Annotated in this window: 52 protein-coding genes and 1 riboswitch (2 of these 53 cut by a window edge); of the genes, 28 read left to right on the top strand and 24 right to left on the bottom strand. The window is 57.6% G+C overall.

The annotated features are described in order from the left end of the window. Nucleotides 1-12, bottom strand: partial view of a multifunctional CCA addition/repair protein gene (locus tag NYE85_RS07435; protein WP_259004061.1) — the 5' end (the start) only. It extends 1233 nt beyond the left edge of the window; only the first 12 of its 1245 coding nucleotides appear in the window; its start codon is at nucleotides 10-12; its stop codon lies beyond the left edge, outside the window. Between the two features lie 270 nt (nucleotides 13-282). Between NYE85_RS07435 and NYE85_RS07440 the strand changes: the two genes are divergently transcribed. Next, a complete protein-coding gene (locus NYE85_RS07440) occupies nucleotides 283-1782 on the top strand; it encodes a PTS transporter subunit EIIC (protein ID WP_259004062.1) in 1500 nt (499 codons plus the stop codon). A 98-nt stretch (nucleotides 1783-1880) separates the two neighbouring features. Next, on the top strand, nucleotides 1881-2897 hold the full coding sequence (malI, locus tag NYE85_RS07445) for a Mal regulon transcriptional regulator MalI (RefSeq protein WP_259004063.1): 1017 nt from the start codon (nucleotides 1881-1883) through the stop codon (nucleotides 2895-2897). A gap of 98 nt (nucleotides 2898-2995) precedes the next feature. On the opposite strand, the gene NYE85_RS07450 is transcribed toward malI, so the two are convergent. After that, complete coding sequence (locus NYE85_RS07450; protein WP_259004064.1) at nucleotides 2996-3616, bottom strand: TIGR04211 family SH3 domain-containing protein; 621 nt, start codon at nucleotides 3614-3616, stop codon at nucleotides 2996-2998. A gap of 277 nt (nucleotides 3617-3893) precedes the next feature. Between NYE85_RS07450 and NYE85_RS07455 the strand changes: the two genes are divergently transcribed. The 4 genes from NYE85_RS07455 to yjeH all read left to right on the top strand — a co-directional run bounded on the left by NYE85_RS07455 (nucleotide 3894) and on the right by yjeH (nucleotide 10898). Next, the gene (locus NYE85_RS07455) at nucleotides 3894-5201 is read left to right on the top strand and encodes an inorganic triphosphatase (protein WP_259004065.1); all 1308 of its coding nucleotides are present in this window, start codon (nucleotides 3894-3896) and stop codon (nucleotides 5199-5201) included. 46 nt (nucleotides 5202-5247) lie between these two features. Beyond that, nucleotides 5248-8085, top strand: a complete 2838-nt coding sequence (glnE, locus tag NYE85_RS07460) for a bifunctional [glutamate--ammonia ligase]-adenylyl-L-tyrosine phosphorylase/[glutamate--ammonia-ligase] adenylyltransferase (protein WP_259004066.1) — start codon at nucleotides 5248-5250, stop codon at nucleotides 8083-8085. 80 nt (nucleotides 8086-8165) lie between these two features. Next, on the top strand, nucleotides 8166-9596 hold the full coding sequence (gene hldE, locus NYE85_RS07465; RefSeq protein ID WP_259004067.1) for a bifunctional D-glycero-beta-D-manno-heptose-7-phosphate kinase/D-glycero-beta-D-manno-heptose 1-phosphate adenylyltransferase HldE: 1431 nt from the start codon (nucleotides 8166-8168) through the stop codon (nucleotides 9594-9596). 66 nt (nucleotides 9597-9662) lie between these two features. Continuing rightward, nucleotides 9663-10898: an L-methionine/branched-chain amino acid transporter gene (gene yjeH / locus NYE85_RS07470; RefSeq protein ID WP_259004068.1), complete on the top strand. Its 1236-nt coding sequence runs from the start codon at nucleotides 9663-9665 to the stop codon at nucleotides 10896-10898. 45 nt (nucleotides 10899-10943) lie between these two features. Here the strand turns inward: yjeH and ubiK are convergent, their stop codons facing one another. Continuing rightward, nucleotides 10944-11213, bottom strand: a complete 270-nt coding sequence (gene ubiK, locus NYE85_RS07475; protein ID WP_259004069.1) for a ubiquinone biosynthesis accessory factor UbiK — start codon at nucleotides 11211-11213, stop codon at nucleotides 10944-10946. 146 nt (nucleotides 11214-11359) lie between these two features. Further along, nucleotides 11360-11518: riboswitch (FMN riboswitch) on the top strand. Nucleotides 11519-11625: 107 nt separating this feature from the next. Between ubiK and ribB the strand changes: the two genes are divergently transcribed. Beyond that, nucleotides 11626-12279, top strand: a complete 654-nt coding sequence (gene ribB / locus NYE85_RS07480; RefSeq protein ID WP_259004070.1) for a 3,4-dihydroxy-2-butanone-4-phosphate synthase — start codon at nucleotides 11626-11628, stop codon at nucleotides 12277-12279. 93 nt (nucleotides 12280-12372) lie between these two features. Here ribB and zupT read toward each other — a convergent pair whose 3' ends face one another. Next, a complete protein-coding gene (gene zupT / locus NYE85_RS07485; protein WP_259004071.1) occupies nucleotides 12373-13140 on the bottom strand; it encodes a zinc transporter ZupT in 768 nt (255 codons plus the stop codon). 206 nt (nucleotides 13141-13346) lie between these two features. On the opposite strand from zupT, the gene ygiD reads away from it, so the two are divergent. Next, nucleotides 13347-14129 carry a 4,5-DOPA dioxygenase extradiol gene (ygiD, locus tag NYE85_RS07490; protein ID WP_259004072.1) on the top strand — a complete coding sequence of 261 codons (783 nt, stop codon included), beginning with the start codon at nucleotides 13347-13349 and terminating at the stop codon, nucleotides 14127-14129. A gap of 15 nt (nucleotides 14130-14144) precedes the next feature. On the opposite strand, the gene NYE85_RS07495 is transcribed toward ygiD, so the two are convergent. Next, nucleotides 14145-15170, bottom strand: coding sequence for a LacI family DNA-binding transcriptional regulator (locus tag NYE85_RS07495; RefSeq protein WP_259004073.1), 1026 nt, complete (start codon nucleotides 15168-15170; stop codon nucleotides 14145-14147). A 214-nt stretch (nucleotides 15171-15384) separates the two neighbouring features. Here NYE85_RS07495 and NYE85_RS07500 point away from each other — a divergent pair, with 214 nt between their 5' ends. The 5 genes from NYE85_RS07500 to NYE85_RS07520 are packed head-to-tail and all read left to right on the top strand — an operon-like array spanning nucleotide 15385 to nucleotide 19735. After that, nucleotides 15385-17154 (top strand): class I mannose-6-phosphate isomerase, encoded by a 1770-nt coding sequence (locus tag NYE85_RS07500; protein WP_259004074.1) that lies wholly within the window; start codon nucleotides 15385-15387, stop codon nucleotides 17152-17154. Nucleotides 17155-17158: 4 nt separating this feature from the next. Continuing rightward, nucleotides 17159-17587 carry a PTS sugar transporter subunit IIA gene (locus tag NYE85_RS07505; RefSeq protein ID WP_259004075.1) on the top strand — a complete coding sequence of 143 codons (429 nt, stop codon included), beginning with the start codon at nucleotides 17159-17161 and terminating at the stop codon, nucleotides 17585-17587. A gap of 9 nt (nucleotides 17588-17596) precedes the next feature. Then, entirely contained in the window at nucleotides 17597-18097 is a 501-nt protein-coding gene (locus NYE85_RS07510) for a PTS sugar transporter subunit IIB (protein ID WP_259004076.1), read from the top strand. Between the two features lie 16 nt (nucleotides 18098-18113). After that, nucleotides 18114-18914 carry a PTS sugar transporter subunit IIC gene (locus NYE85_RS07515; protein ID WP_259004077.1) on the top strand — a complete coding sequence of 267 codons (801 nt, stop codon included), beginning with the start codon at nucleotides 18114-18116 and terminating at the stop codon, nucleotides 18912-18914. Continuing rightward, a complete protein-coding gene (locus tag NYE85_RS07520; protein WP_259004078.1) occupies nucleotides 18914-19735 on the top strand; it encodes a PTS system mannose/fructose/sorbose family transporter subunit IID in 822 nt (273 codons plus the stop codon). Before NYE85_RS07515 ends, NYE85_RS07520 begins: the two co-directional genes overlap by 1 nt. Before the next feature lie 55 nt (nucleotides 19736-19790). Here the strand turns inward: NYE85_RS07520 and NYE85_RS07525 are convergent, their stop codons facing one another. The 4 genes from NYE85_RS07525 to NYE85_RS07540 form a co-directional block, all read right to left on the bottom strand. Continuing rightward, nucleotides 19791-20573 carry a glucose-6-phosphate isomerase family protein gene (locus NYE85_RS07525; RefSeq protein ID WP_259004079.1) on the bottom strand — a complete coding sequence of 261 codons (783 nt, stop codon included), beginning with the start codon at nucleotides 20571-20573 and terminating at the stop codon, nucleotides 19791-19793. Further along, entirely contained in the window at nucleotides 20566-21129 is a 564-nt protein-coding gene (locus NYE85_RS07530) for a glucose-6-phosphate isomerase family protein (protein WP_259004080.1), read from the bottom strand. Before NYE85_RS07530 ends, NYE85_RS07525 begins: the two co-directional genes overlap by 8 nt. 122 nt (nucleotides 21130-21251) lie before the next feature. After that, the gene (locus NYE85_RS07535; RefSeq protein ID WP_259004081.1) at nucleotides 21252-22412 is read right to left on the bottom strand and encodes a glutathionylspermidine synthase family protein; all 1161 of its coding nucleotides are present in this window, start codon (nucleotides 22410-22412) and stop codon (nucleotides 21252-21254) included. Nucleotides 22413-22415: 3 nt separating this feature from the next. After that, nucleotides 22416-23072, bottom strand: coding sequence for a DUF1190 family protein (locus NYE85_RS07540; protein WP_259004084.1), 657 nt, complete (start codon nucleotides 23070-23072; stop codon nucleotides 22416-22418). A 309-nt stretch (nucleotides 23073-23381) separates the two neighbouring features. Between NYE85_RS07540 and dhaK the strand changes: the two genes are divergently transcribed. The 3 genes from dhaK to dhaM are packed head-to-tail and all read left to right on the top strand — an operon-like array spanning nucleotide 23382 to nucleotide 26534. Next, complete coding sequence (gene dhaK / locus NYE85_RS07545) at nucleotides 23382-24452, top strand: dihydroxyacetone kinase subunit DhaK (protein WP_259004086.1); 1071 nt, start codon at nucleotides 23382-23384, stop codon at nucleotides 24450-24452. A 9-nt stretch (nucleotides 24453-24461) separates the two neighbouring features. Then, complete coding sequence (dhaL, locus tag NYE85_RS07550; protein WP_259004088.1) at nucleotides 24462-25091, top strand: dihydroxyacetone kinase subunit DhaL; 630 nt, start codon at nucleotides 24462-24464, stop codon at nucleotides 25089-25091. Between the two features lie 12 nt (nucleotides 25092-25103). Then, nucleotides 25104-26534, top strand: a complete 1431-nt coding sequence (gene dhaM, locus NYE85_RS07555; protein ID WP_259004090.1) for a dihydroxyacetone kinase phosphoryl donor subunit DhaM — start codon at nucleotides 25104-25106, stop codon at nucleotides 26532-26534. On the opposite strand, the gene dhaR is transcribed toward dhaM, so the two are convergent. Continuing rightward, a complete protein-coding gene (gene dhaR / locus NYE85_RS07560) occupies nucleotides 26531-28474 on the bottom strand; it encodes a dihydroxyacetone kinase operon transcriptional regulator DhaR (protein ID WP_259004092.1) in 1944 nt (647 codons plus the stop codon). The genes dhaM and dhaR overlap by 4 nt on opposite strands. A gap of 139 nt (nucleotides 28475-28613) precedes the next feature. Beyond that, a complete protein-coding gene (gene tolC, locus NYE85_RS07565; RefSeq protein ID WP_259004094.1) occupies nucleotides 28614-30125 on the bottom strand; it encodes an outer membrane channel protein TolC in 1512 nt (503 codons plus the stop codon). 283 nt (nucleotides 30126-30408) lie between these two features. Between tolC and nudF the strand changes: the two genes are divergently transcribed. The 5 genes from nudF to parE all read left to right on the top strand — a co-directional run bounded on the left by nudF (nucleotide 30409) and on the right by parE (nucleotide 35031). Then, a complete protein-coding gene (nudF, locus tag NYE85_RS07570) occupies nucleotides 30409-31041 on the top strand; it encodes an ADP-ribose diphosphatase (protein WP_259004096.1) in 633 nt (210 codons plus the stop codon). Further along, nucleotides 31042-31467 (top strand): DUF1249 family protein, encoded by a 426-nt coding sequence (locus tag NYE85_RS07575; protein WP_259004098.1) that lies wholly within the window; start codon nucleotides 31042-31044, stop codon nucleotides 31465-31467. Between the two features lie 213 nt (nucleotides 31468-31680). After that, the gene (gene cpdA, locus NYE85_RS07580) at nucleotides 31681-32508 is read left to right on the top strand and encodes a 3',5'-cyclic-AMP phosphodiesterase (RefSeq protein ID WP_259004100.1); all 828 of its coding nucleotides are present in this window, start codon (nucleotides 31681-31683) and stop codon (nucleotides 32506-32508) included. Further along, nucleotides 32508-33089, top strand: a complete 582-nt coding sequence (gene yqiA, locus NYE85_RS07585) for an esterase YqiA (RefSeq protein ID WP_259004102.1) — start codon at nucleotides 32508-32510, stop codon at nucleotides 33087-33089. The genes cpdA and yqiA overlap by 1 nt, the downstream gene beginning before the upstream one ends. Before the next feature lie 46 nt (nucleotides 33090-33135). Beyond that, nucleotides 33136-35031 carry a DNA topoisomerase IV subunit B gene (gene parE, locus NYE85_RS07590; protein WP_259004104.1) on the top strand — a complete coding sequence of 632 codons (1896 nt, stop codon included), beginning with the start codon at nucleotides 33136-33138 and terminating at the stop codon, nucleotides 35029-35031. A 71-nt stretch (nucleotides 35032-35102) separates the two neighbouring features. Here parE and NYE85_RS07595 read toward each other — a convergent pair whose 3' ends face one another. Next, nucleotides 35103-35411, bottom strand: a complete 309-nt coding sequence (locus NYE85_RS07595) for a putative quinol monooxygenase (protein ID WP_259004107.1) — start codon at nucleotides 35409-35411, stop codon at nucleotides 35103-35105. 135 nt (nucleotides 35412-35546) lie between these two features. Continuing rightward, a complete protein-coding gene (locus tag NYE85_RS07600) occupies nucleotides 35547-36128 on the bottom strand; it encodes an NAD(P)H-dependent oxidoreductase (RefSeq protein WP_259004109.1) in 582 nt (193 codons plus the stop codon). A gap of 285 nt (nucleotides 36129-36413) precedes the next feature. Between NYE85_RS07600 and parC the strand changes: the two genes are divergently transcribed. The 3 genes from parC (at nucleotide 36414) to ftsP (ending at nucleotide 41224) form a co-directional block, all read left to right on the top strand. Next, on the top strand, nucleotides 36414-38687 hold the full coding sequence (parC, locus tag NYE85_RS07605; protein WP_259004111.1) for a DNA topoisomerase IV subunit A: 2274 nt from the start codon (nucleotides 36414-36416) through the stop codon (nucleotides 38685-38687). 251 nt (nucleotides 38688-38938) lie between these two features. Then, the gene (locus tag NYE85_RS07610) at nucleotides 38939-39673 is read left to right on the top strand and encodes a 1-acylglycerol-3-phosphate O-acyltransferase (RefSeq protein ID WP_259004113.1); all 735 of its coding nucleotides are present in this window, start codon (nucleotides 38939-38941) and stop codon (nucleotides 39671-39673) included. Nucleotides 39674-39808: 135 nt separating this feature from the next. After that, nucleotides 39809-41224, top strand: a complete 1416-nt coding sequence (gene ftsP, locus NYE85_RS07615; RefSeq protein ID WP_259004114.1) for a cell division protein FtsP — start codon at nucleotides 39809-39811, stop codon at nucleotides 41222-41224. A 120-nt stretch (nucleotides 41225-41344) separates the two neighbouring features. Here the strand turns inward: ftsP and NYE85_RS07620 are convergent, their stop codons facing one another. Next, entirely contained in the window at nucleotides 41345-42217 is an 873-nt protein-coding gene (locus NYE85_RS07620) for a PfkB family carbohydrate kinase (RefSeq protein WP_259004116.1), read from the bottom strand. 140 nt (nucleotides 42218-42357) lie between these two features. Here NYE85_RS07620 and NYE85_RS07625 point away from each other — a divergent pair, with 140 nt between their 5' ends. Next, a complete protein-coding gene (locus NYE85_RS07625) occupies nucleotides 42358-44523 on the top strand; it encodes a YgiQ family radical SAM protein (protein ID WP_259004118.1) in 2166 nt (721 codons plus the stop codon). 80 nt (nucleotides 44524-44603) lie between these two features. Here NYE85_RS07625 and NYE85_RS07630 read toward each other — a convergent pair whose 3' ends face one another. From NYE85_RS07630 to NYE85_RS07645, 4 genes are all read right to left on the bottom strand, one after another. Continuing rightward, nucleotides 44604-45206, bottom strand: a complete 603-nt coding sequence (locus NYE85_RS07630) for a transglycosylase SLT domain-containing protein (RefSeq protein WP_259004120.1) — start codon at nucleotides 45204-45206, stop codon at nucleotides 44604-44606. 144 nt (nucleotides 45207-45350) lie between these two features. Continuing rightward, nucleotides 45351-46172, bottom strand: a complete 822-nt coding sequence (dkgA, locus tag NYE85_RS07635; protein WP_259004122.1) for a 2,5-didehydrogluconate reductase DkgA — start codon at nucleotides 46170-46172, stop codon at nucleotides 45351-45353. An 83-nt stretch (nucleotides 46173-46255) separates the two neighbouring features. Continuing rightward, nucleotides 46256-47419 carry an alcohol dehydrogenase gene (gene yqhD, locus NYE85_RS07640; RefSeq protein WP_259004124.1) on the bottom strand — a complete coding sequence of 388 codons (1164 nt, stop codon included), beginning with the start codon at nucleotides 47417-47419 and terminating at the stop codon, nucleotides 46256-46258. Nucleotides 47420-47422: 3 nt separating this feature from the next. Further along, a complete protein-coding gene (locus NYE85_RS07645; protein WP_259004126.1) occupies nucleotides 47423-48163 on the bottom strand; it encodes an NADPH-dependent oxidoreductase in 741 nt (246 codons plus the stop codon). Between the two features lie 212 nt (nucleotides 48164-48375). Here NYE85_RS07645 and NYE85_RS07650 point away from each other — a divergent pair, with 212 nt between their 5' ends. Then, nucleotides 48376-49293 (top strand): AraC family transcriptional regulator, encoded by a 918-nt coding sequence (locus tag NYE85_RS07650; protein WP_309600857.1) that lies wholly within the window; start codon nucleotides 48376-48378, stop codon nucleotides 49291-49293. Here NYE85_RS07650 and NYE85_RS07655 read toward each other — a convergent pair. Continuing rightward, nucleotides 49280-50305, bottom strand: coding sequence for an NAD(P)-dependent alcohol dehydrogenase (locus NYE85_RS07655; RefSeq protein WP_259004128.1), 1026 nt, complete (start codon nucleotides 50303-50305; stop codon nucleotides 49280-49282). The genes NYE85_RS07650 and NYE85_RS07655 overlap by 14 nt on opposite strands. 103 nt (nucleotides 50306-50408) lie before the next feature. Between NYE85_RS07655 and NYE85_RS07660 the strand changes: the two genes are divergently transcribed. After that, nucleotides 50409-51329 carry a LysR family transcriptional regulator gene (locus NYE85_RS07660; protein WP_259004130.1) on the top strand — a complete coding sequence of 307 codons (921 nt, stop codon included), beginning with the start codon at nucleotides 50409-50411 and terminating at the stop codon, nucleotides 51327-51329. 17 nt (nucleotides 51330-51346) lie between these two features. Here NYE85_RS07660 and NYE85_RS07665 read toward each other — a convergent pair whose 3' ends face one another. The 5 genes from NYE85_RS07665 to NYE85_RS07685 all read right to left on the bottom strand — a co-directional run bounded on the left by NYE85_RS07665 (nucleotide 51347) and on the right by NYE85_RS07685 (nucleotide 56386). Continuing rightward, nucleotides 51347-52006: a DedA family protein gene (locus NYE85_RS07665; RefSeq protein ID WP_259004132.1), complete on the bottom strand. Its 660-nt coding sequence runs from the start codon at nucleotides 52004-52006 to the stop codon at nucleotides 51347-51349. Between the two features lie 254 nt (nucleotides 52007-52260). Further along, nucleotides 52261-53451 (bottom strand): cystathionine beta-lyase, encoded by a 1191-nt coding sequence (metC, locus tag NYE85_RS07670; protein ID WP_259004134.1) that lies wholly within the window; start codon nucleotides 53449-53451, stop codon nucleotides 52261-52263. A gap of 94 nt (nucleotides 53452-53545) precedes the next feature. Then, complete coding sequence (locus tag NYE85_RS07675; protein ID WP_259004136.1) at nucleotides 53546-54835, bottom strand: TRAP transporter large permease; 1290 nt, start codon at nucleotides 54833-54835, stop codon at nucleotides 53546-53548. 12 nt (nucleotides 54836-54847) lie between these two features. Then, entirely contained in the window at nucleotides 54848-55354 is a 507-nt protein-coding gene (locus NYE85_RS07680; protein ID WP_259004138.1) for a TRAP transporter small permease, read from the bottom strand. 54 nt (nucleotides 55355-55408) lie between these two features. Then, a complete protein-coding gene (locus tag NYE85_RS07685) occupies nucleotides 55409-56386 on the bottom strand; it encodes a TRAP transporter substrate-binding protein (protein ID WP_259004141.1) in 978 nt (325 codons plus the stop codon). A 453-nt stretch (nucleotides 56387-56839) separates the two neighbouring features. Between NYE85_RS07685 and exbB the strand changes: the two genes are divergently transcribed. Continuing rightward, nucleotides 56840-57671, top strand: partial view of a tol-pal system-associated acyl-CoA thioesterase gene (gene exbB, locus NYE85_RS07690; protein WP_259004143.1) — the 5' portion only. 143 nt of this gene lie beyond the right edge of the window; only the first 832 of its 975 coding nucleotides appear in the window; the start codon lies at nucleotides 56840-56842; its stop codon lies off the right edge, out of view.

Genomic DNA, 57671 nt, shown 5'->3' on the forward strand with positions numbered 1-57671 from the left:
ATAAGTTTTCACTGTCATACTCCCGAATTCTGCAATAAGGCTCTGTCTATCAGATTACATGAATTGCTGATGGACTGCTGGATCAAAAACCCGCGTAGTTAATAGGGTCTCCGCTGCGTGACTTCAAAATATTGTTATTCCCTGCCGTCGGGCTCCACTTTCCCATTGCCGCCGTACAGCAGTTGTTTCACTATGAGTAGAACGTTCTAGTATAACGTTCTACTTACTACAAGAATCGCCATCAAGGTGTCAGTGCAACAACGTAAGACAGGGGGAACAGCAATGGGTATGGTATCCAGTTTTATCAAATCGTTATCAAAACTCTCAATGATTGGCCGGGCGCTGATGCTGCCAATTTCACTGTTGCCGGCCGCCGGTTTACTACTGGCGTTTGGCGATAAATTCCATTTGTCGTTGATGATGAACGCTGGCGGGGTGATTTTTGACAATCTGCCGCTGTTGTTTGCCATCGGCTCGGCGGTCGGGTTGGCGGCCGAGTCCGGCATTGCGGCGCTGTCTGCCGCCGTCGCGGTATTTATCGTGAACGTCACCATTGGCACGCTGCTGCATATAACGCCGGAAATGGCCGCCAGCGGCGGTAAATACGCCATGGTGGTGGGGATCCCAACGTTACAGATGGGCGTATTCGGCGGGTTGATCTGCGGTATTCTGGCCGCCTGGTGTTATAACCGCTTCCACACGTTACAGCTGCCAGAATTTCTTGGTTTTTTCTCGGGAAAACGCTTTGTCGCCATCGCCACCGCATTCCTGTCCTTCCTGCTCGGTATGGTGTTGCCTTGGGTTTGGCAATATATCCAATCGGCGATCGATGCGCTGTCGCTGGTGGTCAACGGTGACAATCAGGCGCTATCCACTTTTATCTTCGGCATGACGGAGCGAGCGTTGATTCCGTTGGGTTTGCATCATATCTGGTATCCGTCGTTCTGGTATTCATTCGGCGATTACACCACGCAAACCGGCCAGGTTATTCATGGCGATCAGACCATCTGGTTTAAAATGTTGGCGGAAGGCGTAAAGACCTTCAGCAGCGACAGTTACCAGAACGCAGGTAAATTCATGCAGGGCGAGTTCCCATTGATGCTGTTCGCGCTGCCGGCGGCCTGTCTGGCGATGTACCATGAAGCCAACAGCAAGAACAAGAAAATCGCCTCCGGCATTCTGTTCTCAGCGGCGCTGACCTGCTTCCTGACCGGCATCACCGAACCGGTGGAGTTCACCTTTATCTTTGTCGCGCCAATCCTTTACGTGTTTAACGCCATTATGGCGGGGCTGGCATACATGTGCATGTACCTGCTGCATGCGCATATCGCCAAATCCTTCTCCGCCGGGATGATTGACTACATCTCGTTCGGCATCCTGCCGTCGTTCAACGGTTATCAGACCAACTTCCTTAGCGCGGTGATTGTCGGAGTGCCAATGGCGCTGATCTATTACTTCACCTTCCGCTTTGTGATCCGTCGTTTCAATGTCAAAACGCCGGGTAGAACCGACGTGGTGTCCGAGGTTAACGATAAAACCGATCGCGAACTGGCGACCGAGATTATTGCCCTGGTTGGCGGCGTAGAAAATATCCGCTCGGTCGGTTCTTGCATTACCCGCCTGCGGCTGGAGGTTAAACAGGGCGACCGGGTTGACAAGGATGGCCTGAATGCCGTTGGTGCCCGTGGCGTGGTGTTTGTCGGCGAACAGGGTGTTCAGGTGATTTTCGGGGCGCGCGCACAGTTTATCGCGCAAACCATGGCGACCCTCACCGGCAAGTAGTTATGCTGTCAACGCAATGAAAATAAAGCCTCCTGTATCAAACGGCGAGGCTTTATGATGTCAGTCTTCAGCAACGGTGTCGGAGTGCTCGAGTCAGGATGAAAAAAGTTAACATTATCGATGTAGCGCAGCTGGCTGGCGTCTCGGTATCCACCGTTTCTTTGGTTTTACGGCGCAAAGGCAAGATTTCAGACGCCACCAAAGAAAAAGTGCAGGCTGCCATTGAACAGCTGGGTTATGTCCATAATGTGGCGGCGGCCAATCTGCGGGCCAATACGTCCAATCTGATTGGCGTCATCATCCGCAACTTCAGCGACGCGTTTTCCATCAGCGTAATGGCAAGCATCGTGCGTGAGTTGGAACAGCAGGGGTTTATGGTGTTTCTGGGCCAGCCGCAGGACGACGAAAAGCAGCTCCGCCAATGTCTGACCTCGTTTGCCCAGCAGGGGGTGGCGGGGGTGATTTATCTGTCTGCCAATCCTTTTTCCCGCCAGTTGCCGCAGGCGATTGTGCAATGCACGCTGCCGCTGGTGGTGGTTTCCGAATCCTTGCTAGACGGCGATCGCGACCTGATTGAGCGCGACAATCGCCATGCTGCCAGTCGGGCAACGCGTTATCTGATTGAGCGCGGCCATCGCAACATCGCCTATCTGGGCGGTGATGCGCAGTGCCTGTTGCGGCAGGAACGGCTGTTGGGTTACCGCAGCGCGCTGCAGCAGTATGACTTGCCGTTTCGGGACGACTGGGCGCCATGCGGTGAAGAAAATACCCAGTCGGCGGCAACGGCAATCCGCAACTTATTGGAAAACAGCAATAAAATTACCGCAGTGCTCTGCCATTCCGCCGCGGCAATTATCGGCTGTATCAGCGGCGTGCAGCAGGTGGGGCGCACCATTGGCAAGGACGTCTTCCTGACGCAGCAAGTCTCGCTGGTCGGTTTTGAGGATATGCTGCACATTAACCTGACATCCCCTTCATTTACCTACGTTTCTTCCGCCAGCGATGAAACCGGCCGTCAGGCTGCCGCGCTGATGCTTAAAAAGATCGGCGAACCGTCATTGGCGGCACAGCGGATTGTCATTTCAGGCCAACTGGTGCAGCGCGACTCGGCATAACCGCTGCCAGCCATCCCCGTTGGCGCAGGCGCACATAAAAAATGCCGAGCGGCGTTAACCGATCGGCATGAGCCCGCAGGCAGTCACGCTGATTGAACTCAGTTCATCCAGCGATTGTTGTTTTTGCGGCGTGGGATCAGGTGTGGCAACAGCAGGCCAAGCAACAGACCGATACCGGCTACGCCGCCGCCGTACATGAACCATTGCAGGATAATGGTACGCTGCTTGTCGTCGAGTTGCAGATTAACTGCGTTGACTTTTTTCTGCGCCACGACCAACTGATTTTTCAGCGCCTGATTTTCCTGCTGCAATCCGCTGATGGTGCCATCACTGGCGGCCACTTTCTGCTGCATTTCCGCCGTGCGCTGATTCCAGCTGTTGTCGATGTTCGCCAGCTTGTCGGTGAGGGTTTTCACCTGCTGTTCCAGCTCCGGCACTCGGGTGCGCAGGCTGGGGGTTTCGCTGAGCTGGTCGAGCGGGATCCACACGCTGCGGCCTTTGGCATCGCGAATCTGGCCATATTTGGTACTGTCATTCACACTTAACAGCGTGACTTCGTCGCCGGCGTTCAACGTGCCGACAATACGGTATTGATTACCTGGGCCGCTGTGCACGTAAGTATTCAATTCATCGGAGATATAGCGCTTATCTTCGGCATGTGCGCCCCAAGTGATGCTGAGACTCAGCACGGCGAGGCAAATTAGGCGTAATTTCTGCATTAGTTCATCGTTTCTGTGTGAATTTATGGAACGATAGTAGAGGCTTCAGTCTGACGACGCAACGCCAAAACCGGAATGAGAACTATCTTACTGTGGCTGATTCTGTGAGTTGTGCGCCATTTTATTGCGTAACAGGTTTTTTCTGCATTCAACAGGGTTCAGCCGCCGGGAATCGCGGTAAGATAATCGTCACTGTGCGGTTGCCGGCAATGCCGTTTTGCCGGCGCATTGCCACGAAGCGTTTCGCGAACGTGTAACTTATTGGTGTAAAAGACTTATGACCGTTGAAATCGAACTGAAATTTATTGCTACTCCCGCCGCGGTGGCCGCATTGCCAGCGCAGTTGGCGGCATGGCCGCATCAGCATTCTGCGCCGCAGCGTCTGACCAATATTTACTTTGAAACCGACGACAATTTTTTGCGCCGCCATGACATGGGGTTGCGCATCCGGGGTTTCGACGAACGCTTTGAGATGACCATCAAAACTGCCGGCTCGGTAGTCGCTGGTTTGCATCAGCGGCCGGAATATAACGTGGCGATCGCCGCGCCGGAACTGGCACTGGCGCAATTCCCGGCAGAAATCTGGCCGCAGGGCTGTGATGTGCACGCGCTGCAGCAACGATTGCAGCCGCTGTTTCGTACCGACTTTGTGCGGGAGAAGTGGGTGATCACTTACGATAACAGCCTGATTGAGGTTGGCCTCGATCAAGGAGAGGTGCGCGCTGGCGAGCTGGTGGAACCGCTGTGCGAGGTCGAACTGGAGCTCAAGCAGGGTGATACCGCCGACGTGTTGAAACTGGCTGCGGAACTGGCGCAGCACGGCGGCCTGCGTCAGGGGAGCCTGAGCAAGGCTGCGCGCGGTTATCATCTGGCGCAGGGCAACCCCGAGCGCCAGCGGCGGCCGTTGAGCATCTTGAAAATGCCGCCAAAGTCCAGCGTTGAGCAGGGAATGATTGCCGGTTTTGAACTGGCGCTGCGCCACTGGCAATATCACGAGGAACTGTGGCTGCGCGGCGACGTGAAAGCGCGACAGGGCGTTATCGAGGCCATTACCCTGATACGTCAGATATTGGTGGTGTTTGGCGGTCTGGTGCCGCGTAAGGCGAGTGCCGAACTGCGTAGTCGGCTGACCGCACTGGAGCCGTTGTTGGAGGACAGCAGCATCGAAGCGCAGGCGTTGTGTTTCGGCGTCGAGTATCTTCAATGTAAGTTGGCGCTCACATCGTGGCTGGTGACCGGTGCATGGCGCGCCTTTGTTGATGCCAAGGCCCGCACCAGACTTGAGGGATCGTTCAAGCGCTTCTGTGACATCATGCTGGGGCGCAGCGCGGCAGAGTTGAAAGAGGCGTTTAACCGCAGCCTGAACGACGATGAATATCAGGAACAATTGCCGCGCCTGACGCGTCAGCTGGCGGCGTTTGCCTTACTGTCCGGCGCCTATCCAGATAGCGAGAGCGAGCCATACATCACCGCTTGGCGCGAACTGCAGGCGGCAGTGGCCGAACGTCGTCAGGGGTGGTATGAAGGTTGCCGCAAAAATGCGTTATCCCATGCGCCATTCTGGTTAAACGGCGCGGTTCGTTAATTACTTTTGGCCTGCCGATCGCAGGCCACCGTCAGAGGCATTCATTATGTTGCCACTTCCAGCCCTCTTGCAGGCCCAGGCGCAGCAGATCGTTGAGCGTTTCCATGCTATCCAGGGCGCAGAATTTACCCTTGGCGCACATGAACAACAGATCCTGGCGTCGAGCGATTTTATCAGCGATATGCTGCTCAGCCATCCGGCATGGCTGGAAACCTTGCGCAGGCAGCCGCCGCTGCCGGACGAATGCCAGCATTACACCGCCTGGCTGCAAGACCTGCTGGAAGAAGTACATGATGAAGCGGCGCTGATGCGCACTCTGCGCCTGTTCCGGCGGGAAACCCTGGTGCGCATCGCCTGGGCGCAGGCGCAAAACCGTTGCAGCACCGAACAGACCTTGCGCCAGCTGAGCGCATTGGCGGAAACGCTGATCGTCAGCGCGCGCGACTGGCTGTATCAAACCTGCTGTCGCGAATGGGGCACGCCGTGCAATGGCGAAGGCGTACCGCAGCCGTTGCTGATCCTCGGTATGGGTAAACTGGGCGGCGGCGAACTGAACTTTTCTTCGGATATCGATCTGATTTTTGCCTACCCGGAAAATGGCCAGACCGAAGGCGGCCGGCGCCAGCTGGATAACGCCCAATTCTTTACGCGCCTCGGCCAGCGGCTGATCAAGGCGCTGGATCAGCAAACCATCGACGGCTTTGTCTATCGGGTCGACATGCGCCTGCGGCCGTTTGGCGACAGCGGCCCGCTGGTGATGAGCTTTGCCGCGCTGGAAGACTATTATCAGGAACAGGGGCGTGATTGGGAGCGTTACGCCATGGTCAAGGCGCGTCTGATGGGCGGTTTTGACGATGCTTACAGCCAGGAGCTGCGCAAAATGTTGCGGCCGTTCGTGTTCCGTCGTTACATCGATTTCAGTGTGATCCAGTCGCTGCGCAACATGAAGGGCATGATTGCGCGTGAAGTGCGGCGACGCGGGCTGAAGGACAACATCAAGCTGGGGGCCGGCGGCATTCGCGAAATCGAATTTATCACCCAGGTGTTCCAATTGATCCGTGGCGGGCGCGAGCCAGCATTGCAGGGACGGGCGCTGCTGCCGACGTTACAGGCGGTGGGCGAACTGGGGCTGTTACCGCCCGAGCAGGTGGAGCAACTGAGCGACGGCTATCTGTTCCTGCGTCGCCTGGAAAACCTGTTGCAGGCGATAGCCGATCAGCAAACCCAGACCCTGCCACAGGATGCGCTCGATCAGGCGCGGCTGGCCTGGGGGATGGGCGTTGCCGACTGGCCCACCTTGTTGCAGCACCTGGACCACCATATGCAGGCGGTCAGGGCGGTATTTGATTGGCTTATTGGCGACGACAGTCCCGATATCGGCGAAGATCCCCATTATCAGCATTATCACAGCCTGTGGCAGGATGCCCTGGAGCAGCAGGAGATCGCGCCGTTAACGCCGCATCTGGACGACGAGGAGCGCGGCATGATGCTACGCACCATCGCCGAATTCCGTCACGATGTGGACAAGCGCACCATCGGGCCGCGCGGGCGCGACGTGCTGGATCAACTGATGCCGCGTTTGCTGGCGGCAGTCTGCCAGCGCAATGACGCGCCGACCGCGTTGGTGCGCCTGACGCAACTGTTATTGAGCATCGTCACCCGCACCACCTATCTGGAGCTGCTGGTGGAATATCAGGCGGCGCTCAGCCATTTGATTCGCCTGTGTGCGGCGTCACCGATGGTGGCCAGCCAATTGGCGCGCTACCCGCTATTGCTTGATGAACTGCTTGACCCGTCGACGCTCTACCAACCGGTAGCCCCTGATGCCTATCGCAGCGAGCTGCGCCAGTATCTGCTGCGGGTTCCGGAGGATGACGAAGAACAGCGGTTGGAGGCGCTGCGGCAGTTCAAACAGGCGCAACTATTGCGCATTGCCGCCGGCGATATTGCCGAAGCGCTGCCGGTGATGAAAGTGAGCGACCACTTAACCTATCTGGCTGAGGCGATCATCGACGCCGTGGTACAACAGGCGTGGAACGACATGGTGGCACGCTATGGCCAGCCGACCCACTTGCTGGAGCGCCAAGGGCGCGGGTTCGCGGTGATTGGTTACGGTAAGCTGGGCGGGTGGGAACTGGGCTACAGTTCGGATCTCGATCTGGTGTTCCTGCTGGATTGCCCGCCCGATGTGATGACCGACGGCGATCGTTGCATTGACGGTCGCCAGTTCTATCTGCGTCTGGCACAGCGCGTAATGCATCTGTTCAGCACTCGAACCTCGTCCGGTATTTTGTATGAGGTTGACGCGCGTCTGCGGCCATCCGGCGCGGCCGGCATGCTGGTCAGTACCGTTGAGGCCTTTGCCGATTATCAGCAGAACGAAGCCTGGACCTGGGAACACCAGGCATTGGTGCGGGCGCGTATCGTGTATGGCGATCCGGCACTGCATCAACGCTTCGACCAAATCCGCAGCCAGATCCTTTGCAAGGCGCGCGTTGGCGCAACGTTGCAGCAGGAAGTGCGCGACATGCGCGAAAAAATGCGTAATCACCTCGGTAACAAGCAGCGCGAGCTGTTTGATATCAAAGCGGATGAAGGCGGCATAACGGATATCGAATTTATCGCCCAGTATCTGGTCTTACGCTATGCCGCCGACGAACCGCGCCTGACGCGCTGGTCCGATAACGTGCGGATTTTCGAGCTGATGGCCAATTACGGCATCATGTCGGAAGACGAAGCGCGAGCCTTGACCCGCGCCTATGTCACCATGCGCGATGAAATTCATCACCTGGCGTTGCAGGAGCACTCCGGCAAAGTCAGCAGTGAACTGTTCACTGCCGAGCGGGCGCAGGTGCGTGCCAGCTGGAGCCAATGGCTGGGCTAGACAACACGTTTTTGCTGGTATCAACGGCGTCTGTGATACTATCGGCGCCATTAATTTTATGACCTGTTTGGAGTTATCGGATGAAAGTTACACTGCCTGATTTTCGCCGCGCCGGTGTACTGGTGGTTGGTGACGTCATGTTGGATCGCTATTGGTATGGGCCGACCAGCCGTATTTCACCGGAAGCCCCGGTACCGGTGGTCAAGGTGGATACCATCGAAGAGCGTCCTGGCGGTGCGGCTAACGTCGCGATGAACATTGCCTCGCTGGGCGCCAACTCGCGTCTGGTGGGCCTGACCGGCATTGACGATGCGGCGCGTGCGCTGAGCGCCAAGCTCAACGAGGTCAATGTGCGTTGTGACTTCGTGTCGGTGCCGACGCATCCGACCATCACCAAACTGCGCGTGCTGTCCCGCAATCAACAGCTTATTCGCCTTGATTTTGAAGAAGGTTTTTCCAACGTCGATCCACAGCCGATGCTGGAGCGCATTCAACTGGCGTTGCCGCAGATTGGCGCACTGGTGCTGTCCGATTACGCCAAGGGCGCGCTGAGCAAGGTGCAGGGCATGATCAAACTGGCGCGTGGCGCCGGGGTGCCGGTACTGATCGATCCCAAAGGCACCGATTTTGAACGCTACCGTGGTGCGACGCTGCTCACGCCAAACCTCTCGGAGTTCGAAGCGGTGGTGGGCCACTGCAAGGACGAAGCCGAGCTGGTGGAGCGCGGCATGAAGCTGGTGGCGGATTTTGAACTTTCCGCGCTGCTGGTGACGCGTTCGGAGCATGGCATGACGCTGCTGCAACCGGGCCGTCCGCCGCTGCATCTGCCAACGCAGGCGCAGGAAGTGTTCGACGTAACCGGTGCCGGCGACACGGTAATTGGCGTATTGGCTGCGGCACTGGCCGCCGGTAATACGCTGGAAGAGTCGTGTTTCCTGGCGAACGCCGCTGCCGGCGTGGTGGTTGGCAAGTTGGGCACTTCCACCGTTTCGCCGATCGAGCTGGAAAATGCCATCCGTGGTCGAGCCGAAACCGGTTTTGGCGTGATGAGCGAAGCACAGCTGAAAGAGGCGGTGGCGCAGGCGCGCCAGCGCGGAGAAAAAGTGGTCATGACCAACGGCATCTTCGACATTCTGCATGCTGGCCACGTCTCCTACCTGGCCAACGCCCGTAAATTGGGCGATCGCCTGATTGTTGCGGTCAACAGCGACGCTTCTACCAAGCGCCTGAAGGGTGAAACCCGCCCGGTGAACGCGTTGGAAAACCGCATGATCGTGCTGGGGGCGTTGGAAGCGGTCGACTGGGTGGTGCCGTTTGAAGAGGACACGCCACAGCGCCTGATCGCCGATATCCTACCGGATCTGCTGGTAAAAGGCGGCGATTACAAGCCGGAAGAGATTGCTGGCAGCGCTGAAGTGTGGGCCAACGGTGGCGACGTGAAAGTGCTGAACTTTGAAGATGGTCTGTCAACGACCAACATCATCAAGGCCATCAAGGACGGGCGCGGTTAATCACGCCGCTGCAACGAGAACATCTTGCGTGGGCGTGCTTGACGCCCCTGATTGCGGTGGTTGCCAGTGAGTGGATTAAAACAGGAGCTGGGGTTGGCGCAGGGAGTAGGCTTGTTGTCCACCTCGCTGCTTGGCACCGGGGTGTTTGCCGTGCCGGCGTTGGCGGCCCAACTGGCGCAGGGGGACAGCCTGTGGGCCTGGCCGCTGCTGATTGCGTTGGTGTTCCCGATTGCCATCGCCTTTGCCGCGTTAGGGCGTCACTTTCCCAGCGCCGGCGGTGCGGCGCATTTTGTCGGTATGGCGTTTGGCCCGCGTATGGCCAAGGTCACTGCCTGGCTGTTCCTGTCGGTGATCCCGGTGGGCTTGCCTGCCGCCTTGCAAATCGCCGCCGGTTTCTGGCAGGCGACGCTCGGCTGGAGTGCCAACGGCCTGCTGCTGGTGCAAATCGCCACGCTGATGGCCATCTGGTTGCTCGGCACCCGCAGCGCCGGCTCCAGCGCCAATGTTCAAACGCTGATCGCGATCCTGGTGGTGGCTCTGGTGGCCGCCATCTGGTGGAAGGGCGAGATCAGACCGGCGCATATTCCTTGGCCGGCGCTCGATGACATTTCTCCCCCCAGGCTGTTTGATGCCCTGGCGGTTATGTTCTGGTGTTTCGTCGGACTGGAGGCCTTCGCGCATCTGGCGACGGAGTTTCGCCAGCCGGAACGCGACTTCCCGCGTGCTTTGCTGCTGGGTCTGCTGGTAGCCGGCCTGGTGTACTGGGGCTGTACCGTCGCAGTACTGCACTTTCACGCCTATGGGGAGCATCAGGCGGCTGCGGCCTCGCTGCCCGCTATCGTGGTGCAGCTGTTTGGCCAGCATGCGCTGTGGATTGCCTGCGTGATCGGTTATCTGGCCTGTTTTGCCAGCGTGAATATCTATACCCAGAGTTTTGCCCGGCTGGTGTGGTCGCAGGCGCAGAGCAAACCCGGTAGCGCCTTGGCACAATTGTCTGCCGGTCAGGCGCCGGTCAATGCGCTCAGCGCGGTGGTGGGCAGTTGCCTATTGTTTACCTTGCTGATCTACGCGCTTGATTTGCCGCTGGATACGCTGCTGGTGTATGCCAATGGCATCTTCGTGCTGATTTATCTGCTGTGCATGCTGGCGGGCTGCCGTATTTTATTGGGGCGTTCGCGATGGATGGCGGCGATTGGCACGCTGCTGTGTTTGCTGTTGTTGGTGATTATCGGCTGGAAAAGCCTCTATGCGCTAGCGATGTTGGCGCTGATTTGGCTGGTATTGCCGCGCGCCAAGGCGTGAGAAATACGGGGCTGAACCGGCGTTCAGCCCAGGTTGGCCACAGATTTATTCTTCTTCCTGCTTCGGCGTGCCGGCCTGTTTGCTTTCCAGATCGGCCAGACGCTGCTCCAGCAGAGCCAGTTTCTCGCGCGTGCGCAGCAGCACCTGGGTCTGCACGTCAAATTCTTCGCGATTGACCAGGTCCAGGCGGGTCAGTTGCGCTTGCAGTACCTGACGGATTTTCTTTTCTACGTCTTCCCCGAATTCCCGGACACCCTTGGGCATGGATTCATGTACCTGGCGTGCGATCTGTTCAATTTTTTTCGGGTCAATCATGGCGTATCCCTTTCAGAATGTAATGGCTGTTGTCTAGTGTAATGCGTGTTGCCCGTTGGATAAACTAACTTTCACCTTGCCGGCTTGCATGATAAGTGCACGCTTTGCCAATTGCCTCGGATAATCATTAGCGTTATAGTCATAACGCTTATTCTCAGGGCGGGGTGAAAGTCCCCACCGGCGGTAAATCACCTTCTACGGTGAAAGCCCGCGAGCGCTCAGCCAGCCTTTAGGTTGGTTAGAGGTCAGCAGATCCGGTGTAATTCCGGGGCCGACGGTTATAGTCCGGATGGGAGAGAGTAACGGTAACTGCCGGGTTTGCGCCCGCTTGCGTTATTTTTGGCTATGTCTACGCCACTCCTCAAGATCGCCCTGGTTCTGGTAATCCATAAATTTAATGAGGTTTTTTACCATGAATCAGACGCTACTTTCAGACTTCGGCACGCCGGTAGAACGCGTTGAACGCGCGTTGGACGCATTGCGCAATGGGCGCGGCGTCATGGTGCTTGATGATGAAAATCGTGAAAACGAAGGTGACATGATCTTCGCCGCCGAAACCATGACCGTGGAACAAATGGCGCTGACCATTCGCCATGGCAGTGGCATCGTGTGCCTGTGTCTCACCGAAGAACGCCGTCAGCAGCTTGAGCTGCCAATGATGGTGACCAACAACTCCAGCCAGTTCCAGACCGCCTTCACCGTGACCATTGAAGCGGCGCAGGGCGTTACCACCGGCGTTTCCGCCGCGGACCGCCTGACCACCATCCGTGCGGCGATTGCCGACAACGCCAAACCGAGCGATCTGAACCGCCCGGGCCATGTGTTCCCGTTGCGCGCGCAGCCGGGTGGCGTGCTGAGTCGCCGTGGCCACACTGAAGCCACCATCGATATGGTGGCGCTGGCCGGTTTTAAACCCGCTGGCGTACTGTGTGAACTGACCAACGATGATGGCACCATGGCGCATGCGCCGGAAGTGATCGAGTTCGCCAAGCAGCATGACATGCCGGTGCTGACCATTGAAGACCTGGTGGCCTACCGCCAGATGCACGAAAAGCAGGCGAGCTGATAGTCTGCCAGGGCGTCGACTGCGGCGCCTGTGACCGATGATAGGCAGATAAAAAAAGGCTGAACCCGGTTCAGCCTTTTTGCATTTTTGCGGTTAGCCGATGCCGCCGCTTTGCAGCAGCGTCAGGCTAAAGCCCATCACTGCCATACCGCACAATACGCCGTAACTGGGGTTATTATGTGGGTCGATTTCTTTTGCCAGCGGCATCAATTCATCTACCGACAATGCCACCATGATGCCGGCCACCGCCGCCATGATTGAGGCCATTACCACCGGCGAAATCAGCGGGCCAAGCAGCACAAATGCCAGCACACCGCCGAGAATCTCCGCCAACCCCGATATTCCCGACCAGAACAACGCCTTGGTTTTTGATCCGGTAGCGGCGTATACCGGTCCGGCCACCGCCAGTCCTTCGGGAATGTTATGCATGGCGACGGCTAACGCGATGCCCATGCCCAGTTCCAGATCGGCGCTGGCGGTGACGAAGGTGGCGATGCCCTCCGGGAAGTTATGCAGGCTGATGCCGAGCGTCAGCAGGATAGCGGTGCGCTTCAGATTGAGTGGCTTGAGCGGCTTCTGGACCAGATCCTGCGGGTGCTGGTGCGGCAACATGCGATCGAGCGCAAAATACCCCAGCAGGCCGAACATGAACATACCGTAGCCCAGCATCGGCGACATGCCCGGCGTATGCAGCGCGGCAGGCAGCATTTCCATTAGCGAAATCAACAGCATAATCCCGGCAGCGAAGCCAAGGGCAAATGCCAGCAGCCGGTTGGAGGGCTTCTGGCCGATAATGCCGAACAGGGCGCCTAGGAAAGTTGCACCACCGGCCAGCAGAGTCAAAATCAGCGGTACCGACATCGTGGTCACCTATGCTAATGATTATTATTCATATTCTGATACTAACAGAGTAAGGGCATAAATCGAGTGGATTTGCCTGATTGTTCTTATTGATTTAACCATTCAAATTTCTTGAATATCTTCATCACGCTTCTCCGACTGTGTCGCATTGAAAAACGGCGTAAGGTAGTCCGCAGTAATGTTGAACCTTCAGCACAGGATAATTTATGACCACTTCTCGTATGTCTGCTCTGTTCCTTGGCCACGGTAGCCCGATGAACGTATTGGAAGAGAACCGCTATACCGCAGCGTGGCGCCATCTGGGCGAAACGCTGCCGCGGCCGAAGGCAATTCTGGCGATTTCTGCCCATTGGTATACCCGTGGTACTGCGGTAACGGCGATGGAATATCCCAAAACCATTCATGATTTTGGCGGTTTTCCGCAGGCGCTGTTTGATACGCAATACCCCGCGCCGGGTTCACCGGCGTTGGCGGCGCAGTTGCAACAGTTGCTGGCACCAACGGTGGTCATGGCCGATACCGGCGAATGGGGGCTCGACCATGGTAGTTGGGGAGTGTTGATCAAGATGTATCCGCAGGCAGACATCCCGGTGGTGCAATTGAGCATTGATGGGACAAAACCGGCGGAATATCACTTTGAGTTGGGTAGGAAACTGGCGGTGCTGCGTGAGCAGGGGGTGATGATCGTGGCCAGCGGCAACGTGGTACATAATTTAAGAATGGTGAAGTGGCAGGGCGACACCAGTCCGTACCCGTGGGCCGAGTCGTTCAATCGCTTTGTGCGTGACAATCTGGCTTACCAGGGCGAACACCATCCGCTGGTGAACTTTATGCAGCACGAGGGGGCGGCGCTGTCCAATCCGACGCCGGAACATTATCTGCCGTTGCTGTACGTACTGGGCAGTTGGAACGGCGAGGAGCAGATTGGCGTGCCGGTTGACGGCCTGGAAATGGGCGCGTTGAGTATGCTGTCGGTGCAGATAGGATAAATGCCCACGCCGGCCTTAAGCCGGTGTGGATCTATCGGCAAAACCGCAGGATTGGCGGATCACGAGTGAAGGTGGCAGGATGATGCGCTTTGGCGGTTCATCATTGCCCTGAATACGGCTATACAGCAATTCTCCGGCCTTGCGGCCTATTTCGCGCGAGGCCACCGATACGGTGGTCAAACCCGGCTGCACCAGCGACGCTTCGGTAATATCATCAAAACCAATCAGCGCAAAATCTTTGCCTATCTGTCGATTGAACTTGCGTAATGTCTGCATTACACCCAGGGCGACAATGTCCTGATAACATAACGCCGCCGTGATTTCCGGGTGGTTCATTAACAGTAGCTCCGCTGCCTTGGCTCCGGAACTTTGGCTGGCATCGCTGTCCACGATCCATTCCCCCTTCACCACAATACCCCATTCAAGCAGTTTGCTGGTGTAACCTCCCAGCCGCTGTGCTCGGGTGGTGGAGTTGATCGAGCCGCCGATGAACGCGATATTGCGATGGCCAAGATCCAGCAGATGCTGCGTCGCCAACTGGGTGCCCAGAAAGTTGTCGGTACCGACGAAGTCAAAGTGCGCATCGGCCACCGGCCTTACCACCATTATGGCCGGTATCTTACGGCGTTTTAGCGTTTCAAAAAACAGGGTAGGCGTTTGTCGGGCTGCGCATAGAACCATGCCGCTGGCGCTGTTTTGCAACAGCGAGTCGACAAACTTTTGCTGCCTGCCAGCTGACTCTTCGCTGTTTGCCAGAAAAAGCATCAACTGATGGCGTTCCATTTCCTGACTCAGCCCGGCGGTCATCTCCGCATAAAACGGGTTGGTTATGTCGTGTAACAACAGGCCGACCTGGTTGCTGCTGCGATTGCGCAAATTTGCAGCGGTCTGATTATAAACGTAGCCCAACCGATCGATGGCACTCAATACGCGTTTGCGTGTTTCATCCGATATACGGCCCCGGTTGCGTAATACCATCGAGACCGTTGCGGTGGAAACTTTTGCGTATGCGGCGACATCCGCCAAGGTAATGGTGCTCATTCCCCCTCCTGTCAGTATTGACCTTTGCTGTAAGGTTTATCGATTAACCTGTAATTGCAAATTTCTGTGAATAAAGAGTGATTACCATCACGATAAACGATCCATTTACGGGGTTTATCACGATTCTATGAGGTTAATCTCGTTAATCAGCCTATTGCTAATAAGGTTAATCGATTAATCTTTTGTTATGGATTCAGTTCACAGGCAGAAGAATATGACAGAGCGACAGTGCAAAGCAACACGCTATGACAAGTACCCGGAAGTGGCGGTGCAAGGGTTTGATAATGCTGCCTGGCAAGGTTGGCCGGCGGTGACAAAGGCTGTCGGTCGCAAGATCGCCGCCCTTGGGTTGCGCAAAACCTTGTTGGTGGTGGATTGCTATCATGGGGTAAGGCTGAGCGAGCTTATCGAGAATTTTATCGACCCTCTGAGGCCGGTCAGCAGTATTAACGCCGAATCGGCCAAATATGACGAGGCGCATATTCACGCGATGATTGCGCGCAATTTAACCGATGACCGTGTGTTTGGCGTGTTGTCATGCCATGAGATGGGCGAATTTTTTGATGTTGAACGCGTGCAGCGATTACGCGAGCAGATTGCGAACGTTGAAAGTGGACTTGTCGTAATTTATGGGCCTGGTGCGGCGCTGATCGCCGAAGGCGACGTGCTGGTCTATGCCGACATGGCGCGCTGGGAAATCCAGCAGCGGTTCCGGCGCGGTGAGTTGGGTAACTGGGGGGCGGCAAATGTGGACGAAGACGTGCTGCGCCGCTACAAACGGGCCTTCTTTGTGGAATGGCGGGTCTTCGATCGCCATAAAGCTCCGCTGTTACAGCGCGCGGATTTTGTGTTGGATACCAATCAGTTCGGCCAGCCGAAGGTCGTAACGGGCGAGGCGTTCCACGCGGGGTTACAGCAGACAACCCGTCGTCCCTTCCGCGTTGTCCCCTTTTTTGACCCCGGTATCTGGGGCGGCCAATGGATGAAACAACAGTTTGATCTCGACCCGACGGCAGCCAACTACGCATGGTGTTTTGACTGCGTGCCCGAGGAAAACAGCCTGCTAATGCGTTTTGGTGACGTTCGGGTCGAGATCCCCTCACAGGATTTGGTGCTGTTATATCCCCGGCCCTTGCTGGGGGAGCAGGTGCATGCTCGTTTCGGTGCTGAATTTCCGATCCGTTTTGACCTGTTGGATACCGTTGGTGGGCAAAATCTCAGTTTCCAAGTGCATCCGCTGACTGAATACATTCAACAGCATTTCGGTATGCACTATACCCAAGATGAAAGCTATTACATTCTGGCGGCGGAGCCAGGGGCCGAAGTGTATCTGGGAGTGAAAACCGCTACCGAACCACAGGCCATGATGGCCGATCTGGCTATGGCGCAAAGAGGCGAGAAACCCTTCGATGATGAACGTTTTGTAAACCGTTTCCCGGCGCGCAAACATGATCATTTCCTGATCCCGGCGGGAACGGTGCACTGCTCCGGTGCGGGATCGCTGGTATTGGAGATCAGCGCTACGCCATACATTTTCACGTTTAAATTATGGGACTGGGGCCGCCAGGGGTTGGATGGCCTTCCGCGCCCTGTGCATTTGCAGCATGGCGAGCAGGTTATCAATTGGCAATGTGACACCGACTGGGTGACGCAACATTTGGTCAACCGCATTGAACCGGTTGCCACAGGAAGCGGTTGGCAAGAAGAGCGCACGGGTCTGCACGAACGCGAGTTTATCGAAACGCGGCGACACTGGTTCAGCGAGCCGGTATTACACCACACCGCAGGGCGGGTGAACGTGCTGAATCTGGTGGAGGGTGAAGAGGCGGTGGTTGAAAGCCCCGAGGGGCATTTCGCTCCCTTTGTGGTGCACTACGCGGAAACCTTCATCGTACCGGCTGCGGTGGGGGCGTATCGCATCAGTCCTCATGGCGCTAGTTTGGGTAAAACCCTTGGCACGATCAAAGCCTGGGTAAGGGGATAGCAGCATGTTGAAAGTGATTGTGACATCTCATGGACCACTGGCCGAAGCGCTGATCGGCAGCGCGCGGATGGTGTATGGCGAACTGCCGGGAACCAGCCATGTCGTTTTACGTGAGGGGGCCGGTATTGACGCATTTAAGCAGGACTTTGCCGCCGAACTGCACCGCACAGGTGAGGGGGCTGACGGGGTGCTGGTACTGTGCGACATGCTGTGTGGCACTCCCTACAACGTGGCCTGCCGGCATGCCTTTGATCCAGTGACGCCGGTGCCGATGGCGGTGGTAACCGGAGTGAATTTTCCCATGTTGCTGATGAGTGCCGAATTGCTGGAGGAAAAGGATGTTCAACTGGCGGCACAGGCGCTGGTGTCACAGGGCAGCGAAGCGATTGTTTTTGCCCGGCCAACGCCAACGGCGCAAACGGATGATTTCTGAGGAGAGAATATGACTATTTCATTCGTACGGATCGACGATCGGGTCATTCATGGCCAACTGGTGACTCGCTGGGCAAAAGAGCTGCCCTGCGACGGCATTGTGGCGATTGATGACGAGGTTGCCGCGGATCCGTTGCTGTCATCCGTGATGAAAGGGGCAGTACAAGACACCAAGGTGTGGCTATTTACCGTGCAGCAGGCGATAGAAAAATTGCCGAAAGTGATCGCCAGCGACAAACAGTATTTTGTGATTGGCAAGTCGCCGGTCACGCTGCGCCGACTGATGGAGGCAGGGATCGATCTGAGCAATCGCAACAAGAAGATCAACGTCGGGCCGATGTCTGCCCGCAAGGACACGGTGACTATCGGCCCGAATCAATCGGTGAGCGTTAATGAGGTAAATGCCTTTGATTTCTTGACCGAACATGGGCATGCCATTGAATTCCGTTTAGTCCCGGACGCCAGCCACTTCAGCTGGCTGGATGCTAAAAAGAAACTCAAACAAGCCTGAAAGGCGGGAGTTGACTATGTGGTTTGAAGCGACGCTTATCGGGATACTTTGTTATCTCGGCGCGCTGAGCAGCCCCTGGCTGCTGGGGCTGACCGGGGGCTGGTACATTCTCAGCCGTCCGTTGGTTTCCGGCATGCTGGTGGGGGTTATTCTCGGCGATGTACAGACTGGCATTATCATCGGTGTGGCGGTACAGGCGGTATATATCGCCATGGTAACCCCGGGCGGATCGATGCCTGCCGACCTCAATTTTGTGGCGTTCCCGGCGATTGCATTGGGTATCCTCTCCGGTAAAGGGCCCGAGGTGGCCGTCGCCCTGGCGGCGACTATCGGCATCATGGGCACCGTGCTGTTCAACGCCATGATGGTGCTCAATTCCTACTGGAATCACCGTGCGGATCTGGCGCTGGAGCAGGGGGACGAGCGGAGTATTTACCTAAATAGCGCCATCTGGCCCCAGGTCACCAACTTCCTGCTGCGTTTTATCCCGACCTTTATCGCCGTTTTCTTCGGGGCGCGTTATATCAATGCCTTTATGGACAGTTTGCCAGCGCTGGTATTAACCACCATGAACGTGGTCGGCGGCATTCTACCTGCGGTCGGTATCGCCATTCTTCTCAAACAGATCATTAAAAGCTATAGCATGCTGATTTACTTCCTGGTGGGGTTCATCTGCATTGTTTTCCTCAAGCTGAATATGGTGGCACTGGTGATCGTCGGCGCGCTGCTGGCACTGATTCACTACAACTATAAGCCAGAGCCGCAGGTGACCGCCTTACAGGCAGCGCCCAAGGCTGACGATGAGGATGAATTCTGATGGATGCACCAACTCCAAAATTGAATAAGCAGGATCTGCGCCGTTGCTGGCGTAGCTGGATGATGTATAACCTGTCATCGATGAGCTTTGAAAGGTTGGAATCATACGGTTTTTGCCTGAGTATGATGCCGGCGCTGAAAAAGCTTTATCGGGATAAACCGCAGCGTATCGAGGCCATCCGTCGCCATACCTCGTTCTATAATACTGAGCCGCAACTGGGCGCGATTGTTAACGGTATGGTGATTGGGCTGGAGGAAAAACGTGCTAACGGCGAGCCGATCGACGGGGAAACCATCAATACGCTCAAGGTGGGCCTGATGGGGCCGGTGGCCGGCATCGGCGACTCCATGGTGCCGGGGATGCTGATCCCCATCCTGTTGAGCATTGGTATGGCGCTGGCTGCCGGCGGCAGCATGATTGGCCCATTGTTCTACATCATCGCGTTCAGCCTGATTGTTATTCCCGGGTCTTACTGGCTGTTTATGAAGGGCTACCACATGGGTTCTGGCTCGGTCGAGATGCTGGTGAGCAGCAAATCCTCTCGTCTGCGTGAAGCGCTTTCCCTGCTGGGGGTGTTCGTCATGGGTGGCGTTGCGGCGAGCTATGTAAAACTGGGGACCGGCCTGGAGTTCGTTACCAAAGACGGGGTGAATATACATTTACAGCAAATGCTGGATGGTATTTTCCCAAACCTGATGCCGCTGATAGTAGTGCTAATGACCTGGTATCTGATGGCTAAACGGGGGCTTTCGCCGGTAAAAGCGATGCTGGGGCTGTTGGTGTTGGCGGCGGTTGGGGTGGCCTGCGGTTTGTTCGCTTAACTTAACCCGGCACGGTAAGGCAAAACGGGCGCAGCGTTAGTTGCGCCCGGGGTGTTTATGGCTCAAAACGCCGCCATTTTTCCGCTACGCTGCCCGGTTTGGCAATGAACTGGAAGCGAGCCGGATCGGTTTCGAACTGTGAATACAAGGGCTTATTGCTCAAACCGAACTCATGATATTGACGAGGCCCGATGGCGTGCAGCCGGACGGATTGATAATGCGGGTTATGCTGCCAGACGATATTATTGCCTTGCAGCAGCGGGTACCACGCCAGTCCTTTGTATTGGCGTACTGTATCGTATTCAAATCCATATTCACGATCGCACCAGGCAGCGAAAGTGAGTGGCTGATAAGGATCGGCGGAAATCGTGGCGTGCGCCCAGCCCGGCGGTACCAGCACCTTTTCACCGGGGCCGGCATGGACGGCCAGGCAGCGCCCTGGCTCATAGGCCACCCGCTCTTGCATATAAACGATCGCTTTACCCTGCCAGATTTCGTACAGCTCCGGCGGTGACCAGCCGCTATGCGTGCTGATACGGTGCACATGCCCTTGGCTGCGTATTGGTTCCTGGCCCAATTGGCCTTTGGCATAGGTGACAATGCCGAACAGTAACATGCGCTTCTTCAATTCGGCCAAATGTTGCTGTTTGGCAACGTCCATGGCGATGGCATACACCTGTTCTGGTCCATCGCAGTCAGGATTGCGCAAGGAACGACGTATTTGTTCCAACGTACGAATCTCCGGCAACGGGCCTATTACGTCATCACCATAACCAAATCCCAACGGGTCATGCTTAATGCGGACATCAAGCCCAAATTGCAGCATTAAGTCACTCATACTGTGCCTCCGCTTTCCATCCCTCGCCATCGACCAACACTCGCAGTTTGAATCCTCGTGGTTGCAGTGCCTCGTAATTGTGGCCGGCGACCGTTGGCCACACTGCCAGCGTAGAGAGCACTTTGTGCCCGATGTTGATCAAGCGATGGGCGGTAAAGGAGGGGATATGGTGAACGCTACCGGGAGAAACCCGTTCCAGCGAACAGGTGCCGTCCTGATGTTGCAGCAACAGCAGGCCATGTCCTCGTAGGCCAAAATAGATCTCGGCCTGCTCGGGTCGTTGATGAAAATGACCACGCGTCATAAAGAATTCGTGGCCCACCCGACCAGGATGCAGATGGGTGGTTCCAACATACAGCTCGCCTTCCTGCTGCGGGGAAGGCAACATTTCTACGTGGTAAACGGTGAGCTCAGACGGCATGGCCTGCCAGGCAACGCTATTGGCAAAGATCCCCTTCAGGTTGCCCAGAGTGGTTGTTTTTCGTTGAATTTCAGGTGCGGTAAAGCATCCATCCATAAGATTGATGCGTGTTGGCATGATGGAAGTCAGTTTCATATCTGGTTACCTCGCCCGAGGAGAACAGATACGTTGAGTTTATGAGGTTAATCGATTAATCGCTAGAGATGAATGAAAAAAAAGCGCGTTATCAACGCGCTTTGGAGCAATTAAGTGAGCCGCTAACCCAAAATAATATGCGGGTAAAAGCGTGACAGATCCTGGGTGATCGGTTCACGATCCTCTCGCAGACCAATGCCACAGGGGCGATCGTCCACCAGCCAGCTGCCGATCAACGTGTAGTTGCCGTCGAACTGCGGCAGCGGATGGAATTGCTGCACGATCATGCCCTCTTCGCCGTAGGGCCCGTCGACATGCGCCACTTCCTGGCCGTTTTTCACAATCTTGATGTTGGCGCCTTCGCGGGAGAACAGCGGTTTGACGACGTAGTGATCGAGCGTTGGGTGTTGATCTTCGGCAAAATAGGCCGGTAGCAGGTTCGGGTGATCCGGGAACATTTTCCACAGCATAGGCAACAGCGCCTTGTTGGAGATAATGCTTTTCCAGGCCGGTTCCAGCCAGCGAACCCCGGCGTCTTCCAGCTTGGTGGAGAACATTTCACGCAGCATGAACTCCCAGGGATACAGTTTGAACAGGTTGCCGATGACCTGGTTTTGCAGATCGGTAAACTGGCCTTTTTCGCCGAGGCCAATTTCTTCCATATACAGGAATTCGGTGGCGATACCGGCCTCTTGCGCGCAGTCTTGCAAATATTGCACCGTACCGCGATCTTCTTCGCTGTCCTGGCAGCAGGCCATATGCAGCAGTTGGAATCCGTGCTGGGCTTTCAGTTCGCCGAAACGTTCAATCAGTTTCTCTTGCAGGCTGTTGTACTGATCCGCCTGCGCGTCCAGTTTACCGGCGTTGATCTGGTCTTCCAGCCAGATCCACTGGAAGAATGCCGCCTCATACAGCGAGGTTGGGGTGTCGGCGTTATTTTCCAGCAGTTTCGGTGGGTTAACGCCGTCATAGGCCAGATCGAGGCGTGAATAGAGCGACGGGGTATTGGTGCGCCATGAGCTGCGCACAAATTCCCAGGTGTGTTTTGGAATGCGGAATTTGGCCAGTAGCTCATCGCTGCCTACTACGGTTTCGACCACCTGCAGACACATCTGATGCAGTTCGGCGGTGGCGCTTTCGATCTCTTCGATTTGCGCTAGCGTGAACTGGTAATAAGCGTCTTCCCGCCAGTAGGGTTCGCCATACATGGTGTGGAAGTTGAAGCCGAATTCCGCCGCCTTTTCACGCCAGTCCGGGCGTTCTGCAATTGCAACGCGTTTCATGCCTTAACCACCCATGCTGCGTGAGCCGGATGTCGCACTGCTGCGCTGCATGCTGGTCTGCTTGGCAACCGACTCACCGAAACCGCCGCGGGTGATGGTATTGGTCACAGGCGGTTTCGGTGCCATGGCGGTTTTCGGCACTGTCATGGTGCGCCCGCCGGCGGTGGCTGGGCCGTAGTTCTTGCCGCTGGCGTCAACAAACTTGCCGTTCGCCGGGCTGGCCGGGTTCTTCGAGGTGAACAGCGGCTGCTGGGCAAAGCCGGAGCCGCCCATCATGCGGCCCATCATGTAGCCGGCCATCAGCGGCATCCAGAAACTGCCGCTGCTTTGCGATTCGGCCGCCATGCCGGCCTGTGCCGGTGCCTGGGTACATTGCGCTTCGCCGAATTCGGCCACGCAGTCTTCACGGGTGGCGTACTTCGGTGCGGTTTTTTCGGCTTCTTTCAACGCGTTGTTGTAAGCGGTGGTGCACTGCTCGCTCATCGACGGGTTGCTGCGCGAACAGTCGTCGGCATTCTGGTACAGCGAGACCGTTTCATCCGTCTTTTCGCAGCCGGCCAGCATAAACACTGCGCTGATCGCCAAAGCCACCGGGGCAACGCGGTAGCTGCGCCAGGATTTGCGGAACGTCTCTTGGTTGATGTTTTTTGTCCGTTTCATCGTTGTTAATCCCATCATGTGGGCTGTTTTCGCCCTTTCCCAGTAGTGGCGTAAGGATAGGGTAAAGATGCTCAAAATTAAAGCTGAATCCCAGGCCTGGCGCGACTCTTTACGCAGCTATACGTTTTGCTGTGCGCCAGTTCTCTTTACTGCTGAAAAAATGCGCTTCGCTGTTTCAAAATGAAACCCCAGCTGCCAATTGGTGTTCCATAATGAAACAAAAAACGGGCTGCTCGCCAAGCGTTGGTGGCGTCGTATAGTCACCGTTGACCACAACGTATCCCACTGTCCCCTACAGAGGAGTTAACCGTGAAAAAGCTTATTAATCAGGTTGAAACAGTGTTGGACGAGCAACTGCTCGGCCTGGGCGAAGCGCACCCCGACCTGCTGGTGCATCTGGATCCGCTGTTTGTCACCCGCGCCGATGGTCCGGTGGCGGGCAAGGTGGCGATCCTCTCCGGCGGCGGTAGCGGCCATGAACCGATGCACTGCGGTTTCGTTGGTGAAGGCATGCTCGACGGTGCCTGTCCGGGTGAGATTTTTACCTCGCCGACGCCGGACAAGATGTACGAATGCGGGTTGGCAATTGACGGCGGTGCCGGTGTGCTGCTGCTGATCAAGAATTACACCGGTGACGTACTGAACTTTGAAACCGCCACGGAACTGCTGCACGACAGCGGCATACCGGTGGCAACGGTACTGGTAGACGACGACGTGGCGGTGAAAGACAGCCTGTTTACTGCCGGGCGGCGCGGCGTTGCCAATACCGTACTGATGGAAAAACTGCTCGGCGCGGCGGCACAGCGCGGCGATACGCTTGATGACCTGGTGACGCTGGGTCATCGCTTGAACAATCAGGGGCATTCAATCGGTATTGCCCTGGGGGCCTGTACCGTGCCCGCAGCCGGCAAGCCGTCGTTTACGCTGGCGGAAAACCAGATGGAGTTCGGCGTGGGCATCCACGGCGAGCCGGGTATTGAACGGCGGCCATTCACCACGCTTAACCAGGCGGTGGATGACATGTTCCATACGTTGATTGAGCATGGTAATTATCAGCGAACCTTGCGCGTCTGGCAGCGGGAGCAAGGCGAATGGCGCGACGATGTACAGGTAAAACAGCCGCTGATGCGCGGCGATCGGGTGATTGCACTGGTGAATAACCTGGGGGCGACGCCGCTGTCGGAACTGTACGGTGTTTATCACCGTCTGGCGGAGCGCTGTGCGGAGGCGGGGATCATCATCGAACGCAACCTGATCGGCGCATATTGTACTTCGCTGGACATGCAGGGCGTTTCCATCACGCTGCTTAAAGTGGACGAGCCGCTGCTGTCGCTGTGGGATGCACCGGTGAAAACGCCTGCGCTACGTTGGGGTTGCTGAGGAGAACAAATGATGCTGACAAAACAACAGGTGGTCGACTGGCTAATGCGCTGCGGCGAGGTTTTTACCCGTGAGCGGGACTTTCTGACTCAATTGGACACCGACATCGGCGATGCCGATCACGGCCTCAACATGAACCGTGGCTTCAATAAAGTGGTGGAAAAACTGCCGTCGGTGGCGGACAAGGACATTGGTTTCATTCTAAAGAACACTGGCATGACGCTGCTGTCCAGCGTTGGTGGTGCAAGCGGTCCGCTGTTCGGCACGTTTTTCATTCGCGCCGCGCAGGCGGCCAATGCCAAGCAGAGCCTGGATCTGGCCGAATTGCAGCAAATGATGCAGGAGGGGGTAGAGGGCGTGGTGATGCGCGGTAAGGCGGAGCCGGGCGATAAAACCATGTGCGACGCGTGGTGGCCGGTGGTCGAGAGCCTGCGGCAATCGGCGCAACGGCAACTGAGCGTGGCGCAAGCTTTGCAACGGGCGGCAGAGTGCGCGCAGCAGGCTGTGGAAGCAACGATTGCCATGCAGGCGCGCAAGGGGCGAGCCAGCTACCTTGGCGAGCGCAGCATCGGTCACCAGGATCCGGGCGCCACGTCGGTAATGCTGATGATGAAAACGCTGGCGGAAATCGCCGCCTAGGCAGGAGGCAGAATGATCAATATCGTAGTGGTTTCTCATAGCACGTTACTGGCGCAGGGCGTTCAGGCGCTGGCACAGCAGATGATGCGCGGCGATGGTTGCAAACTGGCGCTGGCGGCGGGCGTTGATGATGAACAGCATCCCATCGGCACCGACGCGATAAAAGTGATGGCGGCGATTGAAGCGGTGGCAGATGGCGATGCCATTGTGGTGCTGATGGATTTGGGCAGTGCGCTACTGAGCGCGGAAACCGCGCTGGAGCTACTGGAGCCGGCGCTGGCGGCCAAAGTATCGCTGTGCGCTGCGCCGCTGGTGGAAGGCACGCTGGCGGCGATCGTTGCGGCCAATTCGGGGGCAGGACTGGAGCAGGTACTGGCCGAGGCGCGTGGCGCATTGCAGGCCAAGCAGGCGCAGTTGGGCGAAGCCGCACCGGCCAGTACACCGGTGCGTCTGCCGCTGAACCAGGGCAAAAGCGTCAGCTGGACGGTACAAAATGCCCATGGCCTGCATGCGCGACCGGCAGCACGACTGGCGGAAACGCTGGCTCCTTTCGATGCCGAGCTGGTGCTGGAAAAAGCCGGCCAATGTGCCAATCCGCGCAGCTTGAACCAGTTGGCGCTGCTGCAGGTTCGCCAGGGCGATACCGTGCGGCTGATTGCCAGCGGTACGCAGGCCGATGAGGCCCTGAGGGCTTTCCAGGTTCTGGCAGAACAGCACTTTGGCGAAACGGTTTCCGCTCACCAGCAACCTTCGCTGCACGGCATTCCGGTGGAAGAGAGCGTCAGTAGCGGCCCGGTGTTGCAGGTTTACAGTTTTTGGCCGACGCTGACGGAGCGCAAGATCGGCGCTGACGACATTCTCAACGAGCAACAGCGGCTGCGTGAAGCTTTGCAGCATACGCTGAGCGATCTGAACCGGTTGGCAGAACGTACCGCGACCCTGATCGGCAAACCGCAGGCGGGAATTTTCGGCGCGCACAGCATGTTGCTGGACGATCCGGATCTGCAACAGGCGGCCTATACGCGCATCGCCCAGCAGTTTTGCAGCGCCGAGCAGGCATGGCAGCAAGAACTGGAGGCCATCGCCGCCGATTACCGTACGTTGGACGACGAGTATCTGCGCGCGCGCGAACTGGACGTACGCGATATGCTGCGCCGCACCCTGAGCCATTTGCAGCGGCAGACTATTCCACCGATCGTATTGAGCTCACCGGCGATCCTGGTGATGGATGAACTGATGCCGTCGGAGGTGGTGATGCTGGACCGCCGCATGGTGTTGGGTATTTGCCTCAGTGGTGGCCACGCGCTGTCACACAGCGCAATTCTGGCCAAGGCGATGGGCATTCCGATGGTGGTTGGCATGAGCGATTGCCTGAGCAAAACCCGTAGCGGTCAGAAAGCCATGCTGGATGCAGCGCGCGGCGTGCTGCAACTCAGCCATTAGGCGCGCAGCTTGAACTGGCGGATATCGATTTGATAATGCTTTATTTTCCGCCACAGCGTGGTGCGGCCAATCGCCAGCAATTGTGCCATTTCGTTTAACTGCCCGCGGCTGACGCTGGCCGCGTGCAGGATCGCCTGGCGTTCGGTTTCCGCCAGCGTGGGCGCGATGATGGCGGGCTCGTGGTCAGAGATGGGGTGCTGGCCCAGTAGATGGGCAGGCAAATCCGCCAGTTGAATGTGGTGGTTATGGCAGATCATTGCCGCGCGCTCCACCACGCCTTTCAGTTGCAGATCGTTGCCGGGCCACGGGTACAACCCAAGCTGGGTCAAGACGTCGTTGTCCACCCGGAAACGGCATTGAAAGTGCAGCTCCAGCGCGCGTAAATGGTGTTGTACCAACAGCGGGATGTCGTTCAATCGCTGGCGTAGCGGCGGGATAACAATTTCAAACGCCTGCAGGCTGTAAAACAGCTGGCGGCGGAAACGGTTTTGCTGCACCAGCAACGCCAGATTGGCGGCGCTGGTGGCGATGATGCGCACATCGACCGGGATCACCCGGTTGGAGTTGAGACGCATGACAATGCCGGTTTTCAGCACCTGCAACAGCGCTGACTGCATATCCGGCGGTAAATACTCAATCTGTTCCAGATATAGCGTACCGCCGTTGGCCAGCTCGAATTTGCTCAATTGGCCGGCCTGCTCTTCATTGGCATCGCTGCCCAGCAAATCGCGCAGCCCCTGCGCTTCGGGCATCATTTGACAGTTGAGGGCAATATACGGCCCGGCGGCGCGATCGCTGGCATTGTGAATTGCCTGGCCCAGCAGTTCTTTGCCCACCCCCTCTTCACCGCACAGCAAAATCGGCTGATTGCCCTTGGCGGCCTGTCGGCCATAGCGGATCAGGCGGCGCATCTCCAGCGAGCCGGCCGGCATTTGCTCAAAGGTATGGCTGACGCGGCCAAGCTGGCTGCTGACATAGCGGCGCAGGGGTTCCAGCGGGTGCAGCAGGGCGATAAAGCCGCAGTGGTTACCGTCGGGGATCGGCTTCAAGGTCAGCAGCGCGGCGATAAACTGTTGCTGGCTTTCGAAGGTGACCTCCATGTGCTGCAATGGCTGCCGCTGCTCAATGGCGCGTTTGAGCAACGTCGGCAGCGTAAGCAACTGAGCCAGCGGTTTCCCCAGGCTGTGCTGACCGTCGAGTTTCAGCATTGCTGCTGCGCGCTGGTTGAGATATTGCAGAGATCCACGGTGATCCCAGGCCATGACGCCATCGTCAACGCCGTCGAGCAAGCCATAAAGCTGATTCAGGTGGCGGTTGGATTCAGCCAGCAATCCGTCGGCATTTAACGAATTACCGATCTCGCGCGCCAGGGCCAGCGTCAGTGACAGGTCGCCGGCGGCCGCGGCAATAAGTTGACAGCCGAGCGCAATGGCGCCGCGTTGACGGCCGCTGTTGTCATACACCGGCGTGGCGCAGAATGACCAGTCATGCAGCGCCCTACGTACATGCTGGTTGCCGCTGACCTGAATCGGATGCCCTTCGCACGCCGCCAGCGACGGCGCGTTGGTGCCGATATCGCCTTCGGTCCAGTAAGCGCCGGGCAGCAAGCCCAACTGCGCCAGCTGTTCGCGGGTGGTGATATCGCCGCACTGCCACAGCATACAACCGCTTTCATCGAGGATCATCAACACGCAACGGCGCTGTTCCATGTATTCGTAAGCGTCCTCCAGCGCCGCCTGTCCCAGCGTCAGCAAATCGTTTTTGCGCTGGCAGACGGAGCTGAAGGTGGTACCCAGCGCGCGCTGTGGCACCTTCCACGCCGACGGGTGCATCAGCGTGCGGCAACGTAGCCAGGAGCCATAAATGGCCGCTGACGGACGTTGTGACGGCGGCAGCGTTCCGTCGGCCATCAGGCGCTGCCAGAGTGGGAGATTCTCCATCGCGTAGTGTCCACGGGTTCACGGGGAAAGAGCAATAATAACACCGGGGGGCGAGGGGCTGGCTGTGAGCCGGCGAGCATTCGGCATAAAAAAGGGGCGTGGCTGACGCCACACCCCGATATCGTGCCAGGCCAGGCTATCAGTTTTGGAACGGATTGCGCGGCTGGCTTGTGCTGGTCGCCGGTGCGCTGGTACGTGGCGCCGGTGCCGAGGTTACGCGACGGCTAGCGGGTACTGGCGCGGCCGTCTGCTGCATTGGCGCGTTGTCCTGATAGCCGTCGGCATAGGCGTCTTGCGCGCTGTTTTGCGGTGCGACGGCGTCTGGCGCGGTTGATACCGGTTTACCCAGCGCACCGTTAAGCATCATCAGATCGTTTTCGTTCAGCGTACCGAGCGCTGATTTGATGTTCAACTGGTTGATCAGATAGGTATAACGTGCATTGGACAGGTTGCGCTTGGCGTCATAAAGCTGGGTGGTCGCGTCTAACACGTCAACGATGGTGCGGGTGCCCACCTGATAACCGGCTTCCATGGCATCCAGGGAGCTTTGCGCGGAGATCACCGCCTGTTTGTACGCGTTGATGCTGCTGATCGAGGCATTGACGTTGTTGAACGACGAACGCACGGTCTGCACCACCGTCCGGTGCGAGCTTTCCAACTGTTCGCTGGCACCGACGAAGCTGTACTGCGCCTGCTTGACCTGAGAGTTGGTCTGGCCGCCGCTGTAAATAGGCAGATTGAAACTTACGCCGATCTTGTTCTGGCCGATGTCCGAATCCGGGCTGGTGTTACGCGCACCATTGTTTTTGGTGTTGGTAATGCCGGTCGAAGCGCTCATGGCGATGGTCGGCATATAGCCGGTCTGCGCATATTTGATCTGCTCGCGGGCCAGATCCTGGCTCAGGCGAGCGGACAGCAGGCTCAGGTTGCGCGCTTCGGCTTCCTTCAGCAGATTGTTGACCGCATCCGGGCGCTTGGTGGCGAAGCTGTCGGTGTTCAGCGAGGCCAGCTCCGGATAGAAGGCGCCGGTGACCTGACGCAGGGATTCCAGTGCGTTATCCAGCGCATTGCGGGCGCTGACTTCTGCCGCCAGTACGGTATCGTAATTGGAACGGGCGTTCTGCACGTCGGTAATGGCGACCAGGCCGACGTTAAAACGCTGGGTAGTCTGATCGAGCGTACGGTACACCGCATCTTTCTGCGCCTGGGTGTAGCTCAGGGTGTCAATCGCCTTCAGCACGTTGAAGTAGGCGGTGGCGGTGTTGAGGATCAGCTGCTGTTCGGCGGTCTGGAAGGTGACGTCGGAAATACCGGCGGTTTTTTCCTGCAGCGTCAGAGCACGCCATTTGGACATGTCAAAAATGGTCTGAGTCAGCGCCAGCGAGCCGCTAGTGGTATCGGAATTGGTGTCTTTGATATCACGATAACCGCTGCCGTAAGTATACCCGGCGGTCAAACCCAACTGCGGCAGCAACGGGCTGCGTGATTCGTTGATTTTTTCGAATGCGGCATCACGGTCAGCGGCAGACTTGCGCAGATCCGGGTTACTTTCCCTCGCCTGTTTGTAAACCTGCAGCAGGTTCTCTGCCTGGCTCATTGCACTGAAGCCGCCCAGGCTCAGTCCGATAAGAAGGGGGAGCAGTTTCTTCATTTGCATTCCTTGTTGTGCAGCAATATTGGTATGTTAGCGCTGACGATAGTCGAAATAGTTGCCGATTCTAACAGAGTCTTCGGTTCGCATAAGGTGGCTGAATGTGCCATCCGCGGGAACTTTTATCTTCGAATGCCCTGTGAGCACTGGCTGAAATGCCTGCGCACTTCGCACCTGATATCATGGTCAACAATCTACCACAAAGCGGTGAAAGAAAGTCTCGTCGTTTCTGTCATCAAAACTGTTTATTTTATCGGCATACTCACGCAGGAGAAGAGTGCTTATGAGCCGTCCGCAGCCTACGCCCGTTACTTTCGATAAAAATGATGTAGAAATTATTGCACGTGACACGCTTTATCGTGGTTTTTTTTCACTCAGTTTATACCGCTTTCGTCATCGTTTGTTCAACGGCGCGATGAGCGGCGAGGTCAGACGCGAGATTTTTGAACGCGGGCACGCTGCGGTACTGCTGCCCTACGACCCGCAGCGCGACCAGGTGGTGCTGGTGGAACAACTGCGCATTGCCGCGGTCGATACTTCCGAAACCCCCTGGTTGTTGGAAATGGTGGCGGGGATGATCGAAGTCGGTGAAAGCGTTGAGGATGTCTGTCGCCGAGAAGCACTGGAAGAGGCGGGGATTGTGGTTGGGCGCTGTAAGCCGGTGTTGAGTTACCTCGCAAGCCCGGGTGGTACCAGCGAACGCCTGTCGATTATGGTGGGCGAAGTGGACGCCACCACCGCAGAAGGCATTCATGGACTGGCTGAAGAGAATGAAGATATCCGTGTCCATGTGGTGAGCCGTGAACAGGCTTACCGTTGGGTTGAAGAGGGCGCGATTGATAATGCGGCATCGGTGATTGCATTGCAGTGGCTGGCGTTGCACCATGAATCGCTCAGAGCAGAGTGGACCAAGTAAATGACAAAGCGCTACACCCCTGATTTCCCGGAAATGATGAGATTGTGCGAAACCAACTTCGCGCAATTGCGCCGCTTGCTGCCGCGCAATGACGAAGTGGGCGAAACGGTGACTTATCAGGTGAGCGGCGCGCATTATCGTCTGACGATTGTGGAATCCACGCGTTACACCACGCTGGTGGAAATCGAACAAACTTTCCCGGCGGTCAGCTATTGGAGCCTGCCGGCGATGACGGTGCGGCTGTATCACGACGCGATGGTTGCGGAAGTGTGTGCCAGTCAGCAGATCTTTCGCTTTAAAGCGCGTTATGATTATCCTAATAAAAAGTTGCATCAGCGCGACGAAAAGCATCAAATTAACCAGTTTCTTGCTGATTGGCTGCGCTACTGTTTAGCGCATGGGGCGATGTCGGTTCCGGTTTGCTAGACACCTCCAATGCGTTAAGCGGCCTCTTTGTTGGCTGCCTTTGCTCACTCTGGTCGCCTGAAGATCGGCTACCAGGGATGATGAGCGTCGGCTCACCCGGTGGGCCAACGCAAGCGTTGTTCAAATCGGTCTGCGACCCATTTGCCGTTCAGTTGCCGTCTCGACGCAGCGCGATGCGGTTGGGATATGGACTGAGATAACAAAGGACACCATTTGGAAAGCCTGTTGAAACTGCCCGTGGCGAGTGGGGCCAAGGTCAGGATTTTACAAATAACCGATACCCACCTTTTTGCCGGCGAGAATGAGACCTTGCTGGGCATCAATACCTACCGCAGCTATCACGCGGTGTTGGATGCCGTTCGCGCGCAGCAGCGGGAATGCGATCTGGTTGTCGCCACCGGTGACCTGGCGCAGGATCATTCCCTTGAGGCCTACCGGCACTTTGCCGACGGCATCGCCCACCTGCCGGCGCCATGCGTCTGGCTGCCGGGTAACCACGATTTTCAGCCGGCAATGGTTGACGCGCTGGCGGCGGCGGGCATTTCCCCGTCAAAGCAGGTTTTACTGGGCGACGACTGGCAGGTGATCCTGCTGGACAGCCAGGTGTTCGGCGTGCCGCACGGCGAGCTGAGCGAATACCAGCTGGAATGGCTGGAACGCTGTCTCCAGGCATATCCCGAGCGCTACACGCTGTTGCTGTTGCATCATCATCCGCTGCCGTCCGGCTGCACCTGGCTCGATCAGCACAGCCTGCGCAACCCGCACATGCTGGACGCCGTTCTGCTGCGTTATCCAAAGGTGAACACCCTGCTGTGCGGGCATATTCATCAGGATCTTGATCTGGCCTGGCGTGGCCGCCGGGTATTGGCCAGCCCCTCGACCTGTGTGCAATTCAAGCCGCATTGTACTAATTTTACCATCGATGACGTTTCTCCAGGCTGGCGCTATCTCGATCTGCTGCCGGATGGCCGCGTGGAAACGCAGGTCTTCCGCCTGGAAAACGATGATTTCCGCCCCGACATGGATTCGGAAGGGTATTGATGTCAACGCTGCTTTATCTACACGGCTTTAACAGCTCCCCCCAATCGGCCAAGGCGTCGTCGTTCAAGGCGTGGCTGGCTGAGCATCATCCACGTATCGATATGCTGGTGCCGCAGCTGCCGCCTTACCCGGCAGAGGCCGCTGAACTGCTGGAGAATCTGGTGATGGCGCGCGCCGGGCAGATGCTCGGCGTGGTGGGGTCGTCGCTGGGGGGATATTACGCCACCTGGCTGTCGCAGTGTTTTGCGCTGCCGGCAGTAGTGGTAAATCCTGCTGTTAAGCCGTTTGAGCTGCTGATTGACTACCTTGGTCAAAACGAGAACCCCTACACCGGTCAACAATATGTGTTAGAGTCTCGTCACGTTTACGATCTGAAAGTGATGCAGATCGATCCCCTGGAGTCGCCGGATTTGATCTGGCTGCTGCAGCAAACGGGCGATGAAATTCTCGATTACGGCCAGGCAGTGGCGTATTACAGCGCCTGCCGGCAAACGGTGGAGTCAGGTGGAAACCATGCCTTCGTCGGTTTCGAGCACTACTTCCCGCAGATTGTGGATTTTTTAGGGCTCAACGCGGTCTGAACGGGCCGTCCGGCACCTTCCTTTAACCACGAAAAAATAATCAACGATGACTCAATCCAGCTATAACGCTGATGCCATTGAAGTACTCAGCGGTCTAGAACCAGTGCGCCGTCGTCCCGGTATGTATACCGACACGTCGCGCCCGAACCACCTCGGCCAGGAGGTGATTGATAACAGCGTCGATGAAGCGTTGGCTGGCCATGCGAAGCGCATTGACGTGATTCTGCACGCCGATCAGTCACTGGAAGTGGTTGACGACGGTCGCGGCATGCCGGTGGACATCCACCCGGAAGAGGGCGTGCCGGCGGTGGAATTGATCCTGTGCCGGCTGCATGCCGGCGGTAAATTCTCCAACAAGAACTACCAGTTCTCCGGCGGTCTGCACGGCGTGGGTATTTCGGTGGTCAATGCCCTGTCGAAACGGGTGGAGGTCAACGTTAAGCGTGATGGCAATATTTACAGCATCGCGTTTGAAAACGGCGACAAGGTGCAGGATCTTACCGTCACCGGTTCGTGCGGTAAGCGTAACACCGGTACCAGCGTTCATTTCTGGCCGGACGAACAGTTCTTTGACAGCCCGCGCTTCTCCGTTTCGCGCCTCAGCCATTTGCTGAAGGCCAAAGCGGTGCTGTGTCCGGGCGTTGAAATCTATTTTATCGACAAGGTGAACAACACCGAGCAGCGCTGGTGCTATCAGGACGGCCTGACCGACTACCTGATGGAGGCGGTCAATGGCCTGATCGCCCTGCCGGAAGCGCCGTTTGTCGGCAGTTTCGCCGGTGACATCGAAGCGGTGGACTGGGCATTGCTGTGGCTGCCGGAGGGCGGTGAGCTGCTGACCGAAAGCTACGTCAACCTGATCCCGACCATGCAGGGCGGTACCCACGTCAATGGTTTGCGCCAGGGATTGCTGGACGCGATGCGCGAGTTCTGCGAGTTCCGCAATATCCTGCCGCGCGGCGTGAAGCTGTCGGCCGAGGATATCTGGGATCGTTGCGCCTATGTCTTATCGGTGAAAATGCAGGATCCGCAGTTTGCCGGGCAGACCAAGGAACGCTTGTCGTCGCGTCAATGCGCGGCGTTTGTTTCCGGCGTGGTGAAGGACGCTTTCAGCCTGTGGCTGAACCAGAACGTGCAGGCAGCGGAGCAGTTGGCCGAGCTGGCGATTTCCAGCGCTCAGCGTCGTCTGCGTGCGGCAAAAAAAGTGGTACGCAAAAAGCTGACCAGCGGTCCGGCACTGCCGGGCAAACTGGCCGACTGTACCGCACAGGATCTCAGCCTGACCGAACTGTTCCTGGTAGAAGGGGATTCGGCGGGCGGTTCGGCCAAACAGGCGCGCGATCGCGAATATCAGGCGATCATGCCGCTGAAGGGCAAGATCCTGAACACCTGGGAAGTGTCCTCGGACGAAGTGCTGGCTTCGCAGGAAGTGCATGACATTTCCGTCGCCATCGGTATCGATCCGGACAGCGACGATCTGAGCCAGCTGCGCTATGGCAAAATCTGCATCCTGGCGGATGCGGACTCCGACGGCCTGCACATCGCGACGCTGCTGTGCGCGCTGTTCGTCCGCCACTTCCGTTCGCTGGTCAAGGGCGGTCACGTTTACGTGGCGATGCCGCCGCTGTACCGCATCGACCTCGGCAAGGAAGTGTACTACGCGCTCGACGAGGAAGAAAAAGCCGGCGTACTGGAGCAGTTGAAGCGCAAGAAAGGCAAGCCGAACGTGCAGCGCTTTAAAGGGCTGGGTGAGATGAACCCGCTGCAACTGCGCGAAACCACTCTCGATCCGAATACGCGCCGTTTGGTGCAGTTGACGGTGAACGATGAGGATGTCGATCAGACGCTGGCGATGATGGATATGCTGTTGGCCAAGAAGCGCTCTGAAGATCGCCGCAACTGGTTGCAGGACAAAGGCGATATGGCCGAACTGGCGGTCTGACGACCGACGAGAGAGCCCCAGGTGCGCTGAGGCGCAAACAAAAAACCCGGCGAACCTGCCGGGTTTTCTTTTTACAGTGCCGCTTCCAGCACGTGAATATTGATACCCAGCACGCTGTCTTTGATGGTCGCCCGATGGCGATGCATATGCTCCATCTCCTGGTGTTTTTCCAGGTGCGCCATGCTGGCCCATTTTTCCAGCATAAATATTGAGTCCGGCACGCTTTGCTTCCATGGCAACTGCGCGTTGTAGTCGATCATCGGCTGATAGCCGCCGCAGCCGTCTTCCGCCAATACCGACGGGATCAACTTTTCGAACGCTTGCAATACGCTCTCACGGTGGCCCGGCTTTACTTTGATTTCTGCAATTACGGTGATCATCACAACCTCGTTTTTCAAACAGCGAAATGTCTATGCCTAATGCTTCATGCCGCAGCGCAACGGCTGACCAACCCACCCACCGGCGTGCCGAGCGATGTAGCCTGGCGCTGGCAGCGTAAATCACGGCGGCTATAGTTAAGCAAAAGTTTTGGCCAGGTGCTCACGATATCGTGCGATATCGCCTTGAATATCAGGCTGTTTGATGACGTCGTTACAGATAAAGGTCGGCAGTGCTTCCATGCCGAGGAATTCGTTGGCCTTGTGGAAATGCAGGTAAACGCCGTCAACGCCAACGCCGTGGAAGAACTGTTCCGGGTCGGTAAAGGCTTCCAACGGTGCGTTCCAGGTCAGGCTGAGCATGTGCTTTTTGCCTTGCAGCAGGCCACCGGAACCGTATTTCTTGCTGGCGTCGGAGCGGGTACGGCCGTCGCTGGCGTACAGGCTGCCGTGGCCGGCGGTAAACACTTCATCGATGTACTTTTTCAGGATCCAGGGTTCGCCCATCCACCAACCCGGCATCTGGTAAATAATCGCGTCGGCCCACAGGTATTTTTGCACTTCTTCTTCAATGTCGTAGCCGTGATCAACCACCGTTAGCTGGACGTCATGGCCGGCGTCGCGCAGGAAAGAGGCGGCGACGTCGGTCAGCGTGTCATTCAGTTCGCCATTGGAGTGGCCAAATTTTTTGCCTGCGTTGATCAGTAGGATGTTGCTCATCAGCGGTCCTCTTTCAATAATAAAATGATTGGAGGAGTGTACGCCGGATTGTAGAGGGGAAAAATGCGCGCTGAGTCACATTACTTTTGCTGATTTAGCAATAATCGAACGGATAACAACCGCTAACCCTGGCGGTGTCACCGACAATGCTGTGACAGAATACGGCCAGATAAGGTACTATCGCCAGCAAGAATCGACAAGCAATCACGGGCACTGCTTTTGTGAACGACAGTCCTTTGCCCCCGAATCAGGATTGCCAAGCCACGGTCTGAGGATAATTGAGTAATGAGTGATCTGACTCATGACGGTGTTGAGCGTTTACCGCTGCACACATTCACTGAAAACGCCTATCTGAACTATTCCATGTACGTCATCATGGATCGGGCGCTACCGTATATTGGCGACGGCCTCAAGCCGGTACAGCGCCGCATCATTTACGCCATGTCCGAACTGGGGTTGAACAACAGCGCCAAGTTCAAGAAGTCCGCCCGTACCGTGGGTGACGTACTGGGTAAATACCACCCGCACGGCGACAGCGCCTGTTATGAAGCGATGGTACTGATGGCGCAGCCATTCTCCTACCGTTACCCGCTGGTGGACGGCCAGGGCAACTGGGGGGCACCGGACGATCCGAAGTCGTTCGCCGCGATGCGTTATACCGAGTCGCGCCTGTCGAAGTATGCCGAAGTGCTGTTGGCCGAACTGGGGCAAGGCACGGTGGACTGGGTGCCGAACTTTGACGGCACCCTGCAAGAGCCCAAAATGCTGCCGGCACGCCTGCCGAACATCCTGCTGAACGGAACCACCGGCATCGCCGTCGGTATGGCCACCGATATTCCGCCGCACAACGTGCGGGAAGTTGCCGCCGCCGCCGTCGCGCTGATCGACAAGCCGGGCGCGTCGCTTGATGAGCTACTGGAGTTCGTGCAGGGGCCTGATTTTCCAACCGAAGCGGAAATCATTACGCCACGCGACGAAATTCGCAAAATCTACCAGAATGGCCGCGGTTCGGTACGCATGCGCGCGGTCTGGAAAAAAGAAGACGGCAGCGCGGTGATCACCGCCTTGCCGCACCAGGTCTCTGGCGCCAAAGTGCTGGAGCAGATTGCCAGCCAGATGCGTGCCAAGAAGCTGCCGATGGTCGAAGATCTGCGCGATGAGTCGGATCATGAAAACCCGACCCGGCTGGTTATTGTGCCGCGCTCTAACCGGGTGGATCTCGAGCAGGTGATGAACCACCTGTTTGCCACCACCGATCTGGAGCGCAGCTATCGCGTCAACATGAACATGATCGGCCTGGATAACCGCCCGTCGGTGAAAGGGCTGGTGGAAATCATTACCGAGTGGCTGGCGTTCCGCCGCGACACCGTGCGTCGCCGCCTCAACTACCGTCTGGAAAAAGTGCTCAAACGCCTGCACATTCTGGAAGGTTTGCTGATTGCGTTCCTCAATATCGATGAAGTGATCCACATCATCCGCAGCGAGGACGAGCCGAAGCCGGTGCTGATGCAGCGCTTTGGCATCAGTGAAACCCAGGCGGAAGCGATCCTCGAGCTGAAATTGCGCCACCTGGCGAAGCTCGAAGAGATGAAGATCCGCGGTGAACAGGACGAACTGGCCAAGGAACGTGACCAGTTGCAGGCGCTGCTGGCGTCCGAACGCAAGCTGAACACCCTGATCAAGAAAGAAATTCAGGCGGACTCCCTGGCTTATGGCGACGATCGTCGTTCGCCGTTGACTGAACGCGCCGAAGCCAAGGCAATGAGCGAGCATGATTTTGTGCCGTCCGAGCCGGTGACTATCGTACTGTCGGAAATGGGCTGGGTACGCAGTGCCAAAGGCCATGATATCGATCCGAGCGGCCTGAGTTACAAGGCCGGCGATACGTTCCGCGCCGCCGCGCGCGGCAAGACCAACCAGCCGGTGGTGTTTATCGATTCTACCGGGCGCAGTTACGCGCTCGATCCGTTGACGCTGCCGTCTGCACGTGGGCAGGGCGAACCGCTGACCGGCAAGCTGACCCCGCCGCCGGGTGCCACCATCGAACAGGTGATCATGGCCGCCGACGACCAGAAACTGCTGATGGCGTCCGATGCCGGTTACGGCTTCGTGTGCACCTTCAACGATCTGGTGGCGCGCAACCGTGCTGGCAAAGTGATGATTACCTTGCCGGAAAATGCCAAGGCGCTGCCGCCGATGGAGATTCACGGCGACGACGACATGCTGCTGTCGATCACCAAGGCCGGCCGTATGCTGATGTTCCCGGTAGCGGACTTGCCGCAGCTGTCGAAGGGCAAGGGCAACAAAATCGTCTCGATCCCGTCGGCGCAGGCCGCGTCCGGTGAGGACGTGCTGTCCTGGCTGTTCGTGCTGCCGCCGCAAACCTCGCTGACGCTGCACGTCGGCAAGCGGAAACTGACGCTGCGGCCGGAAGATTTGCAGAAATTCCGTGCCGAACGTGGCCGCAAGGGGACGCTGTTGCCACGGGGACTCCAGCGCATCGATCGCGTTGAGCTGGATCTGCCGCAGCGGGCGTCAACCGGCGATAGCGAAGAATAAGCACCGGGCGCAGCATGGCGATGTTGCGCCGGTTTACTTCATGTCGGCGATGGTTGTTTTCAAATAGTTAACATTTCCCCGCATAAATTTATTGTGCGGATTGTCTGCTGGCAGGAAAATAGCAAAAAAATAGTGAGATACCTGACAGGGTTCGCGCTGTATCCCGGTGGCAACATCAATGCAGCCTGAAGCATGACGGGTCGCTGTTTTGCGAAAGGAATGCGCGTCAGCAGTGTGCTAATGAGGTTGTTATGTTATTAATTTTGCGTGCCGTTTTCGTCACTGTATTCTGTATTCTGGTGTGCATCTTCGGTTCGATTTACTGTCTGTTCAGTCCGCGTAACCCTCGTCATGTGGCGACGTTTGGCCATCTGTTTGGCCGTCTGTCGACGGTATTTGGCCTGAAGGTCGAAGTGCGTCGGCCCGCCGGGGCGGACGACTACGGCAACTGCATTTACATTGCCAACCATCAAAACAATTACGATATGGTCACCGCGTCCAATGCCGTGCAGCCGCGAACCGTTACCGTCGGTAAAAAAAGCCTGGCGTGGATCCCGTTTTTTGGCCCACTGTATTGGCTGACCGGTAATCTGCTGATAGATCGGGATAACCGTGCCAAGGCGCATGGCACCATTTCGCAGGTAGTTGAACAGATAGGCAAACGTAATATCTCCATCTGGATGTTCCCGGAAGGCACCCGCAGCCGCGGCCGTGGTCTGATGCCGTTTAAAACCGGGGCATTTCATGCGGCGATTACCGCCGGCGTGCCGGTTGTGCCGATCTGCGTATCCAATACCAGTAATAAAATCAATCTGAACCGTTGGAACAACGGTCACGTGATTGTCGAGATGCTGGAACCGATCGATACCTCGAAATACGGTAAAGAAAACGTGCGTGAGTTGGCGACCCATTGCCGCGAGCTGATGCAGGTGAAAATCGCGCAGCTGGATGAAGAAGTCGCCCAGCGCGAAGCGGCCGGAAAATAATATTGCCAACGGCAGCAAATGATATTTTTTTAAACGGCAACCTCCGCCGTTAACGCCGGGTTACCTGCTACGCTTAAGCGCATGGTCGGGCCCGGTTTTTGCACACGGTTTAGTTTTTGTTTTCATGGAGAAAATATGTCACTCAGTCGACGTCAGTTTATTCAGGCATCGGGCTTGGCGCTGTGCGCGGGAGCGGTGCCGCTGAGGGCTGAGGCGAGCGGAGCGCAGACCCCGTTACCGATTCCCCCGCTGTTGGAGTCGCGTCGTGGCCAACCGCTGTTCTTAACCCTGCAACGTGCCCACTGGGCATTTATGGCGAACAACAAAGCCGCGGTGTGGGGCGTCAACGGCATGTACCTGGGACCGACGGTGCGTGTCTATAGCGGTGATGACGTCAAACTGATTTACAGCAACCGGCTGACGGAACCGGTGTCGATGACCGTCAGCGGTCTGCAGGTTCCCGGAACCCTGATGGGCGGTGCGGCGCGCATGATGTCGCCCGGGGTCGACTGGTCGCCGGTGCTGCCGATTCGTCAGGCGGCAGCGACCTGCTGGTATCACGCCAATACGCCGAATCGCATGGCTCCGCACGTCTATAACGGCCTGGCCGGTCTGTGGCTGATCGAAGACGACATTAGCAAGACATTGCCGTTGCCGAACCATTACGGCGTAGATGACTTCCCGGTGATCGTTCAAGACAAGCGCCTGGACAATTTCGGCACGCCGGAATACAACCCGCCGTCGCAGGGAGGCTTCGTTGGCGATACCCTGCTGGTTAACGGCGTGCAGAACCCGTATGTGGAAGTGTCACGCGGCTGGGTGCGACTGCGGTTGCTCAATGCCTCCAACTCACGCCGCTATGTGCTGCAATTGAGCGATGGCCGCCCGCTGAACGTGATAGCCAGCGATCAGGGCTTCCTGCCGGCGCCGGTGGCGGTGCAGCAGCTTTCCCTGGCTCCGGGCGAACGACGCGAAGTGCTGATTGACATGTCGAAAGGCGACGAGGTCACGATCAATGCCGGCGAAGCGGCGGGCATCATGGATCGTCTCCGCGGTCTGTTCGAGCCTTCCAGCCTGTTGGTATCGACCCAGGTGCTGACGCTAAAACCCACCGGCCTGCTGCCGTTGGTCACCGACAACCTGCCGATGCGCCTGCTGGCGGATCAGTTGCTGGACGGCAGCGTCAGCCGGTCGCGCGAATTCCGGCTGGGTGACAGCGTGGCGGGTATCAATGGCGCCATCTGGGATATGAACCGCGTCGACGTGCAAACCCAGCAGGGCAGTTGGGAGCGCTGGACCGTGCATGCCGACTCGCCGCAGGCGTTCCATATCGAAGGCGTGCAGTTCCTGGTGAAGCGGGTTAACGGCGCTCAGCCAATGGCCGAAGATCGCGGTTGGAAAGATACCGTCTGGGTCGACGGCGAGGTAGAACTGCTGGTCTATTTCACCCAGCCGTCATCGGAACATTTCCCGTTCCTTTATCACAGCCAGACGCTGGAAATGGCCGATCGCGGTAGCGCCGGCCAGTTTGTGGTGCAGCCGTCGCTCTAGTCGCTCGGCAAGGTTGGTGCAGGGCTGCTGTATCGCGGCTTATTGTTGCATCCGGCGTGTGGCATAACCGCTAGCCGCAGGCCCGTCTGCAAAGCCGGGCAGGGCGTTGAGCGATGGTGGTTATGGCAGCACGCCGGCGGCCACGCGGTTGGCCAGTTCCACCGCCTGCGACAGCGGCCAACCGGCGGAAAGGCCGGCCAGCAGACCGGCACAGTGGGCGTCGACGTTGTCGAGCGTCTCGGCCCCGCTGGCCGTGTCCAGTGCGCATTGCTGCGGCGCGTTTTTCCCGCTACAGATCCAGACGCCGTCCCCGGCCAATCGGCAAATCAGGCTGATGTTGTGCGCTGCTGCATAGCGCTGTGCGGCCTCAACCGCGTTGCCTTCGCCGCACAGCAGCGCGGTTTCCTGGCGGTTTAGTGACAGCAGGGTGTGGCTGTCGCTGAGCATGGCAAAAAAATCTTCGCCGAGCTGCGCAAGCTGTGGCCCGGGTACCAGCAACCGCCATTGATCGTACGGCAGGCGGGTCAGCCACTCGCGCAGCACCTCGCCCGACTCGCCCGTCAGCCGATCGCCATTCAGGTAAACCAGCGTTTCCTGCGTCAGTGGCAGCGTGGCCAGCTGAGCCTTGTTCCACTGCGTTTCGCAACCGGCGACGGTAATGACGCTGTGTTCACCGTTTTCCCCCGACAGGGTCAGACGCCAGCCGTTGTCCATTTGTCCGTGGTGCAGCAGCACCGGTAAGTTGAGTGCGTTCATTGCCGCTTCAATGGCCGCGGCCCACGGGCCGTTACCGACCGGCATGCCATTAATTACCGGCACATCGAGCTGGCGCAATAGACCTGCGACCCGAAAGGCGCTGCCGCCAATCTGCCGTTGTTGTGCCGTGGCGGTCTGTTGTTGGGCGCAGCGCGGCAGATGTGGCAACCTCAGTTCCGCCTCTCCCATTGCACCGCCCAGCACCAGTACCGGCGATAGCGGATAAAATTCAGTCATTTACTTCTCCCGCTGCTTCAGCGACGTCTCTATGTCGGCGAGCACACTAAAATACTTTGTTGGAAATAACCATGCTCTTTTGGCGGGGAGTGCGTATAATCGCCGCCCGGCGATTAATTAACCTGCAAAAGAGCACTCGAATGAGCACCACCAGCTTGATCCAACCGGATCGCGAACTGTTTTCCTATAAGCCTTATTGGGCCGAATGTTATGGCACTGCGCCGTTTTTACCGATGTCGCGTGAAGAGATGGACCAATTGGGCTGGGACAGCTGTGATGTGATTATTATCAGCGGTGATGCCTATGTCGACCATCCCAGTTTCGGTATGGCAATTATCGGCCGCATGCTGGAAGCGCAGGGGTTTCGCGTGGGCATCATCGCCCAGCCGGACTGGAGCAACAAAGACGATTTCATGCGTTTGGGCAAACCGAACCTGTTTTTCGGCATCACCGCCGGCAATATGGATTCGATGATCAACCGCTATACCGCCGATCGCAAGCTGCGCCACGACGATGCCTATACTCCGGGTAACGTAGGCGGCAAACGTCCCGATCGTGCAACGCTGGTATATACCCAGCGCTGCAAGGAAGCCTATAAAGACGTGCCGATCGTGCTCGGTGGCATCGAAGCCAGCCTGCGCCGCATCTCCCATTACGACTATTGGTCCGATACCGTGCGCCGTTCAATCCTGGTGGATTCCAAGGCCGATATGCTGATCTACGGCAACGGCGAGCGCCCGCTGGTGGAAGTGGCGCACCGTCTGGCCGCCGGCGAGAAAATCGCCGATATCCATGACATCCGCAATACCGCGGTGATGCGCAAAGGCCCCTTGCCGGGCTGGAGCGGCGTGGATTCCACCCGTCTGGACAAGCCGGGTCGCATTGAACCGATCCCGAACCCGTATGGCGAAGACCTGCCGTGCGCCGACGGTACCAAGCCAGAACCGGAAGCCAAACCGGTCACCGTGCGTGCCGCCAAGCCAAAGCCGTGGGAAAAAACCTACGTACTGCTGCCATCGTTTGAAAAGGTGAAGGCAGACAAAGTGCTGTACGCCCATACCTCGCGCATTTTGCACCATGAAACCAACCCGGGTTGTGCCCGTGCGCTGATGCAAAAACACGGCGATCGCTACGTATGGCTCAACCCGCCGGCGATCCCGCTGACCACCCCGGAAATGGACAGCGTCTTCGCGCTGCCTTATCAACGCGTGCCGCACCCATCCTATGGCGAAGCGCGTATTCCGGCCTATGACATGATCCGTTTCTCGGTCAACATCATGCGCGGCTGCTACGGCGGCTGTTCGTTCTGTTCAATCACCGAACACGAAGGGCGCATCATCCAGAGCCGTTCCGAAGATTCGATCATTCGTGAAATTGAAGAGATTCGCGACAAGGTGCCGGGCTTTACCGGAGTGATTTCCGATCTCGGCGGTCCAACCGCCAACATGTACATGCTGCGCTGTACCAACCCGCGTGCCGAGCAGACCTGCCGTCGCGCCTCGTGCGTGTATCCGGAAATCTGCACCTACATGGATACCAACCACGAACCGACCATCAAGCTATACCGCCGCGCGCGCGAGCTGGAGGGGGTGAAGAAGATCCTGATTGCCTCCGGTGTGCGTTACGATCTGGCGGTGGAAGATCCGCGCTATATCAAGGAACTGGCCACCCACCACGTTGGCGGCTATCTGAAGATTGCGCCGGAACACACCGAAACAGGGCCGCTGTCGAAGATGATGAAGCCAGGGATGGGCAGTTACGATCGCTTCAAGCAACTGTTCGATCAGTATTCGAAGCAGGCTGGCAAAGAACAGTACCTGATCCCGTACTTTATCTCCTCGCACCCGGGGACACGCGACGAGGATATGGTCAATCTGGCGCTGTGGCTGAAGAAGAACCGCTTCCGTCTCGATCAGGTGCAGAACTTCTATCCGTCGCCGATGGCCAACTCCACCACCATGTACTACAGCGGCAAAAACCCGCTGAGCAAAGTGGGTTACAAAACCGAAGACGTATTTATCCCGCGCGGCGATCGTCAGCGCCGCCTGCATAAGGCACTGCTGCGTTATCACGACCCGGCCAACTGGGCGCTGATTCGCGGCGCGCTGGAAGAGATGGGCATGAAGCACCTGATCGGCAGCCGCCGTGAATGCCTGGTACCGGCACCGAGCATTGATGAGCAACGCGAGGCCAAACGCCTGCAACGCCACACCCGCCCGGCACTGACCAAGCACACGGATATCCAGCGCCAGCGTACGCCGACCAACAGACCGCCGCGCAAGCCGATCCGCAACGGCAAGCCGTAATCGTCACGCCTTGGCGCAACATTGGCATACCTCTCTTCAGCGGGCGCGGTTAATCACCGTGCCCGCTGTGTTTATCGGGGTTACAGTTGGCTATACGCCGCTTCTACCTTGTTCAGGTAGCGTGGCGCCTGCGCCGACGGGTGATGCTGGCCTACATGCCAGCGGAAGGCTTCCGGCGACAGAGAGTTGATCATGCGTACCGCCTGTTTGCGGTTGCTGGAAAAGGTGCGCAGCAGCGCCCCTGCGCCGTTGGCGTAGGCTACCTCGGTGGCGTAGCGCAGCGTTACCGGGTCATCGATCCCCTTGAGCTGACGTTGCAGCGATGCCAGGTAGGCCGCGCCCAGATCGATATTGGTATCAGGATCCAGCAGGTCGTCGTCGTCCGGACAGCCACTTTTGCCTTTGAAACGATAGGCGTCGCAACCGGCGGTAGAGGCTTTGAGCTGCATCAGTCCAATCGCATTGGAGCGGCTGACGGCTTGCGGGTTAAAACCCGATTCCACCTGGATCATCGCGGTAATCAGTTTGGCGTCAACGTCATAATCGTCAGCGGCATCTTCGATGGCATCGTCAAAGGCGTGGCGATCGTAACTGACGCGTTGCTGTTTGCTGGAACAGCCGGCCAGTATCAACATGGCCAGGGTAACGCCCAGACGTGAACGGGAGGAGATAGAGAAGTTCATGGTGCTCCGTGCTGTAATGAATGTTCGCCCAGTGCGGGAAACCGCAGCAGTATCGCGTCATCATAACGTCAGCAGAGGCAAATATCTTGCGCTAAAAGGCACAATCCCGCCCGCTTCCGGCTGGAGGAGGGGCGGGGCCGGCAGCTATAGCGTTTCCGGGTCAGGCCCCAGGCGATGGCCGGTGTCCAGCTTGGCGATTTGGCTCAATTCGTCTTTATCCAGTTTAAAATCAAACACCTCGAAGTTCTCGCGAATGCGTCTTGGCGTAACGGATTTCGGAATGACGATCAAACCGCAGTCCAGATGCCAGCGTATGACAATCTGCGCCGGGGTCTTCTGGTATTTTTCCGCCAGCTTTTTAATCACCGGCTGGTCAAATACGCCTTTGCCGCCCTGAGCCAGCGGGCTCCAGGCTTCAGTGGCGATTTTATGGGTGGCATTCCAGGCGTGCAACTGGCGCTGTTGCAGCAACGGGTGCAGTTCGATTTGGTTAATCACCGGCATAACGCCGGTTTCGTCCTGCAGGCGTTGCAGATACGGAACGTGGAAATTGCACACGCCTATGCTCTTCGCCAGCCCCTGATCACGCAGTGCGATCAGTTCGCGCCAGGCATCGACGTATTGATCCTGTGATGGCCGTGGCCAGTGGATCAGATACAGATCGACGTAGTCCAATTGCAGCTTTTTCAGGCTGGTTTCCAGTGCCGCCTGCGGATTGCCCTGATCGTCGTTCCACAGTTTGGTGGTGATGAACAGGTCACTGCGGGCTACCGAGGCTGACTGCAGCGCATCGCCGACGCCCTCCTCGTTTTTATAGATTGCAGCGGTATCAATGGAGCGATAACCCACTTGCAGGGCTTCAGCCACGGCGTTGGTCGTCTCTTCAATGCTCGCCTGCCAAACGCCGAGACCCAACTGCGGCATCAGATTGCCATCGTGGAGTTTGATGATGGGTTGCGTTGTCATGCGTTTCTCCTTTTGACCTGATTGCCGGCTCCGATCGTCAAGAGCCGGGAATTAAAGCCTAGCAGGAAATCGCCAGGTTGTGATTAACGTGCGGCCTGGTAAATGCGCTCGCTGACCGCCAGCGTGATGTCCTGATGTTCACCCAGGGCGGTCATGCCGTGCTGTTGCAGCTTGTCGAGCAACGCCGGGATGCTGCTGCCGTCAAGCTGATAGTCCGCCATGCGGGTCGGCACGCCCATTTTTTCGAAGAATTCGCGGGTGGCGGCGATTGCCGCATCGATACGCTGTTCTTCAGAACCGTCGCGCAGGCCCCAGACGCGCTCGGCGTATTGCAGCAGTTTTTCGCGTTTTTGCGCTTTCTTTTCCACCAATAGTGCGGGCAACACGATTGCCAGCGTTTGCGCATGGTCGAGGCCATGCATGGCGGTCAGTTCATGACCCAGCATATGGGTGGCCCAATCCTGCGGCACGCCGGCGCCAATCAGGCCGTTCAATGCCATGGTGGCGCTCCACATCACGTTGGCGCGCACCGCGTAGTTTTCTGGCTCGGCCAGCGCACGTGGACCGTCTTCCAGCAGCGTCAGCAGCAGACCTTCGGCAAAACGGTCCTGGACTTTGGCATCCACCGGATAGGTCAGGTACTGCTCAATGGTATGTACGAAGGCGTCAACCACGCCGTTGGCGATCTGGCGCGCTGGCAGCGAGTAGGTCACCACCGGATCGAGCACCGCGAACAGCGGTTGTACCAGCGGCGAGAAGAAGTGTTGCTTGTCGCCGCTGCTTTTACGGGTGATCACCGCGCCGCTGTTGGACTCGGAACCGGTAGCCGGCAGAGTGAGCACGCAGCCCATTGGCACCGCCTGGGTGATTTCGCTGCCGACGGTTTGCAGAATGTGCCACGGGTCGCGGTCGGCGCTGTAGTCGGCCGCAGCGGCAATGAACTTGGTGCCGTCAACCACCGAACCGCCGCCGACCGCCAGCAGGAAATCGATGTTTTCTGCGCGCACGATCTCTACCGCTTTCATCAGCGTTTCGTAGGTCGGGTTGGGTTCAATGCCGGAAAATTCCTGCACGTTGCGGCCGGCCAGTGCGGCATAGACCTGATCCAGCACGCCGTTTTTCTTCACGCTGCCGCCACCGTAAGTGATCAGGATGCGCGCATCGGCCGGGATCTGCTGGCCCAGTTCGGCAATTTGATCTTTACCGAACAGAATTTTAGTCGGGGTATGAAGAATAAAGTTTTGCATAGGTTATTTGTCCAGTTTGAAGCCTTGTTGCCGAATGGCGGAAAGCACCTTCGGGAAATAAATATGTTGGTAATAACTGGCGGTATTGTTGCCCCAGTCATCGCCGTCGCTGCGGCCGATCTGCTGCCAGTGCTGTACCAGCGTCTGGTTATAGGCCTTGATGGCGTCCGGCAGCGCCTCGCGTTGATAGCGCTCTTCGTGACGGAAGCTGGCCAGCGGCAGGCGGGGTTTCTGCACTGCCGGCTGGTCGACGTAGCCGATGGCCACGCCGGCGACCGGAAACGTCAGCTCCGGCAACTGCAGAAAATCGATCATCGCCTGCGGATCGCGGCGGATGCCGCCGATCGGCACAATACCCAGGCCGTGCGAACGTGCGGCGGTCATCAGCGCGCCGAGGGCGATGCCGACGTCGGTGCTACCGGAAATCAGGCTCTCAACGCTTTGATGCGCCAGCTGCTGTTTGCCGCTTATCGCCATGCCGAGACGGGTTTTGTGCATATCCAGCACCACGGTGATGAACACCGGTGCCCTGGCGATCCACGCCTGGCCACCGGCCATCTCGGCAATGCGCGCCCGCTGTTCGGCGTTGCGTGTAACGATCAGTGAAACCTGTTGTGAGTTCACCGAGGTTGGCGCCAGATGCGCGGCGGCGATAATGCTGTCGAGCACCTCATCGGCGATCGGCGTATCGAGATAGCTGCGTTCGCTGCGATGCGACGTCAGCAATTCTAGTGTCGGGTTCATGGCACTCCTGCGCGGGTTGGTGACGCCTTGCCTAAAACCCCAAACGGTGGTGGCGGGCGTCAAAGTCATGGAGCGTATTGTCAGTAACCCGGGGCAACATCACAATGCACATTTCTGTTTGGTTCTTGCCTATTCCTACGAAAGGCTATAGAAATGGATAGGTTTATATTATTATTTATGCCGGATTGTTCTGGATGTAAGAGGGTGTTTCCGTGTCCGAAATTAATGAACTGCGTAGCCGTATGGCGCGACAGGCCGCGCGTTTTGCCAACGGCAATGGCTATACTCCCTCGCCGGTGCCGCGAGTAAAGATTCTGTATGTCGACCAACACAGCCCACGTCAGCCGGTGATGTATGAACCGGGCATCGTGATCATCTTTCAAGGTCACAAGGTTGGTTATTGCGGCAGCAAGGTGTTCCAGTACGATCCGCGTAACTATCTGTTGATGACGGTGCCGCTGCCGTTTGAATGCGAAACCTTTGCCAGCCCGCAACAGCCGCTGGTGGGGATGGCCGTCAATATTGATACCCAGATGCTGCAGGATCTGCTGATCGACATCGGCGACGATGATTATCTGATGAAGCCGCATGCCGACAGCAACGGCGTCAACTGCGCGCAGTTGAGCGACGAGATGCTGTGCGCCACCGAGCGTTTGCTGGACGTGATGGAACGCCCTCTGGATGCGCGGGTGCTGGGGCCGCAGATCGTGCGCGAAATCCTGTATTACGTGCTGCGTGGCAGCTGTGGCGCGTCGTTGCAGGAACTGGTTAGCCGACATACCCACTTCAGCCAGATCGCCAGAGCGTTGCGGCGGATTGAAAACCAGTATGCGGAAAACCTGAACGTTGAGGCGCTGGCCAGCGAAGTCAACATGAGCGTGTCGGCGTTTCATCATAATTTCAAAGCAGTAACTAACACCTCGCCGTTGCAGTACGTCAAATCATACCGCTTGCACAAGGCGCGGCTGTTGATGGTGCATGACGGGCTCAAGGCAAGTACCGCCGCGATACGCGTTGGTTATGAAAGCGCTTCGCAATTCAGCCGCGAATTCAAACGCTTCTTCGGTGTAACGCCGAGCGATGAGCTCGCCCGGCTGCGTGGCACCGGCGCCGCGTTTATGGAAGGGTAAGCACGATTTTGCCGAAGGCGCCGCGATCGAGGTGATCCAGCGCCTCAGGCAAACGATCGAAGCGGTAGCGCTGTTCGATAACCGGTTGCAGGCCACTGGTATCCACCGCGCGCACCAAATCTTCCAGAGCGCGGCGGTGACCGACGCCGATGCCCTGCACCGTCGGCGATTTCAGCAACAGCAAGCCGGCCGAGCCGGCCAACTCGAACCCTTCCAGTGCGCCGATGACCGAAATGCGGCCATGTACCGCCACTGCGCGCAGAGAGTTGGCCAGGTTGCTGCCGCCGACGGTATCGATGACGTGATCGACGCCGCGATCCTGCGTCATCTGATACAGCGTCTCCACCCAGTCGCCCTGCAGGCGGTTGATGCCGTAATCGGCGCCCAGCGCTTTGGCCTGGCTCAACTTCTGCTCACTGCTGGAGGTCAGGTAAACCTGTGCGCCATGAGTCTTGGCGATTTGCAGCGCGAACAGCGCCACGCCGCCGGTGCCTTGCACCAGTACCGTTTGCCCGGCGTGCAACTGGCCGCGTTCGATCAGCGCAAACCAGGCGGTAAGCCCGGCCACCGGTAGCGTACTGGCCTGGGCATCGTCCAGCGTGTGCGGTGCGGCACTGAGCCAGTCTTCATCTACTACGATATATTCCGCCAGTACGCCCTGATAAAACCCGCCCAAGGTGTTATAGGGTGGGGTTCGGGCATTGCCGCGCGGTTGGCCGTCAATCCAGCCGGGGGCAAAGTTCGAAATGACCCGCTCGCCGAGGCGAAAGCGGCTGGCTTCGGCACCCACGGCGTCAATCTCGCCGGCCATATCCGACCCCGGAGTGAACGGCAGCGGCATGGTCACCGGCATCTGTCCTTCAATTACCATTTTGTCGCGGTAATTCAGCGCGATGGCCTTTACCCTGACTCGCACCTGATGTGGTCCTGGCTGCGGAATATCGCCGTGGCCCAGTTGCAGATTCTCTCGCCCGACGGCGTTCATGGTCCAGCGTTGCATGGTATTCGCCATGGTTTTCTCTCAGTGATTAAACGACTGGGCAATCTTATCGTTGATTCTATTTCGCTAGTGGCGATAGTATTTCCTTTAATTGTTTCCTTTTTGGCTACAAATCATGAGCGATCGCTTGAATGGCATCTCGGTGTTTGTCACCGCCGTGGAGGCTGGAAATTTCGCGCTGGCGGCCAGCCGGCTGCATCTGTCACGTTCAGCGGTGGGTAAAACCATCGCCCGGCTGGAGCAGCGGCTGGGTGTGCGACTGTTTCATCGCACCACCCGTAGCCAAAGCCTGACCGATGACGGTGCATTGTTCTATGAACGTTGCCTGCGAGCGCTGGAGGAGATCCGCGCGGCGGAAACGCTGCTGGAAAGCGGCAAACGGCAGGTGAGCGGGCGGCTGAGAGTGTCGATGCCGGTGCTGTTTGGCCGCCTGTGCATTGCGCCAATCCTGACTGAACTGGCCCGCGAACATCCACGGCTGGAACTGGAGCTGTCGTTTAACGACCGTCCGGTGGACATGATCGAGGATGGATTTGATCTGGTGGTGCGCAACGGCACGCTGCCGGACAGCACACGGCTGGTGGCTCGCCGTCTGGGCAATCACCACATGGCGTTTTGCGCCTCGCCGGCCTATCTGGCGCGTTGTGGCGAGCCGACCACGCTGGACGCGCTGGCGCAGCACGATGCGGTGGCCTATCTGCGCTCCGGCACGATACGTAACTGGGAAGTGCCGCTGCAAGCGGGTGAAAGCCGGCTGATTGTGCCCCGGGCGCGGCTGGTGATGGACGATCTGCAAGCGCTGGCGGATGCGACAATGGCAGGCTTTGGCATCGGCTGGTTACCGTGCTGGCTGGTACGCGAGCAATTGCTCAGTGGTGAACTGGTGCGGGTATTGAAGCAGTATCCGGGCGCCGAGTTCAACGCGCATGCCCTGTGGCCGCACACGCCGCATCTGCCGTTAAAGGTTCGTCTGGCCGTGGATGCGCTGGCGAACAAACTGCCCGCCAGCATGGCGTTGATTGAGGCGCAGCTGTAAGGCGCTGTTATCCGTGTTCAGGTAGCGCTGCGTCTTTTGCGCCAGATCACAAGCATCGCGCCGAGCAGGCCAATCACCAGCAGCACGATCGGCAGGATCATCAACCCGGCCATCACCTGATCTTCGTAGCGTTTCACCAGCGGGATTTGGCTAAACGCATAGCCAAGGCTAACCACGGCGCCGACCCAAATCACCGCACTCAGCCAGTTGAAGAACTGGAAACGGCCGTTGCTGAGGCCGGATATGCCGGCGATGGTGGGGAGCAGAGTACGAACAAACGCCAGAAAGCGGCCGATAAGCAGCGCCATCAGGCCATGGCGATTAAACAGCATATGGGCTCGTTGGTGATACTGCACAGGCAATTGCAGCAACCAGCTTTTCACCAGGCCGGTATGGCCGAGCCAGCGGCCTTGCAAATAGCTGAACCAGCAGCCGAGGCTGGCAGCCAGCGTCAGCAGTAGCAGGGTCGGCACGAAGGCCATGACGCCCTTGGCAATCAGAGCGCCCGCCAGCAGCAGCAGGCTATCGCCGGGCAGGAAAGACGCGGGGAGCAAACCATTTTCCAAAAACAGGGTGGTGAAAAGCACGGCGTAAACCACCCAGATCACGCCAGGATCGGCCAGGGCGGTAAAATCCTGTTGCCAAAGCGCGTGAACAATCTCTCTCAATACATCCATTCTATGTCCTGTTGCGCCGGTGCGGGGTCAAGCGAATAGCGATATGCCCAGAATCAACGGAAATGCAGGAAGGCGGCAGCCGAGCGACCGGAGGGGCTTACTCCGCCGGGCGGTAAGTAAGGCGGCCAACACGCCAACAGCTTTACGTAAGGTGGCTATAGTGTACCCCTAATGGTTTCGCAGCACATTAAACCAGAGGTAGAAATGTGTGCCAAAAGGCGATTTTAGCGATTCATCATACCGGCGGCCAACGATCAACTGGCGATGCGCGCGAAACCGGCGGCCAGATCGTCGATCAGATCCTGTACGTTTTCCAGACCGATATGCACCCGTACCAGCGTACCGACAAAATCAACGCCGCCTACCGGCCGAATGGCGTCCAGTTCTTCAGGTTGATTGGCCAGGATCAGCGATTCAAAGCCGCCCCAGGAATAGGCCATGGTGAAATGGCGGAAATTGTCGAGATAATCAGCCAGCTGCTGTTCGCTTAGCCGTTGCTTCAACACAAAGGAAAACAGGCCGTTACAGCCGCTGAAATCACGTTGATAAAACGCATGTCCCTTGCAGCCTGGCAGCGCCGGGTGATTCACCACCGCCACCTCCGGGCGTTCGGCCAGCCATTGCGCCACCGCAATGCTATTTTGTTGGTGCTGCTTTAAGCGAACCCCCAGGGTGCGCAAGCCACGGCTGGCCATATAGGCGGTATCGGCGTCGACCATCTGACCCATCAGATAGGAATACTCGCGCAGCTGCTCCCAACAGCGGGCGTTGGCGACGGCGGTGCCGAGCATGTAGTCGGAATGACCGATGATGTATTTGGTGCCAGCCTGAATGGAGATATCGATGTCGAACTCCAGCGCCTTGAACAGTACCCCCGCAGCCCAGGTGTTGTCGATCATGATGACAATCTCCGGGTTGACGGCGCGAATGGCCTTGACCATGGCGGGAATATCCTGCACTTCCATGGTGATGGAGCCGGGAGACTCCAGAAATACCACTTTGGTATTGGGCTGGATCAGCTCGGCAATGCCGGCACCGATCAGCGGATCGAAGTAGTCGGTGGCGACGTTCATGCGGCCGAGGATATGGGTGCAGAAATCCTGCGTCGGTTCATACACCGAGCCGGTCACCAGCAGGTGGTCGCCGGCGCTGACGAAAGACAGAATGGCATTGGATACCGCCGCAGCACCACACGGGTAGAGCACGCAACCCGCGCCGCCTTCCAGTTCGGTCATTGCGTCCTGTAGCGCAAAGTGGGTCAGGGTGCCGCGACGGCCATAAAACAGTTCGCCGTGCGCCCGCTGGGCGGTGGCCTGCCGTTTTGCCGCCACGGTATCGAACACCAGTGAAGACGCACGCTGCGTGACCGGGTTAACCGCTCCCTGGGTATAGCGTTTGCTGCGGCCAACGCCGATCAACGCGGTTTCAAGATGTTTGGACGTCATGCGGGCTTACCTTATTGCTGTTCACTGGCAGAATGTCCCTTACGTTAGCATGACGTCGCTTAGCCATCCAGACGTTTTTACATCTATATCTTGCTCACCCCATCACGCCAAACAGATGCGGCAACCACAGCGAAATGGCGGGGATATAGGTGATCAACAACAGCACCGTAAACAGCACGCAGTAGAACGGCATCATGGCTTTCACCACCGCTTCTATCTTTTGCTTGCTCACCGCGCTGGCAACGAACAATACCGACCCTACCGGCGGCGTGATCAGGCCGATGCCCAGGTTGACCATCATGATCATGCCAAAGTGCACCGGATCGATACCCAGCGAGTTGGTCACCGGCAGCAGCACTGGCGTGAGGATCAGAATCAGTGGCGCCATGTCCATCAGCGTGCCGAGCACCAGCAGCATCACGTTGATGCACATCAGGATCACGTACTTGTTCTGCGAGATGGCGGTAAAGAACTCGGTAATGCGCATCGGCAGCTGCATATAGGTCATCACCGCACCAAAGCAGGCGGCGAAGCCGATCAGAATCATCACGATGGTGACGGTTTTGATGGTGCGATACATCAGGTTGGGCAGCTCCGACCATTTGTAATCGCGGTAGATGAACATGGTGACAAAGAACGACCACAGACAGGCAATGGCGGCGGATTCGGTAGCGGTGAACACGCCGGACATGATGCCACCCATGATGATCACCACCGTCATCAGGCCCCAGAGCGTGTCGAGGCAGATTTTCAGCGCCTCGCGAAATGGGATCACCTCGCCTTTCGGGTAGCCGCGCTTATGGGCAAAGCCGATGCACATCACCATCAGCGATACGCACAGCAACAGTCCCGGCAGAATGCCGGCGACAAACAGCGCGGCGATCGATACCGTGCCGCCTGCCGCCAGCGAATAAATCACTGCGTTATGGCTGGGCGGGATCAAAATGGCCTGTACCGAACCGCTGGCGGTAACTGAGGCGGCATAGTCGCGTGGATAACCCTTTTTCTCCATTTCTGGCACCATCACCGAGCCGATCGACGCGGTATCCGCGACCGACGAGCCGGAAATGGCGCCAAAAAAGGTAGAAGCGACAATGTTCACCAGCGACAGACCACCGCGCACGAAGCCGACAAAAATATAGGCGAAGCTCACCAGCCGCCGCGCGATGCCGCCTTCTGCCATGATGGCACCGGCAAGAATAAAGAACGGGATAGCCAGCAGCGAAAACTTGTTCACGCCATTGGTCATCTGGATCATCAATGCCTCCAGCGGCAGATCGATCCATAACGCGCCGGCGATGGCGCTCAAGCCGACGGCGTAGGCCACCGGCACCCCGACCGCCAACAGCACGGCGAGGGAACAAAGCAGAATAAATGCGTCCACGGGCGAGCTCCGTCAGGTATTGCCGATCAGTACCACCGGGCGGTGGTGCTGCGAGCCAAATAGCAGCCGTTCAATCACGAACAGCAAGGTAACGGCTGAACCAACCGGCAGCGGCAAATAGGCCTGGCCGGCGGTCAGCAGCGGAAACTCGGCGACCGGCTGTAGCCATAACTGACTGCACAGCGCGTAGCCGTAATAGAGGATGAACAGGCAAATCACCACCATCAGCAGATCCGCCAGTCGGGCGCACAGGCTTTGTAACGCCGGTGACAGACGGTCGATCAGCATATTGACGGCGATATGCGATCCGGCGCGGTAACTGACCGCCGCGCCGACAAAGGTAAAGGTCACCATGCACAGAATGGCGATCGGTTCTGGCCAGGCGGCGCCTTCGTTCAGTACGTAGCGGCTGAAGATGCCGATTGGGATCACCGTCACCATCACCAACAGGGCGATGCCGGCGATCCACATTGAAATGCGGTACAGCATATCCATTGCCTGGTGATAAGCGTGCGCCATGAGATACCTCCGCCGGAATAGATAAAGGCGCGGTTAACCGCGCCCGTAATTGGATTATTGCACCGCGTTGATGCGGTCGATCAGATCCTGGTGCGCCTTGCCGTATTGATCGCGCACCGACTGCGTGGCCTTGTAGTAATAGTCGCGGTCGATGTCATGGAACTGTACGCCGCCGGCCTTCATTTTCTCCAGCGCTTGCTGGTTATACGCAGCCCACAGGGTACGCTGCTCGTCCTGCGCTTCCTTGGCCAGTTTGAGGATCAGCTTCTGGTCATCTGGCGTCAGTTTGTCCCATTTGGTTTTTGAATAGAGGAACAGCTCGGGAATGATGAAATGGCCGCTGAGGGTGTAGTTTTTCGCCACCGGCATATAGTTGTGGGCAATAAAGGTCGGCGGGTTGTTTTCCGCACCGTCGATTACTCCGGTCTGCATACCGCTGAACACTTCGCTGACGCCCATGCTGACGGCGTTGGCACCCATCGCCTTCAGGGTTGCCAGCGCAATCGGGCTGCCCTGCACGCGGATTTTCATGCCTTTCAGATCTTCCGGTTTCACCACCGGTTGCTTGGTGATCAGGTTACGGGTACCAGAATCCATCCAGCCAAGGAACACCAGGCGCGAAGCGGGGTCGTTGGTGATCTTGTCGCCGATCTCTTTGCCGATGTTGCCATCGAGCACCTTGTGCAGATGATCTTCATCGCGGAAAATATACGGTAAGGTAAACACATTGATTTCCGGCAGGATCGCTGCAACCGGTGCCATCGAGACGCGGATCAGGTCTATGGCGCCGATTTGCGCCTGTTCTATCATCTGCTTTTCGTCGCCCAACATGCCGCCGGGAAAGGTTTTCATCTCCAGACGCCCGTCGGTTGCCGCCTTCAGTTTCTCGCCCATATGCTGCACGGCGACAACGTTGGGGTAACCTTCCGGATGAACATCGGCGGCTTTGATTTGCTGTGCCAGCGCGCTCTGGCTGCACAACAGTGCGCTCAGGGCAAGGCACAAGCCTGATAAGGCATGAGGCAATTTCATCTGATAATCTCCCGAGTGTTGAGCGGTGACAATAACCGTTTGTTTTTTAATCATCCCGATGTCAAAGCGATCGCGGTGGGGGGCAGAGTGAGCCGGTGCATCGCCTTTCCATGACAAAAGATAAACACACTTGAAACATATTTGCTACATAAGTGAAAAGCTGTTTTAAAAATCCTTGATCGCCGTCACTGTGCGTTTTATGCCTTTGCGGCTTTTCGTGATGTGGTTAAAAAAAACGCGCCAGGGGTGACTGAATTGTTGGGTTTACTTCGTACGAATGTTAAACGGTGGGTCGGCTTACCGCTGCAGCTGGCGCGGGTTACGGCTTTTTTGTTCCGTGGGTGCGTTATTGAGTAAATAATAATGATAACTACTATCAATCCGCGATTGGTTTGATATGATCGCACGCTGAATTCTTGTTTAATTTTGATCGGTAATGGTTGGAGGCGCAGCGTGAAAACGGCTGGCAAGACTATGAATCAAGCATCCCGCGGCGCAGGCCGGGGATATTGGGGCGCCGCGTTCGGGCGCGGTGTGGTAGCGTCGATGTTGCTGGTGGCCAGTTTGGCTGGCAGCGCACAGGCAGCGCCGGCGGCTCATCCTGCCGTTGCCGACAGCGTCTCCACGGCAGCGGCCCCTGCGCCAGCGGCAGCGCCGGATAACGTGACGCCGGTCAACCCGGCGCCGACCGTGCAACCGCCGGAAACGCGTGGCATGGACCTTTCCGTCTGGGGCATGTATCAACATGCGGACGTGGTAGTGAAGACGGTGATGATCGGCCTGGTGTTGGCGTCGATCATCACCTGGACCATTCTGTTTGCCAAAGGCAGCGAACTGACGCGCGCCAAACGCCGTCTGCGTCGCGAGCATCAGGCGCTGTCTGAAGCGCGTTCGTTGGACGAGGCAACGGAAATGGCACAGAGTTTCCAGGACGACAGTATCAGCGCCACGCTGCTGAACGATGCGCAGAACGAACTGGAACTGTCGGCTGAATCCAACGACAACAACGGCATCAAAGAGCGCGCCGGCTTCCGTTTTGAGCGCAGGGTGGCGGCGTATGGCCGTCAATTGGGCAAGGGTAACGGCTTCCTGGCGACCATTGGCGCCATTTCACCGTTTGTTGGCCTGTTCGGCACCGTATGGGGCATCATGAACAGCTTTATCGGCATTGCCCATTCGCAAACCACCAACCTGGCCGTAGTCGCGCCGGGCATCGCGGAAGCGCTGCTGGCGACCGCTCTGGGCCTGGTTGCCGCCATTCCGGCGGTGGTGATTTACAACATTT

It is taken from the genome of Serratia sp. AKBS12, from assembly GCF_024793895.1.
Lineage (GTDB): Bacteria > Pseudomonadota > Gammaproteobacteria > Enterobacterales > Enterobacteriaceae > Serratia_F.

Bases quoted from the DNA above. Each gene is read 5' to 3' on its own strand.
- NYE85_RS07440 (WP_259004062.1), top strand. From the start codon at position 283: ATGGGTATGGTATCCAGTTTTATCAAATCGTTATCAAAACTCTCAATG.
- malI (WP_259004063.1), top strand. From the start codon at position 1,881: ATGAAAAAAGTTAACATTATCGATGTAGCGCAGCTGGCTGGCGTCTCG.
- NYE85_RS07450 (WP_259004064.1), bottom strand. From the start codon at position 3,616: ATGCAGAAATTACGCCTAATTTGCCTCGCCGTGCTGAGTCTCAGCATC.
- NYE85_RS07455 (WP_259004065.1), top strand. From the start codon at position 3,894: ATGACCGTTGAAATCGAACTGAAATTTATTGCTACTCCCGCCGCGGTG.
- glnE (WP_259004066.1), top strand. From the start codon at position 5,248: ATGTTGCCACTTCCAGCCCTCTTGCAGGCCCAGGCGCAGCAGATCGTT.
- hldE (WP_259004067.1), top strand. From the start codon at position 8,166: ATGAAAGTTACACTGCCTGATTTTCGCCGCGCCGGTGTACTGGTGGTT.
- ubiK (WP_259004069.1), bottom strand. From the start codon at position 11,213: ATGATTGACCCGAAAAAAATTGAACAGATCGCACGCCAGGTACATGAA.
- ribB (WP_259004070.1), top strand. From the start codon at position 11,626: ATGAATCAGACGCTACTTTCAGACTTCGGCACGCCGGTAGAACGCGTT.
- zupT (WP_259004071.1), bottom strand. From the start codon at position 13,140: ATGTCGGTACCGCTGATTTTGACTCTGCTGGCCGGTGGTGCAACTTTC.
- ygiD (WP_259004072.1), top strand. From the start codon at position 13,347: ATGACCACTTCTCGTATGTCTGCTCTGTTCCTTGGCCACGGTAGCCCG.
- NYE85_RS07495 (WP_259004073.1), bottom strand. From the start codon at position 15,170: ATGAGCACCATTACCTTGGCGGATGTCGCCGCATACGCAAAAGTTTCC.
- NYE85_RS07500 (WP_259004074.1), top strand. From the start codon at position 15,385: ATGACAGAGCGACAGTGCAAAGCAACACGCTATGACAAGTACCCGGAA.
- NYE85_RS07505 (WP_259004075.1), top strand. From the start codon at position 17,159: ATGTTGAAAGTGATTGTGACATCTCATGGACCACTGGCCGAAGCGCTG.
- NYE85_RS07510 (WP_259004076.1), top strand. From the start codon at position 17,597: ATGACTATTTCATTCGTACGGATCGACGATCGGGTCATTCATGGCCAA.
- NYE85_RS07515 (WP_259004077.1), top strand. From the start codon at position 18,114: ATGTGGTTTGAAGCGACGCTTATCGGGATACTTTGTTATCTCGGCGCG.
- NYE85_RS07520 (WP_259004078.1), top strand. From the start codon at position 18,914: ATGGATGCACCAACTCCAAAATTGAATAAGCAGGATCTGCGCCGTTGC.
- NYE85_RS07525 (WP_259004079.1), bottom strand. From the start codon at position 20,573: ATGAGTGACTTAATGCTGCAATTTGGGCTTGATGTCCGCATTAAGCAT.
- NYE85_RS07530 (WP_259004080.1), bottom strand. From the start codon at position 21,129: ATGAAACTGACTTCCATCATGCCAACACGCATCAATCTTATGGATGGA.
- NYE85_RS07535 (WP_259004081.1), bottom strand. From the start codon at position 22,412: ATGAAACGCGTTGCAATTGCAGAACGCCCGGACTGGCGTGAAAAGGCG.
- NYE85_RS07540 (WP_259004084.1), bottom strand. From the start codon at position 23,072: ATGAAACGGACAAAAAACATCAACCAAGAGACGTTCCGCAAATCCTGG.
- dhaL (WP_259004088.1), top strand. From the start codon at position 24,462: ATGATGCTGACAAAACAACAGGTGGTCGACTGGCTAATGCGCTGCGGC.
- dhaM (WP_259004090.1), top strand. From the start codon at position 25,104: ATGATCAATATCGTAGTGGTTTCTCATAGCACGTTACTGGCGCAGGGC.
- dhaR (WP_259004092.1), bottom strand. From the start codon at position 28,474: ATGGAGAATCTCCCACTCTGGCAGCGCCTGATGGCCGACGGAACGCTG.
- tolC (WP_259004094.1), bottom strand. From the start codon at position 30,125: ATGAAGAAACTGCTCCCCCTTCTTATCGGACTGAGCCTGGGCGGCTTC.
- nudF (WP_259004096.1), top strand. From the start codon at position 30,409: ATGAGCCGTCCGCAGCCTACGCCCGTTACTTTCGATAAAAATGATGTA.
- NYE85_RS07575 (WP_259004098.1), top strand. From the start codon at position 31,042: ATGACAAAGCGCTACACCCCTGATTTCCCGGAAATGATGAGATTGTGC.
- yqiA (WP_259004102.1), top strand. From the start codon at position 32,508: ATGTCAACGCTGCTTTATCTACACGGCTTTAACAGCTCCCCCCAATCG.
- parE (WP_259004104.1), top strand. From the start codon at position 33,136: ATGACTCAATCCAGCTATAACGCTGATGCCATTGAAGTACTCAGCGGT.
- NYE85_RS07595 (WP_259004107.1), bottom strand. From the start codon at position 35,411: ATGATCACCGTAATTGCAGAAATCAAAGTAAAGCCGGGCCACCGTGAG.
- NYE85_RS07600 (WP_259004109.1), bottom strand. From the start codon at position 36,128: ATGAGCAACATCCTACTGATCAACGCAGGCAAAAAATTTGGCCACTCC.
- parC (WP_259004111.1), top strand. From the start codon at position 36,414: ATGAGTGATCTGACTCATGACGGTGTTGAGCGTTTACCGCTGCACACA.
- NYE85_RS07610 (WP_259004113.1), top strand. From the start codon at position 38,939: ATGTTATTAATTTTGCGTGCCGTTTTCGTCACTGTATTCTGTATTCTG.
- ftsP (WP_259004114.1), top strand. From the start codon at position 39,809: ATGTCACTCAGTCGACGTCAGTTTATTCAGGCATCGGGCTTGGCGCTG.
- NYE85_RS07620 (WP_259004116.1), bottom strand. From the start codon at position 42,217: ATGACTGAATTTTATCCGCTATCGCCGGTACTGGTGCTGGGCGGTGCA.
- NYE85_RS07625 (WP_259004118.1), top strand. From the start codon at position 42,358: ATGAGCACCACCAGCTTGATCCAACCGGATCGCGAACTGTTTTCCTAT.
- NYE85_RS07630 (WP_259004120.1), bottom strand. From the start codon at position 45,206: ATGAACTTCTCTATCTCCTCCCGTTCACGTCTGGGCGTTACCCTGGCC.
- dkgA (WP_259004122.1), bottom strand. From the start codon at position 46,172: ATGACAACGCAACCCATCATCAAACTCCACGATGGCAATCTGATGCCG.
- yqhD (WP_259004124.1), bottom strand. From the start codon at position 47,419: ATGCAAAACTTTATTCTTCATACCCCGACTAAAATTCTGTTCGGTAAA.
- NYE85_RS07645 (WP_259004126.1), bottom strand. From the start codon at position 48,163: ATGAACCCGACACTAGAATTGCTGACGTCGCATCGCAGCGAACGCAGC.
- NYE85_RS07655 (WP_259004128.1), bottom strand. From the start codon at position 50,305: ATGGCGAATACCATGCAACGCTGGACCATGAACGCCGTCGGGCGAGAG.
- NYE85_RS07660 (WP_259004130.1), top strand. From the start codon at position 50,409: ATGAGCGATCGCTTGAATGGCATCTCGGTGTTTGTCACCGCCGTGGAG.
- NYE85_RS07665 (WP_259004132.1), bottom strand. From the start codon at position 52,006: ATGGATGTATTGAGAGAGATTGTTCACGCGCTTTGGCAACAGGATTTT.
- metC (WP_259004134.1), bottom strand. From the start codon at position 53,451: ATGACGTCCAAACATCTTGAAACCGCGTTGATCGGCGTTGGCCGCAGC.
- NYE85_RS07680 (WP_259004138.1), bottom strand. From the start codon at position 55,354: ATGGCGCACGCTTATCACCAGGCAATGGATATGCTGTACCGCATTTCA.
- NYE85_RS07685 (WP_259004141.1), bottom strand. From the start codon at position 56,386: ATGAAATTGCCTCATGCCTTATCAGGCTTGTGCCTTGCCCTGAGCGCA.